The sequence below is a fragment of the Brucella pseudogrignonensis genome, assembly GCF_031454375.1.
Taxonomy (GTDB): Bacteria; Pseudomonadota; Alphaproteobacteria; order Rhizobiales; family Rhizobiaceae; genus Brucella; species Brucella pseudogrignonensis_A.
Window position 1 is genome coordinate 56,204 of the sequence record NZ_JAVDQT010000001.1, and the last position, 57,671, is coordinate 113,874.

Consider the following 57,671-nt stretch of genomic DNA (forward strand, 5'->3'; position numbering starts at 1 on the left):
CGGTTGCAGCAAAAAGTGCAGCCGTCGCCAGTGCAAAAAGTTTCATTCAGTGCTCCTCCCAAAAACTCCATATCCGTCGCGAAAAAGCAGACGGAAACCTCCTGTGAAGCAGTCCTTTCAGATCAGAATGCAAACCTCCTCATGGTCATACACTCTTCTGCTTCGGCCCGAACTGTTCCTCCTGTCGGGCTATTTGTCAGAACGGTAGCATTGACAAATGCGTACAAGAATAACAATTTTTGAACATCATCTGTTCGAAATTGTACAGATAATGAAAGGGAGGACGTGGTGCGCCAGTTTGCATGGGATGATCTGCAATATTTTCTTGCCGTCGCACGCACCGGCCAGCTTTCAGCCGCCGCCCGGCAGTTGCGCACCAGTCACGTTACGGTTTTGCGCCGGATTGATCGTCTGGAGCAGTCGCTCGCGACCAAGCTTTTTGAACGTAATCCGCGCGGCTATCTGCTGACTCCGATGGGAGAGCGGTTTGTAGAGCCAGCAGAAGTGATGGAACGTGAGGCACTGAAATTCCAAACCGAAGCGACGGGAAGTTTCTCTGCACTGTCAGGCGTGGTGCGGCTTTCAACCCTTGAGGGCTTCGGCAATTTTTTTCTGGCCGATCGCTTGCCAGTGCTTGCGCAGTCTTATCCGAGTCTTTCCGTGGAAGTGGTGACGATCCAACAGATCATGTCGCTGTCACGGCGTGAGGCGGAACTGTCCATTACGCTGCATATGCCGCGCACAGGGCCCTATCACAGCGAGCGGATCACGCCTTACCGGCTGTTTATCTATGGGCATCGGGATTATCTGAACTGCCACCCGCCGATCAGAACGCGTGAAGATCTGACACGGCATCCGTTCATCGGTTACATTGATGACATGGTGTTTACGCCCGGCCTTGATTATATGCGCGAGATTTTGCCCGGGCAGCGTTGTAATTATCAAAGCTCAAGCATTCATGCCCAGCTTACAGCGACACTTACTGGTTATGGTCTTTGTGTGCTGCCTTATTTCATTGCCTGCCAGTATTCAGACCTAGCGCCTGTGTTGCCGAAAGAACTGCATCTTGAGCGCGAATACTGGATGAATTGCCATGTCGACGTCATGGCCGCGCCGCGTATCCGTGTAATCAGCGATTTTATGATTGGTGCTGTGCGCGAAGCCTCAGCCAGCTTTTTAGGCGAAAGACTGCTTTGATCCTTGGATTAAATGAGGCCACCACCGATAGCGTAAATGCAGGTGATGATAAGCGCGCTAAATCCAAAGCCGATAATAAACAAATTAAGTGTACGCAATTTGATCCCCCCGATTCAATTCGGGGGTTATCTGCGACTTGGGTGTAAATGTCTACTTTAAATTGTACTCACTCATACGAAAGTTGTATGTTTGCATATAAGCAGTTTTTGCGAAATCTTTATCTGAGAATGGGTAATCTTCTAGTGAATATCCCGGCTATAGTTCTTCAAGGAAGTCGCCAAAGGTTTCAATATCTCTGAGTCGTTTGCGGCCGTTTGCACCGGCCTTCTCAATTGCTCTTGTGGTGAGCAGATGGCAAAGCGCCATAACAGAAACGTGGTTGAAAATGGGACCGGGTGCCAGAGTCTGACATTGGAAATGCCATCTTGCCGATGCTCTAAATGGTGCACCTTCATCTGTAATATAAAGAAGTTTAGCACCACGTTTTTCAATCGTTGATAGAATATCGTCCATCTTAGCGATGCGGCGGCGCAGACCAAACACAATCACTAAATCGTCGGACTTTATGCTCGCCATATATTCGCCCATGGTTTGACCCGGGCCGGGCACGGCGGCAATATTGTCTAACACCTGCATCATTTGCCATTGCAGATAAGCGGCAAAGGGATGACTGCTTCGAAAACCGATCACCCAGGTCTTCCGCGCGGTCAGCATTGTTTCGACTACGGCGTCGATCTGCATTTCGCGAATGGCAAGAAATGTTGTTTCGAGATTGGCGATTCCTTGAGAGATGTGCGAACTCAAGGACTGACCTGCCGCATTTGCTGTCACGCTCGAGAGAAACAGTCTGGAGCCCGTTTGTTTTTCTTCGCGCGCATGACGGCGCGATTCTTCATAGGATTCGTAACCCAATCGCCGCACAAAACGGGTAACAGTCGCATTGGATACATGCGCAAGTGCGGCCAGCTCGGAAGCGGAGTAACTCGCCAGTTCACCTGGGAAATCGCAGATAAATTCACCAAGCCGTTTTTCAGCAGGGGGGAGGTCGTCCAACACGTCTCTGACGCGCGCGAGAAAGGATCGTTCTGCTGGGTTCATGGGCGTTTTATGAAATCCAATTTTCAGGTTGCATTAAGTTTTAGCAGCTTTTCGCGAAGGATGCATCCTTTTTGCTTAAAATTTGTGCAAACTAAGTATTTGAAATTAAACGATAAAATTTCTCTTGTCAAAATCAATTTTCTCAGGCTAGATTATGAAAAAATAATTTCATGCCGGTAATAAAAAAGGGGTTATACCGATATGGCAGGGGAACAAATGATGCGGGTCGACAATTCGTCGGCGAAAAATAGGCAAATGGAACAGGCGCTGGGGAGTATCGGCGTTACCAATGCACACAAGCAAATATTGGCGCTTGTACTGATTGGTTGTCTGTTCGATTCGTTCGAACAGAACACGATTGGTCTGGTTGGCCCAATCCTGCGCGAACAATGGGGCCTGACAGGAACGGATATTGGCTTCCTGAATACGATCACTTTTGCAAGTGCTGCGATCGGACGGCTTCTGTCTGGAATTCTGGGTGACCGCTACGGTCGCCGTATTATGCTGACCTTTAACCTTTTGCTTTTCACACTCGGCTCGGCACTCTGTGCTCTGGCACCAAGTTTTGGCTGGTTGTGTCTGGCGCGTGCAATTGTTGGTTTCGGCGTTGGCGGTGAAATCTCGACGGCTGTGACGATGCTTGCCGAGTTTTGTTCACCGAAATTCCGTGGAACCGCCGCTGGTCTTGTGAATGTGGGTGCGGGTGGTTTTGGTAACTTCCTTGCACCAGCATTTGGTTTGCTGGTCTTCACGATCTTCCCGGGTGAAAATAACTGGCGCTGGTTGTTTGGTGTGTTGGCTATCCCGGCATTGCTGGTTGTCTTTTTCCGCATGTATGTGCCAGAAACGCCACGTTTCCTTGCATCACAAGGAAAAACGGATGAGGCGAACAAGGTTCTTTCAATTCTTGCATCCGGAAAGCTTCGGCCCAAAAATCTACAAGTCACGGAATATCTGACGAAGACTGACGAAGCTGAGAAAACCGTTGTGAAGTCGAGCTGGAGGGAGCTTTTCAAGCCGCCTTTCATTGGCCGAACCATCCCTGTAGCTATCGCAATTCTTATGAGTTATGGCGCACAGCTTTCCGTGCTGACCCTGATGCCAATGATCTTCATATCGATGGGTTATACGCTTTCGGGCAGCTTGCTCTATACAATGATCATTCAGAGCGGCAGCGTTCTCGGAGCTATTGCAGCATCGGCTTTTGGTTATTACTTCCCACGTAAAAGAGTTCTGACCATTGGTTCGGTTTGCGCCTGTGCAGCTGCATTGGCCATCGTTTATCTCGGAACAAGCCTCTATCTCGTCCTGTTCTTTGGCGCGGTGTTCCAGTTCTTTGTATTGTTGCTCAACACATCGATCTGGATTTACGCACCAGAGCTTTATCCAACCCGCATTCGTGGTTTCGGTGTTGCGCTCATCCTTGCAAGTGGTTCAGCCGCTGGTTCGTTTGTTCCGATTATCGCAGGTGCTTTGTTTGACGGCTACGGCATGATTGGCGTCTTTGCCTTGGCAGCATCAATGTACGCGATTTTCGCCTTCTGCATCCAGATGGGACCGGAAACATTTGGTCGTGACATGGAAGACCTGACTCAGCCTGCTCATGCACATGGTGTTGTGGCAGACCTCACCAAAGCTGCACCGCAGAAAGCATAAACTGAATACGAAACGACTAAAGGCGCGTTTTCAAAAAATAAAGGAGTGTCATCTGTTCTCAGAATGGTTGGCACTCCAAAAAAACCAGGGAGAAAATGTCTGAATGTCAGCAACAGCACCTCATATTGTGCTTATCAATCCAAATAGCTCCGAAGCGACGAGTGGAATGATGCGTGAGATTGCTCAGCGGACGGCTGGAGAACGGCTTTTTCTGAGCACTGAAACGGCGACCCGTAATCCAATGATGATCGTCAATGGTGAGCAACTCAGTGCTTCAGAAGCGCAGGTGATCGAGATCGGTCGCTCGAGAAAAGATAGCTGTGCGGGTATTATCATCAGTGCTTATGGCGATCCCGGCGTCGACTACTTGCGGGATGATCTGAATATACCCGTTATTGGGATTTGCGAAGCTTCAATGATCATGGCGGCGCAAGGTGGACGTAAATATGGTGTCGCAACTGTTACGCCCGATCTCGCAGAACAAATAGAACGTCGTGCTGCTTATCTTGGCTTGTCTCATCTTTACACGGGTATCCGCTGTACGCCCGGAGATCCAAAGGAAATAGCCGGCCAACCACAGCGTCTGCAGGAAGAACTCGCATTGGCCGTCAAGCTTTGCTTGAAAGATGGCGCTGAGGCCGTGGTGATCGGTGGTGGCCCGCTAGGAGAAGCAGCCGTCCAGCTCCAGGCTATGTTTGACGTGCCGATCATCGCCCCGATTTCATCAGCAGTGGAGTTGATGGTCAAAGCATTGAACGAAAGCAGCATTCAAATGAAAACTGCACTCTGAAATTATACAGGTCTGGCATTTGGAGACGATTTTGGATGCAGTTAAGAGTCTCGCGGGGGCATTCTCTTCTCATTCAGAACGTTTCAAATGCCTAAAGCGCGGCTCTCTCTTCAATGAGAGGGCCGCGTTTATTTTTAGCCACTTGAAGCCAGTTCATCGCTGCTTTGCTAAACCCTGTTCGCGCATTTGGCTTAGCGTCATTTTTGGCGAAAGCGCTTCCGGATCGATGCGGATTTCAATGAGGCCTGGCTTGCCTGATTGCTCGCACCGCTTGAAGGCCTCCGCAAACTCGGCGGTTTTTTCCACCGTTTCTCCATGCAGGCCATAGGCGCGGGCAAGCGCTGCAAAATCAGGATTTGCAAGGCCAGTACCGGAAACGCGACCCGGATAGGTACGTTCCTGATGCATGCGGATCGTGCCATACATGCCGTTATTGACGACGATGAAAATCGCATTGGCACCATATTGAGCAGCCGTTGCGAGTTCCTGCCCGTTCATCAGAAAACAGCCGTCACCAGCGAAACAGACGACGGTTCGCTCTGGTGCTGTCAACTTGGCAGAAACTGCTGCTGGCACGCCATAGCCCATGGAACCATTGGTTGGCGCCAATTGGCTGCGATAGGTGCGATACTGATAGAAGCGGTGCGGCCATGCCGAATAATTGCCAGCGCCATTGGTGATGATCGCGTCTTCAGCTAAATGCGCGCGTAGCCATTCCATTATCTCGCCCATCTGAACGTCACCGGGAATTGTCGGTGCCTTCAGATTGTCGCGATAGTCAGCATTGGCGCTTTCAGCCCATGCTTTCCAGCTTGGATTGGCAATAGGTTCAAGTTTGGAGGCCGCATCGGTGAAGGCCGCCATGCTGGCATTGATCGGAATATTAGCATGATAAACACGGCCAAGTTCTTCCGCACCCGGATGGACATGAATGAGCTTCTGCTTTGGCACCGGAATGTTGATCAGCTCATAACCCTGCGTGGTCATCTCGCCAAGGCGTGCGCCGACGACCAGCAACAAGTCCGAATCCTTAACGCGGGCTGCCAGTTTCGGGCTGATCGATGTTCCCATTTCACCGGCATAAAGCGGGTGATGATTGTCGAACATATCCTGACATCGGAAGGATGCAGCCACCGGTAGTAACATGTTTTCAGCAAATGTTTGCACATCGCGGACCGCTTGCGCATTCCAGCCCCCGCCACCGACGATCATCAGTGGCCGCTCGGCTTTTTCAAGAAGCGATTTCATGTCCTGCAACTGATCGTTGCCCGGATGCATCTCGACCTGCTTGTAAGCCGGCGCATCGCTTACGGTTGCGTGTGATGTCAGCATATCTTCGGGCAGGGCGATGACCACAGGGCCGGGGCGCCCGTTGACTGCGCGATGGAAGGCCTGACTGACCAATTCCGGGATACGGGCGGGATCATCGATCTGCACCACCCATTTGGCCATCTGGCCGAACATGCGGCGATAATCAACTTCCTGAAATGCCTCACGTTCCACCTGATCGCTTGCGACCTGGCCGATGAACAGAAGCATCGGTGTGGAATCCTGAAAGGCGGTATGAACGCCGACGGAGGCATTCGTCGCACCGGGGCCGCGCGTGACAAAACATATGCCGGGCTTGCCGGTGAGCTTCCCATAGGCTTCTGCCATATAAGCAGCACCGCCTTCCTGACGGCAAACAATCAAATCAATCTTGTCGCTTACGTCATGAAAAGCATCCAGTGCTGCAAGGTAACTTTCGCCGGGCACGCAGAAAACGCGGTCAACGCCATGAATGCCGAGTGCATCCACCAAGATCTGACCGCCATTGCGTGTGTTGGAGTTGGTTGTGGATTTATGCATTTCCTAACCCTCAAAATATCTGAAAAGCTTTGGCGCGTATGCGCTCTATTTCGGAGGCATACGCAGCGCACCATCGAGCCGAATGGTTTCGCCGTTGAGCATGCTGTTTTCGATAATATGCAGCGCGAGTGCCGCATATTCGTCTGGCCGACCCAGACGCGGGGGGAAAGGAACCATCTGGCCCAGCGCATCCTGTGCAGGTTGCGGCAGGCCTTTGAGCATGGGAGTTTCAAAAATACCGGGTGCGATGGCGCATACCCGAATGCCAAGCGGCGCTAATTCACGCGCAGCAGGCAGGGTCAGGCCAACGATACCGCCTTTAGACGCTGCATAGGCTGTCTGGCCGATCTGGCCGTCAAAGGCTGCAACCGAGGCTGTGTTGATGACCACGCCGCGCTCGCCCGTTGGCAGGGCTTCGCTTTTGGATGCGACATCGGCAAAAAGCCGCAGCAGATTGAACGAACCGATCAGGTTGATTTCAACAGCGCGACGGAAATCATCAAGCGGCATGACGCTGCCATCACGCGCCAGCATTTTCTTTGCTGGTGCCACGCCCGCGCAATTGACCAGAATATGCGGTGATCCGAGCTTTTCGCCGATTGCCTTGAAGGCAGCTTCTGCGCTCGCTGCGTCTGATACGTCGCATTGAATGGCGATGCCGCCAATCGCGGCTGCCACCGTATTTGCACCGTCAATGTTGAAGTCGAGGATTGCAACTTTTGCACCCTCGGCCGCTAGAGCCTGAGCAGTTGCAGCTCCCAGACCCGATGCACCACCGCTGACGATGGCGATTTTTCCTTCAATATCCATGAGTTCCCCCGCTTAAAGCGCTTCCAGTGCAATGGCAGTTGCCTCGCCGCCACCGATACAGACAGAAGCCATTCCACGCTTAAGATCGTTCTGCTTCATGGCATGAAGCAGAGTAACGATGATGCGTGCGCCAGAGCAGCCAATCGGATGGCCCATAGCGCAGGCACCGCCATGGATATTCACCTTGTCGGCGGGGAGGTCGAGTTCCTGCATTGCAGCCATAACAACAACGGCGAAAGCTTCATTGATTTCAAACAAATCAACGTCGCGTACATTCCAGCCGGTTTTGTCGAAGAGTTTCCGCATCGCAAAAATCGGGGCCGTGGTGAAAAGGGCAGGCTGTTGTGCATGGCTTGCGTGGCCGCGAATAATGGCAAGTGGTTCTACACCAAGCTTTTCAGCTTTGGACAAGCGCATCAGGGTGAGGGATGCTGCACCATCTGAAATCGATGAGGAATTGGCGGCTGTGATTGTGCCGCCTTCGCGGAAGGCAGGCTTGAGGTTTGGTATTTTTTCAGGCTTTGCGCGAGTTGGCTGCTCATCGCGGTCAAGCTCTGCAACATTGACCAACTCTTTCGCGAAAGAACCCGCTTCGGTGGCTTTGAGTGCGCGCGAGAGCGAGCGCAGGGAAAACTCGTCCTGCTGCTGACGCGTGAACTGGTATTGGTCGGCGGTTTCTTCCGCGAATGTTCCCATGGCGCGACCTTTGTCATAGGCGTCTTCGAGGCCGTCGAGGAACATGTGATCGTAGATTTTGCCGTGGCCCATACGATAGCCACCGCGCGCCTTTTCAAGCAGATAAGGTGCATTGGTCATGCTTTCCATGCCGCCAGCAACCACAATTTCCGCACTGCCTGCGGAAATGAGATCGGCGCCCAGCATGACGGTCTTCATGCCCGATCCGCAAACCTTGTTGATGGTGGAGCAGGGTGTGTGTTGAGAAAGGCCAGCATGAATCGCGGCCTGACGTCCGGGTGCCTGTCCCAGTCCTGCCGGCAACACACAGCCCATAAGCACTTCGTCGATCTGATCAGGGCTTAGCTTAGCCCGATGGGCCGCTTCCTTGATTGTGACTGCGCCCAGTGCTGTTGCACTCTCCCCTTTGAGCGCGCCTTGAAAACTTCCGATCGGTGTTCGTACCGCACTGGTGATTACGATCGGATCTTTTAGGTCTGACATTTGTTTCCTCCTCACAAACGCATTAGAGATAACAACATAGCGGAGGCCGTGAAAACAGCCTAAATATCATGAGCAACACTCATGAACTCATGTTGTGGAGGTATGGATAAAATGCGTGAGACAAATTCAGGCAAAATCCGCGTGGGTATTGGCGGTTGGGCTTTTGAGGAGTGGGACGAGAGTTTCTATCCGGAAAAGCTCTCCAAAAAACGACAGCTCGAATATGCTTCGAGCAAGCTGACCTCCGTCGAAATCAACAGCACCTATTATGGTCCGCAAAAGCCTGCGACCTTTGCCAAGTGGCATGACGAGACGCCGGATGACTTCGTTTTTTCGCTCAAAGCACCGCGCTTTTCGACCAATCGACGGGTGCTGGCTGAAGCAGGTGAGGCAATCGAGAAATTTGTGACCGGTGGCCTGCTTGAGCTGAAGGTCAAGCTCGGCGTCATCAACTGGCAGTTCATGGGCACTAAAAAATTCGATCCAGTTGATTTTGAAGCTTTCCTCAAACTTCTGCCAAAACGCGTCGATGGGCGCGATCTGCGCCATGCTGTCGAAGTGCGTCATGACAGTTTCAATTCACCGGATTTCATCGCGTTGCTGCGGGAATATGGCGTTGCGGTGGTGATTGCGGGCGACAGCAAATTCGTGGAAATTGCCGACATGACCGCGCCTTTTGCCTATCTGCGCATCATGGGTACACAGGAAGACAAGAAGCTTGGTTACAGTGAGGGCGAGCTCGACCATTGGGCAGAGCGGGCCAAAGCAATAGCGGTTGGTCATGTGCCGGATAGTCTTAAAACCATCACACCACCGCTTGCCGACAATGTGGCGCGTGATGTCTATCTTTACGTTATCAGCGGCCATAAGGCGCATAACCCGCATGCTGCCATGGCCTTGATTGATCGTTTGAAATGATGGTTCTTAAAACGCATTGAATTATGTGAGTCCTGAGTCGATCATGTCCAAGTTTGATACGTCTGCCCTTGAAGCCTTTGTTCGTCACATTCCCCAAAATTACAAAGGTCCGGGCGGCGTCGTTGCCGTCTTGAAGGACGGCGAGGTCGTGTTGCAGCACGCCTGGGGTTTTGCAGATCTTCGCACCCGCAAGCCGATGACGGTCGAAACGCGGATGCCGATCTGTTCGGTTAGCAAGCAGTTTACCTGTGGTGTGCTGCTTGATGCGGTGGGCGAGCCGGAACTGCTCGATGATGCGCTTGAAGCCTATCTCGACAAATTTAAAGATGAGCGCCCCGCCGTTCGCGATCTTTGCAACAACCAGTCCGGTCTGCGCGATTATTGGGCGCTGAGTGTTCTCTGTGGTGCCGATCCGGAAGGTGTGTTTGTACCTGAGCAGGCGCAAGGCCTGTTGCGCCGCCTGAAGACCACACATTTTAAACCGGGTTCGCATTACTCTTATTGCAACGGCAATTTCCGCATTCTTGCAGACCTCATCGAAGCGCATACCGGGCGCACGCTGGTCGAGCTACTGTCTGAGCGGATATTCAAGCCTGCTGGCATGAAGCGTGCCGAGCTTATCCCCGACACGGCACTGTTTGACGAATGTACGGGTTATGAAGGCGATACGGTTCGGGGCTTTCTGCCTGCAACCAATCGCATTCAATGGATGGGCGATGCAGGCATTTGCGCATCGCTCAATGACATGATCGCATGGGAGCAGTTCATTGATGCAACGCGTGACGATGAAAAAGGGCTTTATCGTCGGTTGAGCGGACCGCAAACTTTCAAAGACGGTGCCGCGGCACCTTATGGCTTTGGTCTTAACTTGCACGAAACCGGCGGTAAGCGTTTGACAGGACATGGTGGCGCCTTGCGCGGCTGGCGCTGCCAGCGCTGGCATTGCGCGGATGAACGTCTTTCAACCATCGCTATGTTCAATTTTGAAGGCGGAGCTTCCGAGGTAGCCTTTAAGCTGATGAATATTGCTCTGGGAATATCGTCATCTGAAGTGTCGCGGGCGGAGGCTGATGCGGCATGGTTGGGCTCGTGGCTGGATGAAGAAACCGGGCTTGTGCTCAGCCTTGAGGATGCTGGCCTTGGTCGCATGCGAGCACGTTTTGGCACCAGCCCGGAAATCATGGATGTCGTGAGCGCAAGTGAAGCGCGTTCAGCCATGACAACGATCTGCCGTGATGGCGAGACAATTGAACTTGTGCGGGCCTGTGAAAATCTGCGCTTGAGCATGAAGCGCGTTAAAGGCGAAGCCAAACACGATATTATTGGCCGCTATCACAGCGATGAACTTGATGCCGATCTGTTGCTCGTTTCCGAAGGCGGCGCGATCTATGGCGCTTTTGAAGGCTTCCTTGGCAAGAGCGACATGTATCCGCTTTATAGTGTCGGTGCTGATGTCTGGCTGATGCCTGTTCAACGCTCGATGGATGCACCATCGCCGGGCGAGTGGAAGCTTGTCTTTCACCGTGACGAAAATGGCGCAATCAAAGATTTGAGTGTCGGCTGCTGGCTTGCACGCGGAGTTGAATACAGGAGAGTTCAGCCATGAGTGAACTGAAAGTCAGAACCCGCGAAACCGGAGCGGTCGCGGAGATGCCACATGGCAAACTGCCGACGATCACAACGCCGACAGGCGGTACGGTTGATATTGTAACAAGCGTCAGCCTGCCGGGTTTTAATCCGCTTGATCTGATTTATGCATCGGTTGCTGCCTGTATGGCGCTGAGTGCGCGCATCGCTGCCACCAAGCTCGAATTGCGTGAAAAGCTTACCGATGTTCGGGTGGAAGTGAAAGGCGATAAAGCCCATGAAGGTCCGTCACGCATCGAACGATTCGATATAACATTCCATTTTGATGGTGATCTCAGCGACGATGAAAAGCATCGTCTTGCGGAAATGGCCGAGGAGATCTGCACTGTGAGCAATACGCTGCGTGGTGATCCGCAGTTCGACCTCAAAGTATCTTAAAGTCAGATTTCTTCACGAATGCGTTCAACGCCAAGTGTGATGACGCTTTCCATCGCAGCGCGGGCTTTCTGACGGTCGCGCGATGCAATCGCATGGGCAATGCGCAAGTGATTGGCCGCACACTCGGCGATACCTTCCGGTGAGCTTGCAGGTGAAGAGAGCTGAAATGAAATAGCAAGGGCTGCTTCGATCAGGCTACTGACTGAACGCATGAATGGGTTGCCCGACATGCGGGCAATCGCGAGATGAAACTCCAGATCGACCTTAGCAATGGATTCCGGCGTATGCTTGGGGTCATCAAACTTGGCGGCAAGCGCATAGAGTTCAACGAGTTCTTCGCTGGTTGCGTTTTTTGCGGCCGCTGCAGCTGCCGCTGGTTCCAGCGCCATACGCATCTCGGCCAGATGATCGACAAACACTTCATCAAAGCCTGCTTCAAACCGCCATGTCAGCACGTCAGGATCAAAGAAGTTCCACGAGCTTGCGCCTAAAACACGGGTTCCGACTTTGGCCTTTGGTTCGATCAGGCGTTTTGCGGAAAGGGTTTTCATAGCCTCGCGCAGAACAGTACGGGAAACGCCAAAGCGCAACGACAATTCGTTATCGCCCGGAAGTATGGAGCCTTCGGGAATGGTGCCCGCGACAATGCCGCGACCGAGTTCCCCTACGACAACGGCGTGGCTGTTATGCCGCTTGCGTCCGGTTATGGCCGTTTCCAGTAATCCCAATTCAGGCCTCCTTCATGCGTTGTTTGGCAATCCTTAGATCGGAAAACCATACAAGTCCTCGCTGTAGCGCAATGAACAGGAACAGCAAGATACCAATCGCTATTTTTGTCCACCACGAAGACAGCGTTCCATCGAAAACGATATAGGTCTGTATCAGCCCCTGTATCATAATGCCGACAAAAGTGCCTGCCACCAGACCTGCGCCGCCGGTCAGAAGCGTTCCGCCGATGACAACCGACGCAATTGCGTCGAGTTCAACGCCCACCGTTGCCAGCGAATAGCCTGACGATGTGTAGAGCGTATAGACGATGCCCGCGAGACCGGAAAGCACACCTGACATTGTATAGATGCCGATTGTTGTGCGGCCAATCGGAACGCCCATCAGTTCTGCCGATTGTGCATTGCCGCCAAGCGCATAGATATTGGCGCCAAAGCGTGTGCGATGCGCGATAATGCCAGCAATGATGAAAACTGCCAGCATTAGCATAGCGATGAAGGTCAGTCGTCCGCCACCGGGAAGCCGGAAGTAAAAGCCTTGTAGCGTATCGATGAACGGGTGCGAAATTGGCACTGACTGGGTTGAAATCAGGAATGCCGCGCCGCGTGCCAGAAACATGCCCGCAAGTGTCGCCACAAAGGGCGGGATGCCGAGGAAATGGATCATCATTCCCATCCATGCGCCAAACATTGCTGCGATCACCAGAACAAGGCCAAAAGCAATAAGCGGATGCACGCCAAGCTGTCCGACGAGCACGGCCACAAAAACACTGGTAAAGGCGATGACCGATCCGACCGAGAGGTCAATGCCGCCGGAGATGATCACAAAAGTCATACCGACGGCAGCGATACCGAGAAACGCATTATCGGTCAGAAGATTGCCGAGTACCCGCGTTGAAAGCATGTTCGGAAACTGGATGACGCAGATCGCATAGGCGAGCAGGAAAATCGCGACTGTTGTGACGAAAGGCAGATTGCGAAGCACTCTCATTGCCGTGCTCCTTGGTGCGTTGGCTTTGCGGCGTTATTTTTGCGTTCAGCACGCAGAAAGGTGAAAAAGCTGACGATTGCAGGCGACTGGAAGGTCAGCACGATCACGATAATGCCCGCCTTGATGATGAGGTTGAATTCTGGCGGGAAGCCAGCCATCAGAATGCCGGTATTGATCGACTGAATGATCAGCGCGCCGAGCAGCGACGCCATGATCGAGAAGCGTCCGCCATTCAGCGATGTGCCGCCGATGACGACCGCCAGAATGGCGTCAAGCTCAAGCCAGAGACCGGCATTGTTGGCATCAGCGCCGCGAATATCAGCGGTGGCGATTAGTCCGGCCAGAGCAGCACAAAGGCCAGAAACTGCATAGACACTGAACAGGAGAAAGCGGGCTTTAACTCCTGCCAGCATGGCTGCACGGCGATTGATGCCGGTTGCTTCAATCAGAAAGCCGAGCGCTGTCGAGCGCACGACGAGACCGACTGCAAGCCCTGCAACAATCCAGATCAGAACCGGGATCGGCACACCAAGGAATGAGCCGGAACCCAGCGCTGCAAAGGAATCATTGTTGAAGGTGAGGATGGCACCTTCGGTGATAAGCTGCGCAATACCGCGCCCCGCCACCATCAATATCAGCGTTGCGATGATGGGCTGGATATCGAAAACAGCGACAAGAAAGCCATTCCACAAACCGCAGACCAGGCCAACGCTGAGTGCTACGGGAATGACAATCGCCAGCGGATAGCCTGCAACGATAAGCGAAGCAGCCGTTGCGCCGCTGATTGCCATGACCGCGCCGACTGAAAGATCAATGCCGCGTGTGGCGATCACCAGCGTCATGCCAACTGCGAGAATGGCGACAGGTGCAGCGCGCACCAGAATATCGATCAGGCTTCCGTAGAGGCGTCCGTTCTGAAATGAAATGCCGAGAAAGCCTGGCGCGATGATGGTGTTTGCCGCCAGAATAAGCGCGAGGGCTGCCAGCTGGGGGCTTAGTCTTTTAAGTTTCTTGGCCATGCGAGCGATCATGCTGCGGCTTCCTTATCGCTTCCGGTCTCAGCAATCGCACGCACGATATTGTCGGCGGTGATTTCTTCGCCCTTGAGTTCCGCCACATGGCGGCGGTCGGAGAGCACGACAACGCGGTTTGCCACGGCTGCAAGTTCTTCAAATTCCGAAGAGATGATTACCAGAGACATGCCTTCGGTGCAGAGTTCGCCGATAAGCTTGAGGATTTCTGCATGTGCGCCGATGTCGATGCCGCGGGTTGGTTCATCAAGGATCAGCAGGCGTGGATCGGTGGCTAGCCAGCGCGCCAGAATGGCTTTCTGCTGGTTGCCGCCCGATAAAAACTTGATTGGCTTATCTGGATCAGGCGGGCGGATATCCAGTGCTTTGATATAGCGTTGGGCGAGAGCCGCCTTTTCGCGCGACGAAATAGGCTTTGACCAGCCACGCTTGGCCTGAACGGCGAGCGCGATATTCTCGGCTACCGAAAAATCCCCTATAATGCCGTCGGTCTTACGCTCTTCGGGGCAGAAGGCGAAGCGTTCGGCAATGGCGGCAACAGGTGATGGCAGCTTTGTTTCCTTGCTGTCGATCGTAAGCGCGCCGCTGTCCGCCTGATCGACGCCGAACATGAGGAGTGCGGTTTCCGTGCGGCCTGATCCAAGTAATCCCGCAATGCCGACAGCTTCGCCCGGCTTGATGGCGAGGTCAAAGGGCGCAACGCTACCTTTCTTGCCAAAGCCTGAAAAGCGGATGGGAGCAGTTGCGTTGTCGCTGACTTCCTCGGTGAGTTGGCGTCGCACGGTTTCCTGCAACTGATGTCCGAGCATCATTGAAATCAGATCGGTGCGTGGCAGGTCGGACAGATTGCGACTGCCAACCAGACGGCCATTGCGCAGAACAGTTGCGCAATCAGCAATATCATAGACCTGATCCAGAAAATGCGTGATGATGATGATGCCGAGACCTTCGGCCTTCAAATGGCGCAAAACGCCAAACAGCATCTCGACTTCATGTGCGTCGAGACTTGCAGTCGGTTCATCCAGCACCAGCACTTTGCCGGAAACATCAACAGCCCGGGCGATTGCGATGATCTGCCGGATGGCCACTGAATAGGCTGACAAAGGTGCGCCGACATCAATTGTGAGGCCGTATCGGGCGAGAAGAGTTGCTGCATCTTTTTCCATGCGGCGACGGTCGATGAAACCGAAACGTCGCGGCTGGCGACCGAGAAACAGATTTTCGGCTACCGTTAGGTTTTCAAGAAGATTGACCTCCTGATAGACCGTGCCGATGCCGAGCGTCTGTGCCTGCATGACCGAAGCGGGCGCTATTAATTGGCCTTCAAGTAAGATTGAGCCGTCAAAGCCATGATAGGCGCCGGTCAATATTTTGATGAGCGTTGATTTTCCTGCGCCGTTTTCGCCAAGCAGCGCGTGGATTTCACCACGATTGAGCGCGAAATCGACGTGATCAAGTGCAGTCACACCGAGAAAAGATTTGGTTATTGAGCGCGCTTCAAGAAGCGGCGTTGCTGGCGTCTCGCGCACAGCGATGTCGGGGCGAGCCATAGCAGTCTTCCGTTTGCGAATTGCAAAACTTGCTCCGGGCCGCAGTTAGTGCGGCCCGAAAACATGAAGTTCAATCAGAAGATCAGTAGCCGAGGCCCTTCTTGGCTTCGTAAACGCCCTTTGGATCATCAGCCTGCGTGAAAAGCTTGGATTCGGTCTGTATCCACTTTGGTGGAACAGTGCCCTTTTCCTTGAAGGCTTCGATCGCGTCAAAAGCTGGACCTGCCATATTTGGCGTCAGTTCAACCGTCGCATTGGCTTCACCATTGGCCATTGCCTGGAAAATATCAGGAACGGCATCAATCGAGACGACCTTAATGTCGGTTCCCGGCTTCAGGCCAGCTTCCTTGATTGCCTGAATGGCGCCGACTGCCATGTCGTCATTGTGCGCGTAAACGGCGCAGATGTCCTTGCCGCCACCTTCGGCCTTGATGAAGCTTTCCATGACTTCCTTGCCCTTGGTGCGGGTGAAGTCGCCGGTCTGCGAACGGGAAATCTTGATGTTGTCGTGGCCCGCAAGCGCTTCTTCAAAGCCCTTCTTGCGGTTGATTGCCGGTGAAGAACCGGTGGTGCCCTGAAGTTCGACAACCGAGCAAGGCTTGTCGCCCACTTCCTTGACCAGCCAGTCGCCTGCGACCTTGCCTTCATGGACCTGATCGGACGTAACGGCAGTAAGATAAAGGTCTTCCGGTGCATCGATCTGGCGGTCGAGAAGCACGACAGGAATTTCTGCTTCCTTGGCTTCCTTTAGAACCGCATCCCAACCTGTCGCAACAACCGGCGCGATCAGGATCGCGTCAACGCCCTGTGCGATGAAGCCGCGAACGGCCTTGATCTGGTTTTCCTGCTTCTGCTGAGCGTCGGCAAATTTGAGTGCGTGGCCGCGCTTTTCAGCTTCCTGCTTGGTGACGCTGGTTTCGGCAGCGCGCCAGCCCGATTCCGAGCCGATCTGCGAAAAGCCGACCGTCAACGAGGCGGCGGATGCGCTTGAAATAAGAGCAAGCGACGATGCTGCGACCAGAGCGGCCGTCAGGGCCGTCAGAGTGCGTTTCATATTAGTTCCTCCCAATAAAAGGCTCTCCCAGCCTTCTCGTTTATCAAGCATATAATATTACTTTATGGCAAGCATATTTCTTTCAAACAATCGAAATCTGGGGTGCGACAAACGTGCATAGGGTCTAATTATATAGTTAAAACAATATTTTAACTGCTGTTTTGGGTTGGTAGTCCACACAAGGCGCGCAGAGGGTGCTTTCACTTGCTTGACAAAATGCTGTTTTGCGAAATAGTCATATTAATAAGAAGGAGCCGCCTTTTTGCAGAAGGATGCATTGAAGCGGTCGGGAAGAATGTTCCGCAAGTGTTTTGCGGAAAATGGGAGGTTTAATGTTACGTCTGGTACAGTTCCGCGATGCGAGCGGAGAAACACGTGTGGCTGCTTGCGATGATGAGGGCGCGGCACATGTCGTCAATGGCGTAACGACGACCTATGAACTGGCGTGGGCTGCGATTTCTGCGGGCATCAGTCTGAGCGAACAGGTTGAACGCAGTGGCAAGGGTGAATCAGTCGATATTGATGCAGCACTTGCTGCTGGTCGTGTTGGCCTGCCAATTACCCATGAAGACCCGGCGCATCTGATCGTTGCAGGCACGGGCCTCACACATCTTGGTTCTGCGGATGGTCGCGACAAGATGCACAAAGCAGCACAGGCTGCCGAAAAGCCGACCGATTCTATGCGCATGTTCCTGATGGGTGTTGAAGGCGGCAAGCCAAAGCCTGGTGAAACTGGCGTACAGCCGGAATGGTTTTATAAGGGTGATGGTTCGGCGCTGGTCGAAACGGGTGGTGATCTCGTCTCGCCAGCTTTTGCCGAAGATGGTGGCGAAGAGCCGGAACTCGCAGGTATTTATCTGATCGGCCCGGACGGTACGCCGTTCCGCCTCGGCTTCTGCCTTGCCAATGAATTTTCCGATCATGTGACGGAAAAGCAGAATTATCTCTGGCTCGCGCATTCCAAGCTGCGTCAGGCTTCGCTCGGGCCGGAGCTTTATGTTGGCGCGCTGCCGAATCATGTCGAAGGCGTTTCGCGCATTAAGCGCGGCGATCAGGTGATCTTTGAAAAGCCGTTCCTTTCGGGCGAAGCGAACATGTCGCACACAATTGCCAATCTGGAGCATCATCATTTCAAATATGAACTGTTCCGTCGTCCGGGCGACATTCATGTGCATTTCTTCGGCACTGCGACACTGTCTTTCTCGGAAGGCGTGAAGACGGAAAATGGCGACCAGTTCGAAATTTCGGCAAAGCCTTTCCGTTATCCGCTCGTCAATAGACTGGCACAGGCGAAAGTCGACGATGTTGCTGTGAAGGCGCTCTGAAATGGCGGCCGCATCCAATATCAATCTGGCAATTGTGGGTCTCGGCAAAATTGCCCGCGACCAGCATCTGCCATCGATTGAAGCCGTTGATGGTATCGAGCTGAAAGCCATTGCCAGCCGCAATGCCGGCCTTGATGGTTTGCCATCTTTTCATGATATTGATCAACTGCTTGCCAGCGATGTTGCCATTGATGCGGTGTCGCTTTGCACGCCGCCGCAGGGACGTTTCAATCAGGCTTATGCAGCACTGAAAGCACGCAAGCATGTGATGCTGGAGAAGCCTCCGGGTGCGACGATTTCGGAAGTGCAAGCGCTGACGCGTTTTGCTGAAAGGCAGGGCGTTACGCTTTATGCCACATGGCATTCACGCGAAGCCGCAGCGGTTGAGTCTGCACGCGAATTTCTGAAAGGTGCCGCAATCAAATCCGTTGCGGTGGCGTGGAAAGAAGACGTGCGCCATTGGCATCCCGGTCAGCAGTGGATCTGGGAGCCGGGTGGTCTTGGTGTGTTCGATCCGGGCATCAATGCGCTGTCAATCGTCACGCATATTTTGCCAGAACGGTTTTTCCTGACAAAATCCGATCTCTACTTCCCTGAAAATCGTGCGGCACCGATTGCAGCTGATCTCGCGTTTGAGACGGAAAGCGGTGTTCCGGTTTCCTTTGAACTCGACTGGCGCCAGACGGGTCCGCAGACATGGGATATTCGTGTCGAGACAGATAAAGGAACGCTGCTTCTCAGCCATGGCGGTAGTCGGTTGACCATCGCAGGCACGGAGAAAATGGCCGAGCCTGATCGTGAATATCAGCGCCTTTACCAGAATTTCGTGAAGCTGGTTGGTGCCGGGCAGAGCGATGTTGACCTTTCGCCGCTCACGCATGTGGCCGATGCTTTCCTTTTAGGCCAGCGCCACATCGTTGAAACTTTTGAAGATTAGGAAATGAGGCCGCGCTGCGGTCTCTTACCCACGCAGGACAATGAAATGAATAAGCCCGTCGATCCGAAAGCACCACGATTCCGTTCACGCGCATGGTTCGATAATCCGGACAATGTGGACATGACCGCGCTCTATCTTGAGCGCTACATGAATTACGGCCTCAGTCAGGAAGAGCTGCAATCCGGTCGCCCGATTATCGGCATTGCGCAGACGGGTTCGGACCTTTCTCCATGTAACCGTCATCATCTCGAACTCGCTAACCGCGTGCGTGAAGGTGTGCGCGAAGCGGGCGGTATTGTGATCGAGTTCCCCGTTCATCCAATTCAGGAAACAGGTAAGCGTCCGACTGCGGGCCTCGATCGTAACCTCGCATATCTCGGCCTTGTCGAGGTGCTTTATGGCTATCCGCTCGATGGTGTTGTGCTGACTATTGGTTGCGACAAGACCACGCCTGCCTGTCTTATGGCGGCTGCAACCGTCAATATTCCGGCAATTGCGCTCTCGGTTGGTCCGATGCTCAATGGCTGGTTCCGTGGTGAACGCACAGGTTCAGGCACCATCGTCTGGAAGGCGCGCGAGCTGCTCGCCAAGGGCGAGATCGATTATGCAGGCTTTATCAAGCTGGTTGCTTCGTCGGCACCTTCAACCGGCTATTGCAACACGATGGGCACGGCGACGACCATGAATTCGCTGGCCGAAGCGCTTGGTATGCAGTTGCCGGGTTCGGCGGCAATTCCAGCGCCTTATCGTGATCGTCAGGAAGTCTCCTATCTGACCGGCCGCCGTATTGTGGAAATGGTTTATGAAGATCTGAAGCCAACAGACATCATGACCAAAGAAGCCTTCATCAATGCAATCCGCGTTAATTCGGCAATTGGTGGTTCGACCAATGCGCCGATCCATCTGAATGCGCTGGCCCGTCACGTTGGCGTCGATCTGACGATTGACGACTGGCAGAAATATGGTGAGGAAATTCCGCTTCTGGTCAATCTTCAGCCAGCGGGTGAATATCTCGGCGAAGATTATTACCATGCGGGCGGTGTGCCAGCGGTTGTCAATCAGCTGATGGGGCAGGGCCTTATTCATGAAGATGCGCTGACTGTTAATGGCAAAACCATTGGTGAAAACTGCAAGAATGCCACGATTGAAGACAGCAATGTCATCAAGACCTATGATCAGCCATTGAAGAGCCATGCCGGTTTCCGCGTACTGCGCGGCAATCTGTTCTCGTCGGCTATCATGAAGCTGAGCGTTATTTCGGAAGAGTTCCGCAATCGTTATCTGACCGATGAGAAAGACCCGAATGCCTTTGAAGGCAAGGCCATCGTGTTTGACGGCCCGGAAGATTATCATCACCGTATCGACGATCCGTCGCTGGAAATTGATGAGCGTTCGGTGCTGTTCATGCGTGGTGCAGGGCCAATTGGCTATCCGGGTGCGGCGGAAGTCGTGAATATGCGCGCGCCGGATTATCTTCTCAAGAAGGGCATCAGCTCGCTGCCTTGCATTGGCGATGGCCGTCAGTCGGGCACGTCGGGTTCGCCATCAATCCTGAACGCATCGCCGGAAGCAGCAGCTGGCGGTGGTCTTGCGCTGCTCAGAATGGGTGATCGTGTGCGTATCGATCTTGGTCGTGGCACTGCCGATATTCTGATTTCCGATGAAGAACTTGCAGAGCGCCGCAAGGCTCTGGAAGCCGCTGGCGGATATAAGTATCCCGAAAGCCAGACGCCGTGGCAGGAAATCCAGCGCGCGGTTGTTGGCCAGATGGAAACAGGTGCGGTTCTCGAAAACGCGGTTAAGTATCAGGACATTGCGCATACGCGTGGCCTACCGCGAGATAACCACTAAATGTCCGGCGCAAAAACACCATTTGCGGCAGTGGCGGATTGGGGAACAACCCGGTTCCGCCTCTGGACGCTGGATGCCGACGGAAATGTGCTGAATGAAAGCCGTGGTGACGACGGGTTGCTGCATGCCAAAGAAGCCGGTTTCGAGGTAACGCTCGAACGGCATCTGGCTCAGGTTGATGCGCCGGATAACCTGCCGGTGATGATCTGCGGTATGGCCGGTTCACGCACGGGCTGGATCGAAGCGCCTTATATGAGCCTGCCTGCAGGACTGGAAGGCATCGTTGCCGCTTCGGTTCGTGTGCCTGCAAAACGGCATGTCATCATGCTGCCGGGCGTTGCGCGACGCAGCGAGGATGCGCCGGATGTGATGCGTGGCGAAGAAACAAAGCTGCTTGGTCTCGTGCATCGCGGCACGCGTGATGCCGTGGTGGTGATGCCCGGCACGCATGCCAAATGGGTGCATATTGCAGACGGCAAGCTTAACGATTACCGCTCTTTCATGACAGGTGAATTGTTCGCGCTTCTCAAAGACAAATCGGTTCTGACTGGTGCGCTTGAAGGAGCTGGGCCGGTTGATCCGACGAGCGCTGCCTTTGCTAAAGGCGTGGAAGCGTCTCTTGCAACACCGGAGCTTATCGCCAATGCGCTCTTTACTGTGCGTGCTGGCTGGCTGGTGCATGACTATAAGCCGACAGATCAGCTTGCAAGTCTGTCGGGTCTGCTCATCGGGTTAGAAGTTGCCGGTGGCCGCACATTGTTTGGTGAACCAAGCGAGGTTCTGCTTCTTTCCGACGGCATGATGGGTGCGCTTTATGCTTCTGCACTTGAGATTGCTGGTGTGAAAGTGAACCGCATCGAAGCCGATGAGCTGGTGCGCGATGGGCTGTGTATGGCGGCAAAACACGCATTTGCGGGAGGCGCGCAATGAGCGAACGTATCGCATGGCCAAAGCTTCGCTATCCGCTGGTGGCTATCCTGCGCGGCATTCGGCCAGAAGAAACGGAAGCGATTGTTTCTGCACTGATTGAAACAGGCTTTGAGGCAATCGAAATTCCGCTCAATTCGCCGGAGCCGTTTGTATCCATTGAAAAGGCCGCCAAGCTTGCGCCCGCCAACGTGCTGATTGGTGCAGGTACTGTGCTGTCGGTCGAGAATGTGGATCGGCTCAATGATGTTGGTGGCAGGCTTTTGGTTAGCCCCAATGTCGAGCCTAATGTCATTCGCCGCGCATCGCATCATGGCATGGTGACAATGCCGGGTGTGTTCACACCGACTGAGGCCTTTGCCGCCATTCATGCAGGTGCATCCGCGCTTAAATTCTTCCCGGCAAATGTTCTGGGTGCAGAAGGTATCAAGGCCATTTGCGCGGTTTTGCCGAAGGATACTCCGGTGGGTGCCGTGGGCGGCGTATCGGAGAATGATTTTGCAACCTATAGGGCAGCGGGAGTGAGCTGCTTCGGTCTGGGTTCCAGTCTTTACAAGGCCGGATTGACTGCCGCCGAGGTGCGCGAACGTGCGCAGCGGACGGTTTCGGCATGGGACAACATCGCAGGCTAATTTCTGCTTGCGATGTGTTCGGAGGAATTCCGCAGGGCCTATGGCGGGGGCGGAAATTTGGGAGAATGGCAGGCTCAAAGAGCCTGTTCTATTATGGGAGTGAGACAATGGCAGGCATGAAATCATTCACACTGGCAGCGGCGCTTGCCGCCTTTGCCTTTACTGGCTTTGCACATGCTGAGGACAAGGGCCTCGTCGGCGTTGCAATGCCAACCAAGTCTTCGGCACGCTGGATTGCCGATGGCGACAACATGGTGAAAGTGCTTCAGGAGCGCGGTTACAAGACCGATCTTCAATATGCGGAAGACGATGTGCCGAACCAGTTGGCGCAGATCGAAAACATGGTCACCAAGGGTGCCAAGGTTCTCGTCGTTGCATCGATTGACGGCACCACACTGTCTGATGTTCTGGCCAAGGCCAATGATGCAGGCATCAAGGTTATCGCCTATGACCGCCTGATCCGCGACACGCCAAATGTTTCTTATTACGCAACCTTCGACAATTTCCAGGTTGGCGTATTGCAGGCGCAGTCGATTGAAAAGGCGCTTGATCTGAAGAACAAAGAAGGCCCGTTCTATATCGAGCTGTTCGGTGGCTCGCCAGACGATAACAATGCCTATTTCTTCTACAATGGCGCGATGTCGGTTCTTCAGCCTTACATTGATAGCGGCAAAGTCATCGTTGGCAGCGGCCAGACTGGCATGGACAAGGTAGCAACGCTCCGCTGGGATGGTGCAACCGCTCAGGCACGTATGGATTCGATCCTTTCGGCCTTCTATGCCGACAAGAAGCTTGATGCTGTGCTTTCGCCTTATGACGGCATTTCCATCGGTATTCTGTCGTCGCTCAAGGGCGTCGGCTATGGCAGCGGCGACATGCCAATGCCTGCCGTTTCCGGTCAGGATGCCGAAGTGCCTTCGGTTAAGTCGATCCTCGCTGGCGAACAAAATTCGACCATCTTCAAGGACACGCGCGAACTCGCGAAAGTCACCGTTGATATGGTTGACGCTGCGATGAGCGGCAAAGAGCCAGAAGTGAACGACACCAAGACCTATGACAATGGCGTCAAGGTTGTGCCGTCTTATCTGCTCAAGCCTGTAATCGTCGATAAGTCGAACTGGAAGGAAGTTCTGGTCGATAGCGGTTACTACAAAGAAGACCAGATCAAGTAATTTTATGCCCGGACGCACCATAATTGGTGCGTCCGCAATACCTGCTTCACTGCCATCATCCCCACTGCCCAGTTTTCGAACTGGGTTAGGCTGAAAGATTGACAGCGTTGTCTTTTTTTCAGCGCGAACGTGCATTCAGAATGATGGCAGTGCAGCTGTGTTATGGGAGCGAGCGAATGAATGTAGCCAATCCTGTCCCGCATGAGACAGGCAGCGAAGGTCCACATCTGAGTGGCCAACCGCTGCTTGAAATGCGTGGTATCAGCAAATCCTTCGGTGTTGTGAAGGCTCTGAGTGACGTCAATTTCACGGTGATGCCGGGAGAGATTCACGCATTTGTCGGTGAAAATGGCGCTGGAAAATCCACGCTGATGAAAGTGCTGTCGGGGGTCTATCCTTCCGGTAGCTATGACGGCTCGATTGTCTTTGATGGCGAAGAGCGGCACTTCCGCGACATCAATGATTCCGAAGCGCTTGGGATTGTCATCATCCATCAGGAGCTCGCCCTTGTGCCGTTGATGTCGATTGCCGAGAATATCTTTCTCGTCAATCCGCCCGGCACTTATGGGGTGATTGATCGCAGCGAAGTCTATCAGCGCACGAAAGTGCTGTTGAAGAAAGTTGGCCTCACGGAATCGCCGGATACGCTGGTGACCGATATCGGCGTTGGCAAACAGCAGCTTGTCGAAATCGCCAAAGCACTTTCCAAGCGTGTGCGGCTGCTGATCCTTGATGAGCCAACAGCGAGCTTGAACGAGACCGACAGCGCGGCGCTTCTGGCATTGCTGAAAGAGTTTCGTGCGCAGGGCATCACGTCGATCCTGATTTCGCACAAGCTCAATGAAATTCGTGAAGTGGCCGATAAGATCACCGTGCTGCGCGATGGTCGCGCGGTTGCGACGCTGGATTGCCATGAGGGCGAAGTCGAGGAAGACGACATCATCCGCAAGATGGTCGATCGTGATCTCGAAAGTCGTTATCCAAAGCGCGAGCCAAAGATTGGCGAGGTGATTTTCGAGGCTGAAAACTGGTCGGTCTATCATCCGCTGCACCCAGAGCGGCACTCGGTTAAAAATGTCTCGTTCAATGTGCGTGCCGGTGAAATTGTTGGCATTGCAGGCTTGATGGGTGCTGGCCGCACCGAGTTCGCCATGAGTCTGTTTGGGCGTTCATGGGGAACCAATATTACCGGCGAAGCGCGGATGAATGGCAAGGCGGTCGATATTTCGACGGTTGCCCGCGCTATCAAATCCGGGCTCGCCTATGTGACCGAGGACCGCAAAAAGCTGGGTCTCGTTCTTGGTGAAAATATCTCACGCAATATATCGCTGGCGCATTTGCGCGGCGTCAGCCCCAAAGGTGTGATCGACAGCATCCGCGAAATGAAAGTTGCCAACGACTATCGCAGCCAAATGAGCATTCGCTGCCACAATGTTTATCAGGAAACGGGCACGCTTTCCGGCGGCAACCAGCAGAAGGTGGTGCTGTCTAAATGGCTCTTCACCGGGCCGGATGTGCTGATCCTGGATGAGCCAACACGCGGCATCGATGTCGGCGCGAAATACGACATTTACACAATCATCAATTCACTGGCCGAAAGCGGCAAGGGCGTGGTCGTCATTTCATCCGAAATGCCAGAGCTGATCGGGATCTGCGACCGCATTGTCGTCATGCATGAGGGAGCCTTCGTTGGCGAAGTGGCTGGCGAAGAGGCAACGCAGGAAAACATCATGCGTGCGATCATGCGCAATAAGGGAAAACAATCATGAGCGAGAACGTAGTTCAAAGCGGTCAGAAAGCGCCAAGTGGTATCGGGCGTTATCTCAAAAATAATCTGCGTGAATCGGGAATGTTGCTCTCGCTTATCGCGATCATGATCTTTTTCCAGATCGTCACTGGTGGCGTGCTGATGAAGCCGCTCAACCTCACTAACCTTGTGTTACAAAACAGTTATATCGTCATCATGGCACTCGGCATGCTGCTGATTATCGTGACCGGGCATATCGATTTGTCGGTCGGATCAGTCTGCGGATTTATCGGAGCACTAGCCGCTGTGATGATGGTGCGGTGGGGAATTCCGTTCCCGATTGCAGCCATTCTGTGTCTGATTGCCGGTGGCATTATCGGCGCGATGCAAGGGTTCTGGGTCGCCTATTTTAATATCCCGTCCTTTATCGTCACCCTTGCAGGCATGTTGGTTTTCAAGGGTTTGATGCTTGCGGTTCTCGGTGGACAGTCGGTCGGTCCATTCCCTCCGATGTTTCAGAAACTATCGTCGGGCTTCATTCCTGAGTTTATTGGTGCAACGGGTGGCGTCTACCTGACCTCGCTGATCCTCGGTCTGGTGCTGGCTGGTTTCATCGTTTGGCAGAACTCAAGATCGCGTGCGCGTCACATTGCGCATGAGGTGGAGACAGAGCCGTTCGCCTTCTTCGTGATCAAGAATATCGTGCTTTTTGCCGGTATCGCTTATCTCGCACTGCTGATTTCATCGCATCGCGGAATGCCTAATGTGTTGATTATTATGGCAGTTCTGATTGCGGCCTATGCGTTTCTCACCACGCGCACGGTGATTGGTCGCCAGATTTATGCAGTCGGGGGAAACCGTCATGCGGCGAAGCTTTCGGGTGTGAAAACTGAACGCCTGACCTTCCTTGCATTCGTCAATATGGGTGTGCTGGCAGCACTTGCCGGTCTGGTTTTCGCGGCACGCCTTAATACAGCAACGCCAAAGGCAGGTCTTGGTTTTGAGCTTGATGTGATTGCCGCCTGCTTCATCGGCGGTGCGTCGGCTTATGGCGGCGTGGGACGTGTAACGGGTGCCGTTATCGGCGCGCTGATCATGGGTGTGATGAACAACGGCATGTCAATTTTGGGTATTGGCATCGACTATCAGCAGGTCATCAAAGGGATCGTTCTGCTGGGTGCGGTGTGTATCGACGTCTATAACCAGCGCCGCTGAAGTGGCGATATTTCGGCTCTGGCGGCCTGCAAATGGCCTCTTTCTCGCTTCCGGTGCTCACGTACCAAAAAGTACGCTGCGCGCCGGTTCTCGAAAGACACCATTTTCGGCACACCAGACCCAAAATCTCATCCGCATCAGATGTTTGGTCGTTGAGAGTGAATGCTTAAGATTGGCGTGTTTTAGCGCATTTGCTCCGCTCTTTTGGGAGAGGGAGGCGTGAGCAAACCGGGCCGGAACTGAGTTCCGGCCCGATCTGTTTTTAGCCTGATCTATTATTCTCAGATTGCTGTGCGGCGCGCGTGGTCGAGATAAATTTCGCGCAGTTTGAGTGCGACCGGACCCGGTTTGCCGCCACCGATAGGCTTGTCGTCGATAAACGAAATCGGCGTCACGAAAGTGCCCGCGCTGGTCATGAAAGCTTCTTTCGCAGCATAGGCTTCATCAATCGTGAAAGCGCGCTCTTCAAGCTTCATGCCGGTTTCAGCAATCAGCTGCAACAGCGACAAACGTGTACAACCCGGCAGGACCGCATTGCTGTTCGGGCGGGTGACGATTACATCATCCTGAGTGACGATATAGCCGGTCGAAGATGCGCCTTCGGTGACATAGCCGTCCTCTAACATCCAGGCCTCGCTGCAACCGGCATTCTGGGCGATTTCCTTGGCAAGCGCCTGTGGCAGAAGGCAAACGGTTTTGATGTCGCGGCGTTTCCAGCGCAGATCATCGAGGGAAAGCACGCGGATGCCTGTTGCAACTTCCGGCCTGTTGGCGAGGGCTTTGACCTGCGTGAACAGAACCACTGATGGCTTCAAACCTTTGGCGACAAAATCACGGTCGCGACCATCGCCGCGCGTCACTTGCAGATAAACCAGACCTTCGGTGAGATTGTTGCGGCGGATCAGTTCGCGCTCGATCTCGACAATCTCATCTTCGCTCATCGGCATCGGAATGCCAATTTCGCCGGTTGAGCGACGCAGGCGTTTCATATGCGGGTCGCTATCGACCAGCTTACCGTCAAGCACGGCGGTTACTTCGTAAATTCCGTCACCAAAGAGAAAACCACGATCAAAGATCGAGATTTTTGCATCGCGGGCGCTCACATATTCGCCATTCACATAAACGATGCGGTCTTCAAGTTCTGCTGAAACGGCCATGGTGGGAAGTCCTGAAAAAAGCGCATAACCCAAGCGCTAAAAAGAAAAGGCTGCGAAGAACATCGCAGCCTTTTCTTAAGATACCATCTCATCAGAAGGAACAATAATTTTCAGGCAGCCTGTTTTGCTGCTGTAATTGCTTCGCTGCGGATTTCCTCAGTGAGCTTGAGGCGCAGTTCCGAGAATTCCGGGCTGGCTTTGACCTGATAAGAACGCGGATGCTCAATATTGACCGGCGTGATCGATTTGATCTTGCCGGGGCGGGCTGTCATCGTAACCACGCGGGTCGCCATAAAGATCGATTCTTCAATATCGTGGGTGACGAAGATCACGGTCTTCTGCTCACGTTCCCAGATGCCGAGCAGGAGTTCCTGCATCAGTCCGCGCGTCTGGTTGTCGAGCGCGCCGAAAGGTTCGTCGAGCAGCAGAATCTTTGGGTCATTGGCAAGTGCACGGGCGATTGCCGTGCGCTGCTGCATCCCACCCGAAAGCTGCTTCGGCCAGTGATTTTCAAACCCGTGCAGGCCGACCTTGTCGATATAGCTATCGATGATTTCGCGGGCTTGTTTTTCCGGCATACCTTTTTCGCGCAGACCGAAGCCGACATTCTGCCGAACCGTCAGCCATGGAAACAGCGTATAAGACTGGAACACCATGCCGCGATCAGCACCCGGTCCTGTGACCGGCTGGCCTTCCAGCGTCACGGTGCCAGTGGTCGGCTTGTCGAGACCGGCAATAATACGCAGAAGCGTGGACTTTCCACAGCCTGAAGGGCCGAGAATGGTTACGAAATCATTCTTCGGAATGATGAGATCAGTTGATTGCAGAGCGAGTGTCGGCTTGCCGCCATGAACACCCGGAAACGTGCGGCTCACGCCTTTGACGACGAGTTCCTGTTCGGTTGTCGTAACCATTACGCAAACCTCCACGCAAAGAGCCAGCGGTTGATGTATTTAAAGGCCAGATCGGAAATCAGACCGATAACGCCGATCACGATGATGCCGAAAATGATCTGTCCGGTGGCCATCAGCGCTTGCGAATTGATGATCATGTAACCAATGCCCGACGATGCGCCGATCAGCTCCGCCACGATCACATAAGTCCATGCCCAGCCCAGCACGAGGCGCAGCGTTTCAGCAATATCGGGAGCGCTTGAAGGCACAAGCACACGGCGAATAACGCCACGGTCTTTGGCGCCCAGTGTATAGGCAGCTTCGACCAGATCGCGGCGTGTGCCGGAAACGGTAACTGCGATCATCAGAATGAGCTGGAACACTGCGCCAATGAAGATAACGAGCAGCTTCTGTGTTTCGCCAATGCCTGACCAGAGAATGAGGAGCGGCACGAAGGCCGATGCTGGCAAATAGCGCGCGAAGGAAACGAAGGGTTCGAGCAGCGCTTCAATCGGCTTATAGGCACCCATAGCAATACCTAGCGGGATGGCAACGATGCTTGCCATGATGAAGCCGCCCAACACACGCCAGACAGTCATGCCGATATCCGACATAAAGCCCTGATTGGCAATGAGATCATATCCATCCTTCACCATGGTAATCGGATCGGCGAGGAAGGTGGGCGAAACAAAGCCTCCGAGCGTTGCAACGCCCCAGAAAGCAAAGAAAAGCACGAAGAACAGAATTCCCAGAAGAATCCGGGCTCCATTTCCGATTGGTTGCATAGGCTGCATAAGCGTATCCGTTAAGTCCGATCATTGCCCCTCATCAAAGGGGCCGAAATGAAACAGACCCGGAGTGAACTCCGAGTCTGCGTTGCGATGTCATTTACTTGATAAAGCTGGTGTCGACAATCTCATCGAGATTTGGTTTGTTCTTGATGACGCCAGCGTCGAGCAGGAGCTTTGCCGCTTCTTCCGAGAATTCCTTGAATTCGCCTTCAAAGAACTTCTGGTTAGCGGCCTTGTCCTGCCAGCGCAGATAGGCCGCTGACTTACCAAACTCTTCGCCCGACTGCTTCACGTCCTTGCCCATGATTTCATAGGATTTGGCCGGATCAGCAGCGATCATTTCGAGTGCTTCAAAATAGCTGGTGGCGAGTGCCTTTGCGGCTTCCGGGTTCTTTTCAAGGAAGTCCGGTGTGCAGCCAACCGTATCCATCACCGCTGGATATTCCAGCGTGGTCGCGAGGATCTTGCCCTTGTCTGGTGCTGCGCGCACTGTCGAGAGATATGGCTCATAGGTCATGGCCGCATCGTTTTGTCCGGCAACGAAAGCCTGTGCTGCTGGTCCTGGCTCCATATTGACTATCTTCACATCCTTAGTGGTCATGCCGTTTTTTGCGAGCATGAAGGCCAGAAAGAAGTAAGGCGACGTGCCGGGAGCGGAAGCTGCAACCGTCTTGCCTTTGAGGTCGGCAAAGGAATTGACGTCACCGCGCACGGCGATGCCATCAGCACCATAGGATTTGTCCATCTGGAAAATCTGCTTCGACTTAACGCCTGCCGAATTCCAGATGATCCATGTCTCAACGGTGGTCGCGGCACACTGAATATCACCGGAAGCGAGCGCTAGATGGCGGCTTGCCTGCGGAATTTTATTGAGCGTGACGTCGAGGCCGTTCTTTTTGAAGATGCCTGCTTCTTTCGCGAGCGTCAGCGGACCAAATCCGGTCCAGCCGGAAAAGCCGATTGCGACTTTTGTTTCTGCCTGCGCGCTCGAAGCGAAGGTGAGCGCTGCAAGTGCGGCACCTGCCAACCAAGATTTTTTCATATGTGAACCCCTTTTTTGTTTTAAGCATATACATATTCTTGCAGACAAATTAGCAGGACCGCGATTTCTGTCCAGAGAGACAAGCAAAGAAACCTTTGCTTGGTCGTCTCGTGGAATACCAAATAAGCCTTTGATTATATTTCTATAATCGTAATCTTATAGGCGATACCCTTACCAATAAGTTCTACAGAAAACTGCTCGTCTCCCGACAGGATCAGGCAGTCATGCTGGTCGAGATGCGCGATTCTGCTGTCGCTTTTTAGCTCGAAATTTCCTTCTGCACAGAAAACAAGCACGGTGCCGCTTTCTGCTTCAAGTCTAGCCGAATCATTTGTGACAATGCGTTCGACCTGATGCGCGAAGTTTCCACGTCGCGTCATGACGTTGAGATCAGTGATTGGACCGTCGATCAGGCAAGCACATGAGCTTGCATCAGCTGCAAAAGCAAAGGGTGCTGTCTCGCGGGTGAGGGTGGTTTTGCCCCCTTCAACATCGAGAACAATGCCGTTGCCTTCCAGCACCGACAAGGTGCGATCAATTTCGGGGAAGATCGAAAATGGGCCATCACTGGCAACGGTCGCAGTGGAAATGCGCCAGTCGAAATTATCGACTGACGCATTGATCGGATGGATTGCAATTTCGACCGTGACACCGCCGCCGTTTTTCCACGGCATGCGTTTGTGATCGGCACTGCGCAGCACTCTCATCATTTTTCCTCCGCATGGACCTTATCGGATCGAAATGGGAGTAAAAATCAGTCCAGTGGACTGATTTTCCCATGTAGGCGGTTCCCACTTTTCCGGGCCATGCGTATTAGTTCCCAAGGATAGCGGGCAGACGCAGACCCTGCTGCTTGGCCCAGTCGAGCGCTTCTTCATAGCCTGCATCGGCATGGCGCATAACGCCGGTTGCCGGATCGTTCCACAGCACGCGGCTGATGCGCTGATCGGCATCTTCCGTGCCGTCACAGCAAATGACCATGCCTGAATGCTGGGAGAAGCCCATGCCGACGCCACCACCATGATGGAGCGATACCCATGTCGCGCCCGATGCAGTGTTGAGCAGCGCATTGAGCAACGGCCAGTCGGATACGGCGTCCGAGCCGTCCTTCATGGATTCTGTTTCACGGTTTGGCGAAGCAACCGAGCCACTATCAAGATGATCGCGGCCAATGACGATCGGTGCTTTCAATTCGCCGTTGCGGACCATTTCGTTGAAGGCGAGGCCGAGGCGGTGACGATCGCCAAGACCAACCCAGCAGATGCGCGCTGGCAGACCCTGAAACGCAATGCGTTCCTTCGCCATGTCGAGCCAGTTGTGCAGGTGCTTGTTGTCCGGCAACAGCTCCTTCACCTTGGCATCGGTCTTTGCAATATCTTCCGGATCGCCGGAAAGGGCTGCCCAGCGGAAAGGTCCGATGCCGCGGCAGAACAGTGGGCGGATATAGGCAGGTACGAAGCCGGGGAAAGCAAATGCGTCTTCCAGACCTTCTTCCAGCGCCATCTGGCGGATATTGTTGCCGTAATCGACCGTTGGAATGCCAGCATTCCAGAAATCGAGCATGGCCTTAACCTGCACCTTCATCGAAGCACGGGCGGCTTTTGCAACGCCTTTCGGATCGCTTTCCTGCTTGGCGCGCCATTCAGCAACGCTCCAGCCGATTGGCAGATAGCCATGCACCGGATCATGTGCCGAGGTCTGGTCGGTCACAATGTCAGGGCGCACGCCGCGCTTGACGAGTTCCGGGAAAACATTAGCTGTATTGCCGATGAGTGCAATGGATTTGGCTTCACCTGCCTTGGTCCATTCGTCGATCTTGGCGAGGGCTTCATCGAGGCTGTGGGTCTTTTCATCGACATAACGAGTGCGCAGGCGGAAATCGGCGCGGGTTTCGTCGCATTCAACGGCCAAGCAGCAAGCGCCAGCCATGACGGCTGCAAGTGGCTGAGCGCCGCCCATGCCGCCAAGACCGCCGGTCAGAATCCATTTGCCTTTGAGGTTGCCATCATAATGCTGGCGACCGGCTTCCACAAAGGTTTCATAGGTGCCCTGAACGATGCCCTGCGCGCCGATGTAAATCCACGAACCGGCGGTCATCTGGCCATACATGGCGAGACCCTTCTTATCCAGTTCATTGAAATGATCCCATGTTGCCCAATGCGGCACGAGATTGGAATTGGCGATCAGAACGCGCGGCGCATCCTTGTGGGTGCGGAATACGCCGACCGGTTTGCCCGACTGCACCAGCAGGGTTTCGTCGTCGTTGAGTGTTTTCAGCGTTGCAACGATACGGTCGAAATCGTCCCATGTACGGGCTGCGCGACCAATGCCGCCATAGACAACCAGCTCATGCGGGCGCTCGGCAACATCCGGGTCGAGATTGTTCATCAACATGCGCAGAGGGGCTTCTGTGAGCCAGCTCTTGGCGTTGAGTTCAGTGCCGCGTGGTGCGCGGATTTCGCGCTCATTATGACGTGGGTTGGACATGATGTTCTCCTCAGAGTTTCAGTTCGGCGGCAATGTTTTCGAGTCGCTCAAGAATTGTTTTGAGATGCACACGGAGCTTTTCAGCCTTGGCATTGTCGTAGTCGAAGGGCAGGGCCTCGGTTGCGAGATGCGTTGATTGCGCTAGTTCCATTTGGATGGCGTGGACGCCGGTTTCCGGGTGTCCGTAATGACGTGTCGTCCAGCCACCTTTGAAACGACCATTGAGAACAGCGGTATAGCCAGTGGCGTTTTGGGTCACGCTTACGGTTGCCGCTTCGATCTTTGGATCGCAGGTCTTGCCCATATCGGTGCCAACATTGAAGTCCGGCAGCTTGCCTTCAAACAGGAACGGGATATGCGAGCGGATCGAATGGCAATCATACAGGATCGCCACGCCATGGATCGCCTTCACGCGCTCGATTTCTGCCGCAAGCGCATCGTGATAAGGCTTGTGAAAGCGGGCGATACGGTCGGCAATGTCTGCCTCTTTCGGTGCTTCGCCGTCTTTCCAGATGGCAATGCCATCGAAATCAGTGGTCGGAATAAGACCCGTGGTATTCTGGCCCGGATAGAGGCTGGAACCATTCGGATCGCGATTGGCATCGATGCAATAGCGATGAAATGTGGCGCGGACGGTCGTGACATTGTCCAGCAGCCCGTCATAGAGCTGATGGATGTGCCAGTCGGTGTCGGCAAGAATGCGGCCATTGTCATTGAGCCGTGCCCAGATGTCTTCCGGCACGTCTGTCCCGGTGTGGGGCAGGCCGAGAATGACGGGTGATGAGCCTTGATGGAGTTCAAAGGCGCTCATATCAGGCCTCCAGTGCAGGCAGGATATTTGCGCTGATGCTGCCAGTGAACGAGCCGTCGGCGATGATTTTGCTTGCGGCTGAAAGGTCGTTGGCCATGTAGCGATCAACCTCCAGTGTCGGCACTTTAGAGCGCAGAACTGCGACGGCAGCTTTCAGTTCAGGGCTGGTTTCAAGCGGGCCGCGCAGCTCGACGCCGAGCGCGCCCGTCAGTGCTTCAATGCCGATGATTGCGTTGAGATTTTCGGTCATCTGCAACAGGCGGCGTGCGCCATGGCAGGCCATGGAAACATGATCTTCCTGATTGGCGGAGGTTGGTGTTGAATCAACCGATGCCGGATGCGCCATTTGCTTGTTTTCGCTCATCAGTGCTGCCGAAGTGACTTCAGCAATCATAAGACCGGAATTGAGGCCGGGCTTCTTTGCAAGGAAAGCTGGCAGGCCAAAGGAAAGTGCCGGATCGACCAGAAGCGCGATGCGGCGCTGGGCAATCGCGCCGATTTCGCACACAGCAAGCGCGATCTGGTCGGCTGCGAATGCAACGGGTTCGGCATGGAAGTTGCCGCCTGAAACCACACTGTCATCGGAGAGGACGAGCGGGTTATCTGTGACGGCATTGGCTTCGATTTCAAGTGTGCGTGCAGCTTGGCGCAGAATGTCGAGACAGGCACCATCGACCTGTGGCTGACAGCGGATGCAATAAGGATCCTGCACGCGCTGGTCGCCTTCAAGATGGCTTTCACGAATAACCGAACCAGACAGGAGATTGCGCAGTGCTGCAGCCGTATCGATCTGGCCCTGATGTCCGCGCAGGGTGTGAATATCCGGATGGAACGGTGCGGTGGAACCCATTGCCGCATCGGTCGAAAGCGCGCCGGTGATAAGGGCTGCCTGCAATGCACTATGCGCGCGGAACAGGCCGGCCAGTGCCAGTGCAGTCGAGGTCTGTGTACCGTTGATGAGGGCGAGACCTTCCTTCGCAGCCAGAACGACGGGCTTGAGGCCTGCTTTCTTCAGTGCTTCAGCAGATGGTAGGCGTTCGCCCTGATAGAAGGCTTCACCTTCGCCGATCATGGCCGCTGCCATATGAGCAAGCGGTGCGAGATCGCCAGAAGCGCCAACCGAACCCTTGGCCGGGATCATCGGGATCACGCCTTTTTCCAGCATGGCTTCGATGAGGGTGATGAGTTCGAGCCGTACGCCTGATGCCCCACGGCCAAGCGAAATGAGCTTCAGCGCCATTATGAGGCGCACGATGTCTTCGCTCAGCGGTTCACCTACACCACAGCAATGCGACAGGATCAAATTACGCTGAAGTGTTGCCACGTCTTCGGGCGCGATGCGGATAGAGGCGAGCTTACCAAAGCCGGTATTGATGCCATAAACCGGTGCATCGCCTGCGGCGATTTCGGCGATGCGTGCCGCTGCCTTTTCAACGCCAGCATGGAATGACGGATCAATGCGAACGGCGAGGTTTTCGCGATAGATTTGTTCAAGGTTTGCGAGCGGAACACTGCCGGGATGAAGAACGAGGGACATGGAAAACTCCATTGAAAATTACTGATAGCGGCCTTTGAAAACCCTCTTCCAGAGCGGGTTGAAGCCAATGCGGTAAACAAGCTCTGCTGGACGCTCGACGCTCCAGATGGCGAGATCAGCATCCTTGCCGACTTCAAGCGTGCCGGTTTTGTCAAGCACGCCAAGGGCACGGGCTGCTTCGCGGGTGACGCCTGCAATGCACTCATCGACCGTCATGCGGAACAGGGTTGCGCCCATGTTCATGGTGAGCAGAAGCGAGGTCAGCGGCGAAGTGCCGGGATTGTTGTCGGTTGCCAGCGCCATCTTTGTGCCAGCCGCACGGAAAAGACCGACGGGGGGCTTTTGCGTTTCGCGGATGAAATAATAAGCGCCGGGAAGCAGAACCGCGACAGTTCCGGCCTTTGCCATAGCGGCTGCACCTTCCGCATCGGTATATTCAAGATGGTCGGCAGAAAGCGCATTATAGGAAGCAGCAAGAGCTGCGCCATGCAGATTGGAAAGCTGGTCTGCGTGGAGTTTGACCTGAAGGCCGTGCGCCTTTGCAGCTTTGAAAACGCGTGCAATTTCATCCGGCAGGAAGGCGATGCCTTCGCAGAATCCGTCCACCGCATCGGCGAGATTTTCGCTCGCAATAGCAGGCAGCATTTCGTCGACAATCTTGTCGATGAAAGCCGCTTTATCGCCATTCATTTCCGGCGGCAGAGCGTGTGCGCCCAGAAAGGTGGTGCGAATAGCAACATCGCGTTCATGCCCAAGACGGCGAGCCGCACGCAATGACTTTGCTTCGCTGTCCGTGTCGAGGCCATAACCTGATTTGACTTCAACCGTCGTCACGCCTTCAGCAATCAGCGCATCGAGGCGGGGCAGGGCTTCACGGACCAGATCATCTTCGCTGGCCGCACGCAGGTTTTTAACGGAGGAAACAATGCCGCCGCCCGCGCGCGCAACTTCTTCGTAAGTGGCGCCATTCAGGCGCAGCTCAAATTCATGCGCGCGATTGCCTGCATGGATCAGATGCGTGTGACAGTCGATCAGACCGGGCGTGATCAGGCGACCTTCGCAGTCAATCTTCTCAAATGAGGCATATTCAGCGGGAAGATCAATTTCTGCACCGACATAAGCGATTTTGCCATCCTTGACGGCAATTGCAGCAGCTTCGATCAAGCCAACTCCATCTGCCTTTTCCGATAGAGTGGCGATGCGTGCCTGCGTTAAAACGAAGTTCGATTTCTGTGTCATGAGCGTTTTCTCGCTTCCCCTGGTTTTCAATAATGTATATACATATTAACGGAACCGCCAAGAGAAAAAATGCATCCAATCGCGATCTGTTGAAAAACGGGTGTGCAAATTGGGCGGAATGAGGAGCTTCATCGAATGTCAGCCGCAGTCCCAACAACGCAATTTATCCATGCTGGTCAGGCGCTTTTGCAGACGGGCTGGGCAGAGGATGTGCGGCTTGGTTTAGCTCAGGGAAAAATTGCTTCTGTGGAGATTGGCGTTGAAGCCAAACCGGGAGACGAGCGCTATAAGGTGATCGTAGCGGGGATGCCAAACCTGCACAGCCACGCGTTTCAATATGGCATGGCTGGCCTTGCTGAACGGCGCGGCCCATCGGCTGACAGTTTCTGGAGCTGGCGCGAGATCATGTATAAGTTCGCGCTGACCATGACGCCGGAACAGGCGGAAGTAGTCGCATTGCGGCTTTATGTCGATATGCTGGAAGCCGGTTTTACACGCGTTGGCGAGTTTCATTATCTGCATCATGATCACGACGGCACGCCTTACAGCAATATCTCGGAAATGGCGGATCGCATTGTCTCGGCAGCGAAAACTGCTGGCATCGGGCTGACCCTGTTGCCGGTGCTTTATGCGCATTCGAGTTTTGGCGGTGCTGCACCCAATGAAGGCCAGCGTCGATTTATCAATGATGAAACAAGTTTTGCGCGTCTGATTGAAGGCTGTCAGAAAGCCCTTTCGGGTATCGATGGTGCTGTGCTTGGCGTGGCCCCGCACAGTTTGCGTGCTGTCACCCCGGATGAATTGACATTTGCAGCATCGCTTTTGCCCGATGCACCCGTGCATATTCACATTGCCGAGCAGGTTAAGGAGGTGGAGGATTGCATTGTGTGGTCCGGACAGCGACCTGTTGAATGGCTGCTTGACCATCAGGAATTGTCGTCGCGCTGGTGTCTTATCCACGCAACGCACATGAGTGACACGGAAACGGTTCGCATGGCTCAGGCTGGTGCGATTGCCGGTCTTTGTCCGGTTACGGAAGCCAATCTCGGCGATGGCACGTTCAATGCCACCGTGTTCGATGCCAATGGTGGCCGTTTCGGCGTTGGGTCCGATTCCAATGTGCTGATCGGCATTGGCGATGAGTTGCGGCAGTATGAATATTCGCAGCGTTTGCTGCATCGAGCGCGCAATGTGCTGGCGAAAAACGAAGGCTCGACCGGACGAGCCTTGTTTGATGGTGCATTGGCGGGCGGCAATATTGCTATGGGTCGCGAAGGCGATGGTTTGAAACAAGGTGCATCAGCAGATTTTGTATCGCTTGATGTTGAGCGTCTGCCCCATGCAAAGGGGGATGCGGTTCTCGATGGCTGGATTTTTGCCGGTCGTGCGCGTGCCTCTGATGTGTGGGTGCGCGGCGTGAAACAGGTGGAGGGCGGACATCATCGCTTGCGCGATGCGGCAGAGCGTGCTTTCCAGAATGCAATCGGCGAATTGCTGAACTAAACAAAGGGAACAAAGTGCAGGATATTTCATCCAGACAAAGCGAAGCTACGATATCGCTGCATCAGCGTATTCTGGATGATATTGAAACGCGCATTATTTCTGGTGAATGGCAGCCCGGTCATCGCATCCCGTTCGAGCACGAGCTGACCGAGTATTATAATTGCTCGCGCATGACCGTGAACAAGGCGCTGACGCAGCTGGCAAAAGCCGGTCTGATTGAGCGAAAGCGCCGTTCGGGCAGCTTTGTTTCCTTCCCGCAGTCGCAAGCCGCGATTCTCGAAATCCATGATATTCGCGATGAGGTTGCAGCGCTTGGGCAGCCTTATCTTTTTGAGCTGCTGAAACGAAATGAGCGGTTGAGCGGCCCGGCCGATGCGCGTCATATCGACATGCCGCAACACACGCCGCTGGTCGAACTTGTTTGCCGTCATTATGCAGGGAAGCGGGTCTTTGCGCTGGAAGAACGCATTATCAGCCTTGATGCCGTGCCGAGCGCGGCAGAAACCGATTTTGCAGAGCAATCACCCGGTCCGTGGCTTGTTTCCTGCGTGCCGTGGAGCAATGCGCAGCATTCCATCCGCGCGGTTGTCTCAACCGAGGAAAACGCTGCGACGCTTGGCGTGCCGGCCGGTTCGCCTTGTCTTGTCGTTGAACGTCAGACATGGAATGCCGATCAGCCGGTGACACACGTGCGCTTCACTTATCCGGGCGATAGTCATGCGCTTGTGGCAAAATTTACGCCGTCGCAGGGCTGAGTTTAGCGATGTAATGTAACGTTATTACGCTTTTGGTGGCTTCGCGCATAGTGGCCGCTAAAATGATAATGTGCAGAATCCTTTGCGTGGCACTTCATAGAATTTGATTCATAAATGAAAAAAGCCGCCGCAGGGGAAAGCGGCGGCCAAGTTGCGGCGTTAATGGGTGGTAATTACGCCGCGCGTTTGAGTGCATCTCCGATAACGGAAACGATGGTGTCGATCTGTTCTTTTTCCACGATGAGCGGTGGCGAAAGCGCGATCACATCGCCGGTCACACGGATCAGAAGGCCCTTCTTGAAGCAATCCGTGAACACGTCATAAGCGCGTGCGCCGACAGCGCCTTCGCGGGACGAAAGTTCGATTGCGCCAACGAGGCCGAGGTTACGGATGTCAATGACGTTTGGTGCGCCTTTGAGCGAATGCAGCGCATTCTCCCAATGTTCAGCCAGTTCTGCGCCGCGGGTCAGAAGACCTTCTTCGGCGTAGATTTCAAGCGTGGCAAGACCGGCAGCACAGGCAACCGGATGGCCGGAATAGGTGTAGCCGTGGAAGAGCTCGATGGCGTTTTCCGGGCCGGTCATCAGCGCATCATGCACCGTGCGGCTTGCAAAGACTGCGCCCATCGGGATTGCGCCGTTGGTCAGGCCCTTGGCGGTCGTGACGAGATCAGGCTTAACGCCGAAATAATCAACCGCAAATGGTGTGCCGAGGCGTCCGAAGCCGGTGATGACTTCGTCATAGATCACCAGAATGCCGTGCTTGTCAGCGGTCGCGCGGATGCGTTCGAGATAGCCCTTTGGCGGAAGTACAACACCGGCGGAACCGGACATTGGCTCAACAATGACGGCGGCAATCTTTTCTGCGCCGTGAAGTTGAACCAGACGTTCCAGATCGTCAGCGAGTTCGATACCGTGTGCTGGCAAGCCCTTGGAGAATGCATTGCGGCCGATATCGAGCGTATGACGCATATGATCGGCAGGAATCTGCGGGAAGACGCGGCGGTTATTGACGAGGCCGCCGACAGAAATGCCGCCGAAGCCAACGCCGTGATAGCCTTTTTCGCGACCGATCACGAGGGTACGGGTGCCCTGACCAATGGCACGCTGATAAGCGATAGCGATCTTCAGTGCGGTATCGACCGATTCCGAGCCGGAATTGGTGAAGAACACGCGATCAAGCTTGGCATCCGGGCCGCCGGGCGCAATGGCTGCGAGCTTTTCGGCAAAGTCGAAAGCAATGTTGTGGCCCATCTGGAAAGTTGGGGCGAAGTCCATGGTCGAGATCTGGCGCTCAACGGCCTGGGTGATCTGCTTGCGGCCATGACCGGCATTGCAGCACCAGAGGCCTGCGGTGCCGTCCAGAACCTGATTGCCGTCGACATCGGTGTAATACATGCCCGAAGCGCTTGCGAGCAGGCGTGGGGCAGCCTTGAACTGGCGGTTTGCCGTGAACGGCATCCAGAAGTTATCAAGACTTGGCGCGTTGGTATTATTAAGCATTAGAACCTCCTATTTGCGACCAACAGGACATGCTTTATCGAAGGCAACAAGTCCTTTTCTCATAAAATTTAAATCATTGAAATTACGTGCTTTGATACAAAAGTTTGTGATATATCGAACATCATAAACAGTAAGGGGACGTGTCGATGAGCATCGATATTGGGGGCAGGCTTCGTTATGTGCGCATGCGGCAGAATCTGTCTCAGCGCGAGCTTGCAAAACGGGCTGGTGTGACCAATTCCACCATATCGCTGATCGAGGCTAATCAGTCCAATCCGTCAGTGGGTGCATTAAAGCGCATTCTGGATGGAATTCCTATCGGAATGGCCGAGTTTTTTGCGCTTGAGCCGGATGCACCGCACAAAGTGTTCTATCAGGCTGATGAGCTGGTGGAGATCGGCAAGGGACCGATTTCTTATCGGCAGGTGGGAGATCACCTGTTTTCGCGTTCGCTGCAAATCCTTAAGGAACGCTACGAGCCGGGATCAGATACCGGAAAGGTTTTGCTCATGCATGAGGGCGAGGAGGGGGGCATTGTGATTTCTGGCCGTATTGAGGTGACGGTCGGCAGCGAGCGCCGGATATTGGGGCCGGGCGATGCCTATTATTTTTCTAGCAAGCTGCCACATCGGTTCAAATGCGTGGGGCCGGTGGCCTGCGAGGTGGTGAGCGCCTGCACACCACCGAGTTTCTAATATTCTTCCCTATTCAAAGGGCTGAATAAAATCGCTGCGGATTTGATTCAGGAAACATTATGCGTAACGCGAAATGCCTAAATCATCGGCCTGAATGTCTGGCTTGTTGCCGGAAATGAGATCGGCGAGCAGCTTGCCCGAACCCGGACCCATGGTCCATCCAAGCGTTCCGTGGCCCGCATTGATAAACACATTCTCATAGCGGGTTGCACCGATGATCGGTGTTGAATCCGGTGTCATTGGGCGCAGGCCCGACCAGAAGGTCGCAGCCTTGAGATCGCCGCCCGGGAACAGATCGCTCACCGACAGATCAAGTGTTGCACGGCGAGCAGCCGGCAGGTCTTTGGTGAAGCCAGAAACTTCGGCCATGCCGCCGACACGGATGCGGTCGCCAAGGCGGGTGATGGCAATCTTGAAGCTTTCATCCAGCACGGTCGAGACCGGAGCCAGCTCTTCATTGATGATTGGAGCGGTGATTGAATAGCCTTTGACCGGATAGATCGGCGCATTGAGGCCGAGCGATTTAACCAGTGCAGGCGTGTAGCTGCCAAGTGCCACGACGTAGCGGTCAGCCGTTAGAATGCCTTCGGAAGTTTCGACACCAGAAACCTTACCGCCGGACATCAACAACGATTTGATATCGACGCCAAAACGGAATTTTACGCCAAGACCTTCAGCGATTTTTGCCAGTTCATTGGTGAATTTGAAGCAGTCGCCGGTTTCGTCATTTGGCAGGCGCAGACCGCCGACGAACTTATCGCGGGCGCGAGCCAGAGCTGGTTCAACACGCACGCAATCTTCGCGGTCCAGCACTTCAAACGGCACGCCGTCCTGACGCAGAACTTCAATATCCTTGCCAATGCCGTCGAGCTGATACTGCTCGCGGAACAGCTGCAAAGTGCCTTGTGTGCGCTGGTCATACTGAATGCCGGTTTCATCGCGCAGTGCCATAAGGCAATCGCGGCTATATTCGGCGACACGAACCATGCGGCTTTTATTGACCTTGTAACGGCTCTCGGTGCAGTTCGCGAGCATCTGCAACAGCCAGCTATATTGCTTCGGGTCAGAGGTCAGGCGCAGAATCAGCGGTGCATGTTTCTGAAACAGCCATTTGGCGGCCTTCAATGGAATACCGGGAGCAGCCCATGGTGATGCGTAGCCCGGCGAAACCTGTCCGGCATTGGCGAAGCTGGTTTCCAGCGCAGGACCTTCTTCGCGATCAACGACGGTGACTTCATGGCCCTGTTTGGCCAGATAATATGCCGTGGTGACGCCGATGACGCCGCTGCCGAGAATGATGATCTGCATGTTCGCCTCTTATACTTATGCTTTTGTGTTTGCCGCGTCGCTATCCACGTAAACGCGGGCATAGCGGTGGCCTAACGAAGTCAGGATTTCATAGGGAATGGTGTCGCAATCACGCGCCACATCTTCTAGCCGTTGATGCGGGCCGACGAGTTCGACCATGCTGCCGAGTGTGAGCGTGCCTTCTGGCAGCGCCGTGACGTCAAGCGTGATGGAGTCCATCGAAACGCGACCGACAATCGGCAGACGCGTATCGCCAAAAAAGGCCGAGCCCTTATTGCTCAAAGCACGGAACCAGCCATCGGCATAGCCGACCGCGATTGTGGCAATTCGCATGGGCTTGTCGGCGATGAATGTGCCGCCATAACCAACTTCTGCACCTTTATCGATATCGCGCACCTGAATGACACGTGCGGACAATTCGAGAACTGGCTTAATGGGATTTTCGCCTGCGGCAGGTCCAACGCCATAGAGCGCTACACCCGGACGGGCGAGATTGAAGTGATAAGTATTTTCGAGGAAACAGCCGCCAGAGTTTGAGAATGCAACGGGCATTTTTGGCAAACGGGCAAGCGCTGCCGACATAGCTGCTAGCTGGCGCGCATTGGCTGGGTTTTCCGGTTCGTCACCACTTGCCAGATGGCTGATGACGTATTTCACATCGATGTGGTCCAGAAGATGCTGGTCATCGACAAGCTGATCGAGTTCTTTGGCGGACAGGCCAAGGCGCGACATGCCAGTATCAATTTGCAAAAGCGCGGGCAGCTTTTCATTGAGGCTTGCTGCAAGTGCTGACCAGTTTGCAATCTGCTCAAGCGAGTTGAGAACGGGCAGGATTTTCTCCCGTGCGCAGGCGGCCTCCGTGCCGGGCTGAAGCCCGTTCAGCACATAAAGCGTCGTATCAGGATTGAGAAAAGGACGGAGCGAAATTGCTTCGCCAAGATGGGCAACAAAGAAATCGCGGCAGCCTGCTTCATAAAAAGCCGGTGCGACGCGATCCGCGCCCAAGCCATAGGAATCTGCTTTAACCACTGCTGCCGCACGAGTTGGCGCGATGCGCTTTGCAATGGTCGAATAATTGTGGCGGAGAGCAGCCAGGTCGATAGTGAGCACGCCACCAGCGGCGAGGTCTCGTTCCGTTTGAGAAAAATGCATCGACATAGGGCTCATTTCCAGTGCACTCAATTTGTTGGTGGGATGACTGGAATTTAATCCGCTTCCTCCCAAAAGCACATCGCTCTGATGGTTCGGATCACAATTCCTTGCCCCCAAAGCGATAGGTTTCATGATAATCGAAGACTATTCGAATGTTTTTGCTATTTGTCGTACATTATGCGAATTTTAGCATGATTTACGCACTTATTAGCTTTTAGATTGAAGATTCTGCATGGCGACACTCGATAGCATCGACCGTAATATCATCCGCTGCCTTCGTCGTGAGGGGCGTATGACCAATAGCCAGCTTGCAGCCGAAGTTGGGCTTTCGCAGTCCGCTTGTCTGCGGCGTGTGCAGATTCTCGAAGAAAGTGGTGTTATCCGCGGATATACGGCGATTGTTGGTTCATCGGGCGGTGATGAACGACTGGTGGCGATTGTGCGCATTACGCTGGACCGGCAGACAGAGGAATATCTCAACCGTTTTGAGGAAGCTGTGCGTCGGCATCCGGAAGTGCAGGAATGCTATCTGATGACCGGGGATGCCGATTATATTTTACGCGTTGAAGCCGATAATGCTGCCGCTTATGAAATCATTCACAAGGAAATTCTGTCGCGATTGCCGGGCGTTGCGCGTATCCATTCGAGCTTTGCAATCCGCACAGTGCTTTTGTCAAAAGCGCCTGTCACGAGGGCATAAAAAAACCCGGCATCTGCCGGGTTTTTTCTGATTATTTTTCAGATCTTAGTTGAATTCGTAGCGAAGACCAGCGCGGACCGTGTGGATATTGAAGCCGTTGTCGCGACCTTGTGCGCCTGAAGCTCCAACGCCATGACCATAACCAGTATCTTCTGCACGATCATACTTGTCATAACCATACGCATTACCGCCATTAATGCGCAGATAACGATAGCCGACATCAAGTTTCAACTGGTTGGTCAAGTCGTAGCTTACGCCAGCCATAAGTGCCATTGCAAAACGCCAGGTGTCGATACCATTTTTATCGAATTGCTGTGCGCAATCCGCTGGAAAGTTATTGGCACATACCTGCTTGTCGGTCCAGTTGCCGTACTTCACGTAAGCAGCACCAAGCCCCGCGCCGAGATAGGGGGTTACAACTCCAACTTTAGGCAAATCCACATATGCGTTTGCCATAGCAGTCCATATATTTGCGGTTGATGAATCTTCATATTTACAATTATCATCAACGAGATTCAGTGGCGGGTTCATGCCCATCTTGACCAAGCTTGGGCATCTTGTGCGTCCATTTATACCGGCACGAAAGAAATCTAATGTGGCGTCAGTGCGAAGCATTTCATTGAAACGATAGCCAACACCAACACCGTATGAGGCGCCGGCTTTTAGCTTGAGGCTGTCATATCTCAAGGTGTCGTCCACACCGCGATTTTCCTCAGCATATTGATTCCAGAAATCCCAGTGGCCGTCGGTCTTGTTTTTAAAATTATAGCCAATGTCGCCGCGAATGTACCAGTTAGAGGCTGCTGGCGGCGCTACTACTACTGGCGGTTCTTCAAAAACAATATCAGCGGCTTTCGCGCCGTTTGTAGCTGTCAGCACACCAAATGATATGAGCGCTATTGCAGAAACATATCTCATTAATCCAACTCCAACCGAAAATAGTACGGTTCCCGCACCGTTAGCTGAACATGGTAAATGAATATGCTTAAGCGATAGTTACTTCTTATTAGTGGGCACTAAACTTAATGGTGTATTTGATTGGCGCGGCCCAATTTCCGCATCGTAGGCGAGAACCCGGCCGTAGCCGGGAAATCGATTTTAGCGGAAGTCTGCTGACTTGATGATCGATTGATCAATGTCGTTGATGTTGCGTTTTCCGCAAAGCGCCATTGTCACGTCGAGTTCTTTACGGATGATGTCGAGTGCCAGCGTTACGCCTTCTTTACCCATTGCGCCTAGACCGTAAAGGAATGGACGGCCAATAAAGACGCCTTGCGCGCCAAGTGCACGAGCCTTCAACACATCCTGACCGGAGCGAACGCCGCCGTCCATATGCACTTCGATCTTGTCGCCAACAGCGTCGACGATTGGTTTGAGCATCGAGATTGAGGAAACGGCGCCATCCAACTGACGGCCACCGTGATTGGAAACGATGATAGCATCGGCGCCGGTCTTTGCTGCCATCAAAGCATCTTCTTCGTCGAGGATACCCTTGAGAATCAGTTTGCCGCCCCATTGTTCTTTGATCCAGGCAACATCGTTCCAGCTCAACTGTGGGTCGAACTGTTCGGCCGTCCAGGATGAAAGGGAGGAAAGATCAGTCACGTTTTGGGCGTGTCCGGCAATGTTGCGGAAGGTGCGCCGCTGCGTACCCATCATGCCCAGACACCAGCCGGGGCGGGTGGCCATCTGCCAGATATGCTTTGGCGTGAATTTTGGCGGGGCAGACAGGCCATTGCGCAAATCTTTGTGACGTTGGCCGAGAATTTGCAGATCAAGGGTGAGCACCAGAGCCGAACAGCCAGCTGCTTTGGCACGGCTGATCAGGTTCTTTACGAACTCGCGATCTTTCATGACATAAAGCTGAAACCAGAATGGCTTCTTTGTAACCGATGCAACATCTTCGATGGAGCAAATGCTCATAGTTGACAGGGTGAAAGGAACGCCAGCGGCTTCGGCAGCCTGTGCAGCCAGCATTTCGCCATCCGCATGTTGCATGCCGGTCAAACCCGTTGGGGCGAGGGCGACAGGCATCGAAACCTTTTCACCGATCATCGTCGTTTCAAGCGAGCGATTAGTCATATCGACCAATACGCGCTGGCGAAGCTTGATCTTCGAGAAATCGCTTTCATTGGCGCGATAGGTCGATTCCGTCCATGCGCCAGAGTCTGCATAATCGAAGAACATCTTCGGGACACGGCGCTTTGCCAATCGCTTCAGGTCAGCGATTTCAACGATTTTGGGCATTCTCCACCCCTTGTGGTCAGTTTTGTTTACCAGTCGAATGACCGATTGCGTTGCTGAAATCAAGGAAAACAATCATCACAGTTTCAATTGCTCGCGGTTATTTGATGCCACAACTCTTCGGACTATACTATCTGGTGGCTTTTGTGACTGAGATGTTGATGCCATATGGTATAAAGTAAAGATAACTTTGAGACAGTTAGCGGCTAGTTTTGACGCATATTGAAGGTCAAGAGGCGCAAAAACTTAGATAATCGGGCATGAAGCGTTGTGCAGTCGAGGATAGCAAAATGAGCAAAACTCACGACACTGGATTTATCGGCAAAAAGTCGAGTGCTGCTGGTGGGTGGGGTGCGTTAAAAAGTTGCGGCAAGCAATTGCTGGCCAGCGGTGCGCCTTTGACAGGTGCGCGGGCACTGCTCAAAGCCAATCAGCCCGACGGTTTTGATTGCCCCGGCTGTGCATGGGGCGATCCGGAACATGGTTCGTCGTTTGAATTTTGCGAAAATGGTGTGAAGGCTGTCGCTTGGGAGGCTACCGAGCGGCGCACCACACCTAAGTTTTTCACCGATAATACGGTGTCCGAACTGCGCTCGTGGACGGATTATGCGCTGGAGAACACCGGGCGCTTGACGCATCCGATGCGCTATAATGCGGCGAGCGATAAGTATGAAGCGGTCGAATGGGACGAGGCTTTTGCGACTATTGGCAGTATTTTAAAGAGCTTTGATACGCCGGATCGCGTTGAGTTTTATACATCGGGCCGTGCCTCCAATGAGGCCGCATTTCTCTATCAGCTGTTTGTGCGTTCCTATGGCACCAATAATTTTCCTGATTGCTCGAATATGTGTCACGAGGCGAGCGGTGTCGCGCTGACACAGGCTATCGGCGTTGGCAAAGGCACTGTACTGCTTGAGGATTTCGAGCATGCCGATGCGATTTTTGTCGTTGGCCAGAATCCCGGCACCAATCATCCGCGCATGTTGGGCGATTTACGGCGCGCAGCCGAACGCGGTGCGAAGATTGTGGTTTTCAATCCTGTGCGCGAGCGCGGACTGGAACGTTTTTCCGACCCGCAGGATAAGCTCGAAATGATGCGCGGCGGCAGCGAAGCGATTGCCAGCGATTATTATCAGCCGCGTCTCGGTGGTGATATGGCGGCTTTCCGTGGCATGGCCAAGGCGGTGTTTGCGGCTGATGATGCAGCTCTCGCTAAGGGGAAGCCGTCGGTTCTTGATCGGGAATTTTTGGCGCAGCATACGGCCGAGTTTGAAGCCTATCGCAAGGCTGTTGACGCAACGACGTGGGAAGAAATCGAAGATCAGTCTGGTTTGTTGCGACAGTCGCTTGAACATGCAGCACGTATTTATATGCAGGCCGGCAAGGTGATCTGCACGTGGGCGATGGGTGTTACGCAGCATCGACATTCGGTCATCACCATTCGCGAGATTACCAATTTCATGTTGCTGCGCGGCAATATTGGTAAAACGGGTGCTGGTCTGTGTCCTGTGCGTGGTCATTCCAATGTGCAGGGCGACCGCACCGTTGGCATTAACGAAAAGCCGTCAGCGGCGTTTTTGGATGCGCTGGAGAAAGAGTTCGGTTTCAAGGTTCCGCGTGCGCCGGGACATAATGTGCTTGCTGCAATCGGCGCTATGCTGGATGGAACGGCGAAGGCCTTCATCGGGCTTGGTGGTAATTTTGCCCGCGCCACGCCGGATAGCCCGATCATTTCTAAAGCGCTGTCTTCACAACGACTGACAGTGCATATCGCCACCAAGCTCAATCATTCGCATCTGGTGCCGGGACAGGATTCGTTCATTCTCCCGTGCCTTGGGCGCACTGAGATTGATCTCAACTCCAAAGGTGTTGCGCAGATTGTGACGGTCGAGGATTCCATGAGCATGGTGCATGGGTCCGGTGGCATCAATAAACCAGCATCGCCTTTGTTGCGTTCGGAAATCGGCATTATTGCGGGAATGGCGAATGCCACGCTTGGAGCAAAGCCCGTCAACTGGCTGGCGCTGGCTGATGATTATGACTTGATCCGCAATCACATTGCGAAGGTACTGCCTGATTTCTACGATTTTAATGTGCGGGTTCGGGTGCCGCGAGGCTTCCATCTGCGCAATTCTGCACGGGAACTCGAATGGCGTACGCCAAAAGGCAAAGCGACGTTTTGGAGCGGAACATTGCCGGAAGCGGTCGAGCATCAGCAGGCGCGCGGTAAGCCGGGGCGTTACGTTCTGCAAACCTTCCGCAGTCATGACCAGTACAACACGACGATTTACGGCATGGATGATCGTTATCGCGGTGTTTATGGCGAGCGCCAGGTGGTGTTCATGAACCCTGCCGATATGTCGGATATTGGTGTTGAAGCGGGTGATCGTGCCGATATTGTTGGCGATTTCAACGATGGTGTTGAGCGCGTTGCGCGTGATTTCCGCTTTGTGCCTTATGACATCCCGCGTGGATGTATTGCTGGTTACTACCCTGAAATGAACGTGCTGGTGCCGCTTGGCAGCGCCGGTGAGGGTAGCGATACGCCGACATCAAAGTCGGTTATCGTGTCATTTCGGCCCGTGCAGGCTGTGAATGCGTGACCGACGCCACTGATTATATGGCGCTGGTCGATGCACTTGAAGTGCAATCTGGCAAAATCTCACGGCTGGGTGCGGGTATTCTTGCGGCAGCGGCACTTGAGATTGCATCGGACAGCCGCAGTTTTGCGCGAATATTGGGGGTGGCGCATGCGCTCGTGTTGCGCGAAATTGCAGCATTGAGTGCAGAGGGTGGTTATATTTCTATTCGTCAACGCGATGAGCGGACGCAGCGCACAAAGTACGCGTTAAATGCTGCTGGTGTTCGACTTATTGAGGATACACGCAGATAATTTATTCTGCTTCTTGTTTTGTCCGGAGGGTGTGCCGATATTCCGGACAATTCATAATTGGCAGTTAATGATGTTTAGAAGGCGTGCTTTCCTTAGCACTCATTTAATAGCATTGTTCGCGCCGTAGAAACAGGCGAGAACCGTTCAAATGGCTAGTGAAACTCCTCCGCTTATGCAGATAAGAAAGGTTCGTCTTCGAGCTATTGCTATGGTTCTTTTGACAAGCAGCGTTGTCGGCGGTTTTGGCTATGTTGCATATGCTGAAATGAGCGGGACAATCCCCGTTGCTGTGGTTGAAAGCACACTTGTTGATTATCAGCCGCAATTGACTTTATCGGGTGCTATTGCTGCCCGCTCGCTGGTCAATGTTTCTTTCCGCGTCAATGGACAAGTTGTCGAACGCCTTGTCGAAATCGGTCAGCATGTCGATAAGGGCGAAGTTCTCGCGCGCATCGATAATGCTGAGCAGCAAGCCAATATGCGGGTGGCACAAGCCTCGCAAGACGCAGCGCGTGCGCAGCTCGTGCAGGCCGAGGCAAGCTTCAAGCGGCAGCAGGCTTTGCTGGGGCAGGGGTTTACGACGCGCAGCCAGTTTGATCAGACACAACAGGTTCTACGCACCGCGCAAAGCACAGTATCCAACGCGGAAAGCCAGTTGAGCAATGCACGCGATGAGCTGTCTTATACTGAGCTGCGCGCCCCCGTTTCAGGTGTTGTAACGGCGCGTAACGTCGAGAGCGGGCAGGTGGTGCAGGCTGCACAGACCGCGTTTTCGATTGCTGAAGACGGCGCGCGCGATGCGATTTTCGACGTGCAGGAAACATTGGTCAATCATGCCAAGATTGGCATGGGCGTGACGCTGGGTTTGCTTTCGGATGAAGAGGTTAAGACCGAAGGCAGCATCCGCGAAATTTCCCCGGTAGTCGATGCGCAAACCGGCACTGTGCGCGTGAAGGTTGGAATTTCGGAAGTGCCTGAGCAAATGGCGCTTGGAGCAATCGTCACCGGCACCGTGCATATGGATGGGCGGGAAGTATTTATTCTGCCGTGGAGCGCGGTCACATCGGATGCCGGAAATACAGCTGTGTGGCGGATCGCTAAAGATACGAAGCTTGCAGCGCTGGTTCCTGTGCAGGTGCTTGCTTTTGAAAAAGAGCGGGTGATTGTTGCATCCGGTCTGAATGAAGGTGATCTCGTTGTGACCAAGGGTGCGCAGATGTTGCGCGCGGGTGCCCAGACAGAGATTATTCAGGGTCTTGAAGGGGCAGCAGCGCAATGAAGCCGTCTATGAAAATCTTTGGCTCTCTTGCCTTGGCGGGAACGCTTGTTGCGCTGGCAGCCTGTGGCAAGGAGGATGATAAGTCCGCAGAAGCCGCTCCTGTTCGTCCGGTGCTTTACACGATTGCTACGCCAAAGCCTGCGATACAAACCAGTTTTGCCGGTACAATCGAGCCGCGCTATTCGACGGATCTCGCTTTTCGGGTATTGGGGCGATTGATTGCGCGTCCTGTCATTGTTGGTGATCTCGTCAAGAAAGGCGAGACAGTCGCTATGCTTGATCCTACGGCACTTGATCTTTCTGTGCAGTCGGCAAAGGCCGACCTAGCAAGTGCGCAAGCACAATATGCCAATGCAGCCGCAAGTGAGGGGCGTCTTAATATTCTGCTTAAAGGCAGTAATATTTCTCAAGCGGATTATGATGCCGCAAAGCAGGCGCGTGACAGTGCGCAGGCGGGGCTTGAAAAAGCACAGGCCGGTTTGCGCAAGGCGGAAGACCAGCGTGATTATGCCGTTTTAAGTCCGGATTTTGATGGCGTAATTTCAGCCACCAATGCGGAAGTTGGACAGGTGGTTGCAGCGGGCCAAGCTGTGATGACGGTGGCGCGCCCGGATATTCGCGAAGCCGTGCTTGATATACCCGATAATATGACCGAGTTTTTTGTGGCGGGAACGCCGTTTCATGTTCAGCTTCAGGCTGATGGAAGCGTGACGGGACAGGGGACGGTTCGTGAAGTTGCACCGCAAGCGGATGCACAAACACGCACACGTCGCGTTCGCATTGCACTTGAAAATCCACCCGAAGGTTTCCGGCTTGGCGCGACCATTCGTGCAGGCCGCACACGGTCGCAGAAAGATCATGTCATCTTGCCGATACAGGCACTGGTGGAAAAAGACGGTAAAACCGCAATCTGGGTCGTTGATCCCAAAACGCAGACCGTAAGTCTCCATGATATTCAGGTTGTGGAGCGTGAGCGCGATAGTTTTATGGCCAATAATGTTGAAGCGGGTAGCTACGTGGCAACGGCTGGTGTGAACCAGCTTGAAGAAGGACAAAAAGTCCGACTGGATGCGAAGGGGAGCGGCCTGTGAAAAAAGGTTTTAATCTTTCTGACTGGGCTTTGAACCATCGTTCGCTGGTCTGGTACTTCATGCTGGTTTTTCTGGTTGCAGGCTTCGTCTCCTATCTTGATCTGGGACGCGCGGAAGATCCGGAATTTACCGTCAAGACGATGGTTGTTCAGGCAAGCTGGCCGGGTGCATCTATTGATGAGACGATGAACCAGGTCACCGACCGGCTAGAAAAGAAGCTCGAAGAGCTTGATACGCTGGATTATACGCGCAGCGTGACGACACCCGGCAAGTCGGTGGTGTTTGTGTTCTTGAAAGACACCGTGCGGAAGGAGCAAGTGACCAAGGCTTGGTCTGATGTTCGGCACATGCTGGATGACATTAAGCCGAACCTGCCGGACGGCGTTTACGGTCCTTACTACAACGATAAGTTTGGCGATGTGTTTGGCAATATTTATGCTTTTACATCGGATGGGCTATCGATGCGTCAGCTCCGCGATTATGCGGAAGATGTACGCACCAAAATTCTGACTATTCCAAGCGCTGGCAAGGTTGAGTTGATTGGCGCGCAGGATGAGGCTATCTATCTTGAGTTTTCGACGCGTCAGGTGGCAGCCCTTGGTCTCGATCAGCAGGCTATTCTGAAAGCGCTTCAGGATCAGAATGCGATTACGCCTTCGGGCGTCGTGCAAGCCGGGCCTGAACGTATCAGCGTGCGGGTGAGCGGTCAGTTTAACTCCGAAGATGATCTGCGTGCCGTCAATCTGCGCGTCAATGATCGCTTCTTCCGCCTCTCGGACGTTGCCACGATCACGCGCGGCTATGTCGATCCGCCAACAGCGATTTTCCGCGTTAATGGCGAAGATGCCATCGGTATTGCGGTTGGTATGAAGCCGAACGGTAATCTGCTGGAGTTTGGCGAAAAACTCGATGCCATGATGGATAAGGTGAAGGCCGATCTGCCGGTCGGCATCAATGTTTCCAAAGTTGCAGACCAGCCAGAAGTGGTTCAGGATGCGGTCTCAGGCTTTACCACGGCGCTGTTTGAAGCGGTGGTGATTGTTCTGGCAGTGAGCTTCATCAGCCTTGGTCTGCGTGCCGGTTTCGTGGTGTCGCTCTCAATCCCGCTGGTGCTGGCCATTACCTTCCTTGTCATGTCGCTGATGGATATTTCGCTGCAACGCGTGTCACTTGGTGCGCTGATTATCTCGCTCGGACTGTTGGTCGATGACGCAATGATTGCCGTGGAAATGATGGTGGCGCGGCTCGAGCGCGGCGATCCCATCCATAAGGCCGCGACTTACGTTTATTCGCATACAGCCTTCCCGATGCTCACAGGTACGCTTGTGACTATTGCGGGCTTCATTCCGATTGGTCTTAATTCCAGTCAGGCGGGTGAATATACTTATACGCTGTTTGTGGTGATTGCGGTTTCGCTGATCGTTTCATGGATTGTGGCGGTGTTATTTGCGCCGCTTCTCGGCGTGACGATATTGCCGAAAAAGATGAAGCATCATGAGCATAAGCCCAGCCGCTTTTTTCAAGCTTTCTCAAAAACACTGCTGCTGGCAATGCGCCATAAGTGGATCACCATTGTCTCAACGATAGCTTTGTTTGTCGTCTCGGTTTTCGGAATGGGCTTTATCGAACGCCAGTTCTTCCCGGAATCGGATCGCCCTGAACTGGTGATCGACTGGACGTTGCCGCAGAACAGTTCAATCGCCGACACCAAAGCGCAGATGGAGCGCTTTGAGGAGACGATGCTCAAGGACAATCCAGATATTGAGCATTGGAGCACCTATGTCGGACAGAGTGCAATCCGCTTCATCCTGTCGTTCGATGTGCAACCTGCCAATCCCTATTTCGGGCAGATGGTGGTGGTCGCTAAAGACGTGGAAGCACGTGATCGCTTGAAGGCGAAATTCGATGAAGTGCTGCGCAAGGATTATGTTGGAACCGACACGTTCGTGAAATTCCTCGAACTCGGACCGCCGGTCGGGCGTCCGGTGCAGTACCGTATTTCCGGGCCTGATATTCAGGAGCTGCGTGGCATCGCGCAGGATTTTGCGGGCGTCATGAGTGCGGACAAGCGCTTGGGGGTTGTCAGCTATAACTGGAATGAACCGGGTCGGGTTATTCGTGTCGATGTGATGCAGGATAAGGCACGTAAGCTTGGCATTTCATCCAAAGATATTGCAACGACCTTAAATAGCGTGGTGGGCGGTATTCCGGTCACACAAGTGCGCGATTCGATCTATCTTATTGATGTGATCGTGCGGGCGCAGAAGCATGAACGTGATTCCATCGACACATTGCAGAGCTTACAAATCGCAACGGGCAATGGCAGTTCTGTCCCGCTCGCAGCCATTGCAAATTTCCGATACGAGCTTGAGCAGCCGGTGGTTTATCGTCGCTCGCGCATTCCAACCATCACCGTTGCAGCTGGCATTAACGATAACACCATGCCGGATACAATTGTCAGCGAGTTGCAGCCTTCGGTGAATGGCTTCATCGAAAAACTGCCAGCGGGTTATTCGATTGTGACGGCGGGTACAGTTGAGGAAAGTGGCAAGAGTCAGGGACCAATTGCAGCTGTTGTGCCGCTGATGCTGTTCGTGATGGCAACGGTGCTGATGATCCAATTGCAGAGTTTTCAGCGCCTGTTCCTCGTGGTCGCCGTTGCGCCTCTTGGATTGATTGGTGTGGTCGCAGCGCTGTTGCCAAGCGGCAAACCGCTTGGCTTCGTGGCAATCCTTGGCGTGCTGGCGCTGATCGGAATTCTAATCCGCAACTCGGTTATTCTGATCGTGCAGGTCGAGGAGCATATAAGTGAGGGTATGCACCCATGGGATGCGGTTGTTGATGCAAGCCAGCATCGTATGCGACCGATTGCGCTGACCGCTGCTGCGGCAAGCCTGGCGTTGATCCCGATTGCGCGTGAAGTGTTTTGGGGACCGATGGCCTACGCCATGATGGGCGGCATCATCGCCGGAACAGCGATCACGCTTCTGTTCCTGCCAGCGCTTTATGTTGCATGGTTCCGCATCAAGGAGCCGGATGCAAAAGCGAATGAAACAGCGGTGGAGCCGCAGCCACAACATTGATATGGAGAAGGCCTGCTTTAAGTGGGCCTTTTTATTTTCGAAGAATGCTCCCACAATTTTACTCTTCACGCATTATCGACTTGATAGCGCAATCCGGTCAGTGCATTACGCATTCTGGCATGGCTGGCGCTTTATCGTGCAGTAGAAATGATGATGTAGTTACGCCTGCGTAATAAAGGAACTCCGATGCATAACTTTGTCCTGACCGTAACCTGTAAGTCCACCCGCGGTATTGTTGCCGCCATATCGGGTTATCTTTCGGGCAAGGGGTGCAATATCATTGACAGTGCCCAGTTTGACGATCTCGATACGGGTCGCTTCTTTATGCGCGTCAGCTTTATTTCCGAAGAAGGCGTGGCGCTTGATGTCTTGCGTGATGGCTTTGTGCCGATAGCTGCGCCGTTCGAGATGGACTTCGATTTCCACGACAATGCTCATCGTACGAAGACATTGCTAATGGTGTCGCGTTTTGGTCATTGCCTGAATGATCTTCTCTATCGCTGGAAAATCGGCGCGCTGCCAATTGATATTGTCGGCGTTGTGTCGAACCACTTCGATTATCAGAAGGTTGTCGTCAATCACGACATTCCGTTCCATCATGTCGCTGTGACCAAGGCCAATAAGCCGGAAGCTGAACAGCGCCTGCTGGATATTGTCGAGAATACGGGCACCGAGCTGGTGGTTCTTGCACGTTACATGCAGGTTCTGTCCGATCAGCTTTGCCAGAAGATGTCGGGCAAGATCATCAACATCCACCACTCTTTCCTGCCGTCGTTTAAGGGTGCAAACCCTTACAAGCAGGCCTATGAGCGCGGTGTGAAGCTGATTGGTGCCACGGCGCATTATGTAACCGCCGATCTTGATGAAGGTCCGATCATCGAGCAGGATGTCGCCCGTATCACGCACGCGCAGAGTGCCGCCGATTATGTGTCGATTGGCCGTGATGTTGAAGCGCAGGTTCTGGCACGCGCAGTTCACGCGCATATTCATCATCGTTCATTCCTCAACGGCAACCGTACTGTCGTATTCCCGGCTTCGCCCGGTTCCTTCGCCTCCGAACGTATGGGCTGATATTGCCGCTCTGACGGCCTGCAAATCGCGTCTTTTTGCGCTTCCGGTGCTCACGTACTCAAGTACGCTGCGCGCCGGTTCTCAAAAGCCACGATTTTCGGCACGTCATAACGACAATCTCGCTAATCTCGAATGTTGAGATAATAAAAAACCCCGCCAAAAGCGGGGTTTTCTTTTGATCTATCGTGAGACCAATTAGTCGATGTCGAAGGAAACGCCCTGTGCGAGCGGCAGAGCCTTCGAGTAGTTGATGGTGTTGGTTGCGCGGCGCATATAGCCCTTCCACGCATCCGAACCCGATTCACGACCACCACCGGTTTCCTTTTCGCCGCCGAATGCGCCGCCGATTTCAGCACCCGAAGTGCCGATATTGACGTTTGCAATGCCGCAATCCGAACCTTCAACCGAAAGGAAGCGTTCTGCTTCCTGTAGGTTCAGCGTGAAGATCGACGAGGACAGGCCTGCGCCAACTTCATTGTGACTCGCCAGCACGTCGTCGAAGTCGGAATACTTCATGACGTAAAGAATTGGTGCGAAGGTTTCTTCGAGAACCGGACCCTGCTGCTTTGGCATTTCGACGATAGCTGGGCGCACGTAGTAAGCGTTTTCATGGCCAGCGTCGACGCGTTCGCCGCCCTGTACCTTGCCGCCGTGAGCGGCTGCTTCCTTGAGTGCCTTCTGCATGTTGTCGAAAGCAACCTTGTCGATCAATGGACCAACCAGAGCTGTGGTTTCGAGTGGCGAACCAACGGTAACGCTGGCATATGCCTTCTGCAGACGTGGAACGAGAGCGTCGTAAACGCTTTCATGCACGAACAGACGACGGAGCGTGGTGCAACGCTGACCAGCAGTGCCCATTGCACCAAAAGCGATTGCGCGCAGCGCCATGTCGAGATCTGCCGATGGGCAGACGATACCGGCATTGTTGCCGCCGAGTTCGAGGATTGCACGCGCAAAACGCTTTGCAAGGCGTGGACCAACTTCGCGGCCCATGCGGGTCGAACCGGTTGCCGAAAGAACAGGAACCTTCGGGCTGTCAACGAGAACTTCACCAACAGTACGGTCGCCGAGTACAACTTCAGCCAGACCTTCTGGAGCATCGCCAAAACGCTTGATGGCGCGCTTCAGGATTGCGTCACATGCAATAGCGGTGAGCAGGGTCTTTTCCGATGGCTTCCAGACAACCGAGTTGCCGCAAACGATAGCGAGAGCGGAGTTCCATGCCCAGACAGCAACAGGGAAGTTGAAGGCCGAGATAACGCCGACAACGCCAAGCGGATGCCAGGTTTCCATCATGCGATGGCCAGCGCGTTCGGTTGCGATGGTGAGACCGTAAAGCTGACGCGACAGACCGACTGCGAAATCGCAGATGTCGATCATTTCCTGTACTTCGCCGAGGCCTTCCGAAGGAATCTTGCCAGCTTCGAGCGAAACGAGACGGCCGAGATCTTCTTTGGAAGCGCGGAGTTCTTCACCCAGAAGGCGGATCAGTTCGCCACGCTTTGGAGCTGGAACAGTGCGCCAAGCGCGGAAAGCTTCGTCAGCCTTGTCGATGATCTTGACTGCATCTTCTTTGCTGTGAGTTTTGATCGAAGCGATCTGTTCACCGGAGACCGGGCTGAAGCCAGCGAGGTCGCCCGACGTGTAAATGGCTGCGTCAACGCCAAGCTTTGAAAGCAGATCAGCGGCTTCTTTTTTCACGTCGAGTTTTTTAACAGCGGTGTTCATATTTATCCTCTTAACCTGTCTGATTATTCTGC

The 57,671-nt window shown here is 53.8% G+C and carries 50 protein-coding genes (2 of these 50 running past the window's edge); 24 read left to right on the plus strand and 26 right to left on the minus strand.

The genetic code is table 11. The annotated features are described in order from the left end of the window. Positions 1-46 carry the 5' portion of an ABC transporter substrate-binding protein gene (locus J2782_RS00300; protein WP_310009621.1) on the minus strand. 1,160 nt of this gene lie to the left of the window's left edge, so the window shows 46 of its 1,206 coding nt (coding positions 1-46); its start codon is at positions 44-46; the stop codon falls past the left edge of the window. Positions 47-288: 242 nt separating this feature from the next. On the opposite strand from J2782_RS00300, the gene J2782_RS00305 reads away from it, so the two are divergent. After that, complete coding sequence (locus J2782_RS00305; RefSeq protein WP_310009622.1) at positions 289-1,197, plus strand: LysR family transcriptional regulator; 909 nt, start codon at positions 289-291, stop codon at positions 1,195-1,197. Positions 1,198-1,452: 255 nt separating this feature from the next. Here J2782_RS00305 and J2782_RS00310 read toward each other — a convergent pair whose 3' ends face one another. Then, positions 1,453-2,295: a MurR/RpiR family transcriptional regulator gene (locus J2782_RS00310; RefSeq protein WP_310009623.1), complete on the minus strand. Its 843-nt coding sequence runs from the start codon at positions 2,293-2,295 to the stop codon at positions 1,453-1,455. A gap of 201 nt (positions 2,296-2,496) precedes the next feature. Here J2782_RS00310 and J2782_RS00315 point away from each other — a divergent pair, with 201 nt between their 5' ends. Next, positions 2,497-3,951, plus strand: coding sequence for an MFS transporter (locus J2782_RS00315; RefSeq protein WP_310009624.1), 1,455 nt, complete (start codon positions 2,497-2,499; stop codon positions 3,949-3,951). A 103-nt stretch (positions 3,952-4,054) separates the two neighbouring features. Next, positions 4,055-4,741 (plus strand): aspartate/glutamate racemase family protein, encoded by a 687-nt coding sequence (locus tag J2782_RS00320; protein WP_310009626.1) that lies wholly within the window; start codon positions 4,055-4,057, stop codon positions 4,739-4,741. A 153-nt stretch (positions 4,742-4,894) separates the two neighbouring features. Here J2782_RS00320 and J2782_RS00325 read toward each other — a convergent pair whose 3' ends face one another. The 3 genes from J2782_RS00325 to J2782_RS00335 are packed head-to-tail and all read right to left on the minus strand — an operon-like array spanning position 4,895 to position 8,578. Next, entirely contained in the window at positions 4,895-6,589 is a 1,695-nt protein-coding gene (locus J2782_RS00325) for a thiamine pyrophosphate-binding protein (RefSeq protein ID WP_310009627.1), read from the minus strand. A 45-nt stretch (positions 6,590-6,634) separates the two neighbouring features. Continuing rightward, positions 6,635-7,399 (minus strand): SDR family oxidoreductase, encoded by a 765-nt coding sequence (locus J2782_RS00330; protein ID WP_310009628.1) that lies wholly within the window; start codon positions 7,397-7,399, stop codon positions 6,635-6,637. A gap of 12 nt (positions 7,400-7,411) precedes the next feature. Beyond that, on the minus strand, positions 7,412-8,578 hold the full coding sequence (locus tag J2782_RS00335; protein ID WP_310009629.1) for an acetyl-CoA C-acyltransferase: 1,167 nt from the start codon (positions 8,576-8,578) through the stop codon (positions 7,412-7,414). 111 nt (positions 8,579-8,689) lie between these two features. On the opposite strand from J2782_RS00335, the gene J2782_RS00340 reads away from it, so the two are divergent. The 3 genes from J2782_RS00340 to J2782_RS00350 are packed head-to-tail and all read left to right on the plus strand — an operon-like array spanning position 8,690 to position 11,521. Further along, a complete protein-coding gene (locus J2782_RS00340) occupies positions 8,690-9,496 on the plus strand; it encodes a DUF72 domain-containing protein (protein WP_310009630.1) in 807 nt (268 codons plus the stop codon). Positions 9,497-9,539: 43 nt separating this feature from the next. After that, positions 9,540-11,102 (plus strand): D-aminopeptidase, encoded by a 1,563-nt coding sequence (locus J2782_RS00345; protein WP_310009631.1) that lies wholly within the window; start codon positions 9,540-9,542, stop codon positions 11,100-11,102. Next, a complete protein-coding gene (locus J2782_RS00350) occupies positions 11,099-11,521 on the plus strand; it encodes an OsmC family protein (protein WP_310009632.1) in 423 nt (140 codons plus the stop codon). Before J2782_RS00345 ends, J2782_RS00350 begins: the two co-directional genes overlap by 4 nt. Positions 11,522-11,523: 2 nt before the next feature. On the opposite strand, the gene J2782_RS00355 is transcribed toward J2782_RS00350, so the two are convergent. The 5 genes from J2782_RS00355 to ytfQ all read right to left on the minus strand — a co-directional run bounded on the left by J2782_RS00355 (position 11,524) and on the right by ytfQ (position 16,872). After that, the gene (locus J2782_RS00355) at positions 11,524-12,249 is read right to left on the minus strand and encodes a FadR/GntR family transcriptional regulator (protein WP_310009634.1); all 726 of its coding nucleotides are present in this window, start codon (positions 12,247-12,249) and stop codon (positions 11,524-11,526) included. Between the two features lies 1 nt (position 12,250). Beyond that, positions 12,251-13,237, minus strand: coding sequence for a galactofuranose ABC transporter, permease protein YjfF (yjfF, locus tag J2782_RS00360; RefSeq protein WP_310009635.1), 987 nt, complete (start codon positions 13,235-13,237; stop codon positions 12,251-12,253). Beyond that, positions 13,234-14,268, minus strand: a complete 1,035-nt coding sequence (locus J2782_RS00365; protein ID WP_310009636.1) for an ABC transporter permease — start codon at positions 14,266-14,268, stop codon at positions 13,234-13,236. Before J2782_RS00365 ends, yjfF begins: the two co-directional genes overlap by 4 nt. Next, positions 14,265-15,818: a sugar ABC transporter ATP-binding protein gene (locus J2782_RS00370; RefSeq protein WP_310009637.1), complete on the minus strand. Its 1,554-nt coding sequence runs from the start codon at positions 15,816-15,818 to the stop codon at positions 14,265-14,267. Before J2782_RS00370 ends, J2782_RS00365 begins: the two co-directional genes overlap by 4 nt. Before the next feature lie 82 nt (positions 15,819-15,900). After that, complete coding sequence (gene ytfQ, locus J2782_RS00375) at positions 15,901-16,872, minus strand: galactofuranose ABC transporter, galactofuranose-binding protein YtfQ (protein ID WP_310009638.1); 972 nt, start codon at positions 16,870-16,872, stop codon at positions 15,901-15,903. 332 nt (positions 16,873-17,204) lie between these two features. Here ytfQ and araD1 point away from each other — a divergent pair, with 332 nt between their 5' ends. The 8 genes from araD1 (at position 17,205) to mmsB (ending at position 26,678) form a co-directional block, all read left to right on the plus strand. Then, positions 17,205-18,197 carry an AraD1 family protein gene (gene araD1, locus J2782_RS00380; RefSeq protein WP_310009639.1) on the plus strand — a complete coding sequence of 331 codons (993 nt, stop codon included), beginning with the start codon at positions 17,205-17,207 and terminating at the stop codon, positions 18,195-18,197. Position 18,198: 1 nt separating this feature from the next. Beyond that, positions 18,199-19,134, plus strand: a complete 936-nt coding sequence (locus J2782_RS00385) for a Gfo/Idh/MocA family protein (protein WP_310009640.1) — start codon at positions 18,199-18,201, stop codon at positions 19,132-19,134. A 45-nt stretch (positions 19,135-19,179) separates the two neighbouring features. Further along, entirely contained in the window at positions 19,180-20,985 is a 1,806-nt protein-coding gene (locus J2782_RS00390; protein WP_310009641.1) for an IlvD/Edd family dehydratase, read from the plus strand. Next, positions 20,986-21,915 (plus strand): 2-dehydro-3-deoxygalactonokinase, encoded by a 930-nt coding sequence (locus J2782_RS00395; protein ID WP_310009643.1) that lies wholly within the window; start codon positions 20,986-20,988, stop codon positions 21,913-21,915. Further along, entirely contained in the window at positions 21,912-22,544 is a 633-nt protein-coding gene (locus J2782_RS00400; RefSeq protein ID WP_310009644.1) for a 2-dehydro-3-deoxy-6-phosphogalactonate aldolase, read from the plus strand. Before J2782_RS00395 ends, J2782_RS00400 begins: the two co-directional genes overlap by 4 nt. Positions 22,545-22,651: 107 nt before the next feature. After that, entirely contained in the window at positions 22,652-23,716 is a 1,065-nt protein-coding gene (chvE, locus tag J2782_RS00405) for a multiple monosaccharide ABC transporter substrate-binding protein (RefSeq protein ID WP_310009645.1), read from the plus strand. A gap of 176 nt (positions 23,717-23,892) precedes the next feature. Then, positions 23,893-25,485, plus strand: coding sequence for a multiple monosaccharide ABC transporter ATP-binding protein (gene mmsA / locus J2782_RS00410; protein ID WP_310009646.1), 1,593 nt, complete (start codon positions 23,893-23,895; stop codon positions 25,483-25,485). Further along, positions 25,482-26,678: a multiple monosaccharide ABC transporter permease gene (gene mmsB / locus J2782_RS00415; protein WP_310009648.1), complete on the plus strand. Its 1,197-nt coding sequence runs from the start codon at positions 25,482-25,484 to the stop codon at positions 26,676-26,678. The genes mmsA and mmsB overlap by 4 nt, the downstream gene beginning before the upstream one ends. 281 nt (positions 26,679-26,959) lie before the next feature. Here the strand turns inward: mmsB and J2782_RS00420 are convergent, their stop codons facing one another. The 9 genes from J2782_RS00420 to hutI form a co-directional block, all read right to left on the minus strand. Continuing rightward, positions 26,960-27,835: a D-amino-acid transaminase gene (locus tag J2782_RS00420; RefSeq protein WP_310009649.1), complete on the minus strand. Its 876-nt coding sequence runs from the start codon at positions 27,833-27,835 to the stop codon at positions 26,960-26,962. Between the two features lie 110 nt (positions 27,836-27,945). Then, the gene (locus J2782_RS00425; protein ID WP_310009651.1) at positions 27,946-28,749 is read right to left on the minus strand and encodes an ABC transporter ATP-binding protein; all 804 of its coding nucleotides are present in this window, start codon (positions 28,747-28,749) and stop codon (positions 27,946-27,948) included. Continuing rightward, positions 28,749-29,522: an ABC transporter permease gene (locus tag J2782_RS00430; protein WP_250038677.1), complete on the minus strand. Its 774-nt coding sequence runs from the start codon at positions 29,520-29,522 to the stop codon at positions 28,749-28,751. The genes J2782_RS00425 and J2782_RS00430 overlap by 1 nt, the downstream gene beginning before the upstream one ends. A 94-nt stretch (positions 29,523-29,616) precedes the next feature. Continuing rightward, positions 29,617-30,561, minus strand: coding sequence for an ABC transporter substrate-binding protein (locus J2782_RS00435; protein WP_310009653.1), 945 nt, complete (start codon positions 30,559-30,561; stop codon positions 29,617-29,619). A 134-nt stretch (positions 30,562-30,695) separates the two neighbouring features. Then, positions 30,696-31,271: a HutD/Ves family protein gene (locus J2782_RS00440; RefSeq protein ID WP_310009654.1), complete on the minus strand. Its 576-nt coding sequence runs from the start codon at positions 31,269-31,271 to the stop codon at positions 30,696-30,698. Positions 31,272-31,374: 103 nt separating this feature from the next. Then, positions 31,375-33,048, minus strand: coding sequence for a urocanate hydratase (gene hutU, locus J2782_RS00445; RefSeq protein ID WP_310009655.1), 1,674 nt, complete (start codon positions 33,046-33,048; stop codon positions 31,375-31,377). A 10-nt stretch (positions 33,049-33,058) separates the two neighbouring features. After that, positions 33,059-33,859 (minus strand): N-formylglutamate deformylase, encoded by an 801-nt coding sequence (gene hutG, locus J2782_RS00450; RefSeq protein WP_310009656.1) that lies wholly within the window; start codon positions 33,857-33,859, stop codon positions 33,059-33,061. A gap of 1 nt (position 33,860) precedes the next feature. Further along, positions 33,861-35,396 (minus strand): histidine ammonia-lyase, encoded by a 1,536-nt coding sequence (hutH, locus tag J2782_RS00455; protein ID WP_310009657.1) that lies wholly within the window; start codon positions 35,394-35,396, stop codon positions 33,861-33,863. 18 nt (positions 35,397-35,414) lie between these two features. After that, positions 35,415-36,635, minus strand: a complete 1,221-nt coding sequence (gene hutI, locus J2782_RS00460) for an imidazolonepropionase (protein WP_310009658.1) — start codon at positions 36,633-36,635, stop codon at positions 35,415-35,417. 135 nt (positions 36,636-36,770) lie between these two features. Between hutI and J2782_RS00465 the strand changes: the two genes are divergently transcribed. Next, positions 36,771-38,138, plus strand: coding sequence for a formimidoylglutamate deiminase (locus J2782_RS00465; RefSeq protein ID WP_310009659.1), 1,368 nt, complete (start codon positions 36,771-36,773; stop codon positions 38,136-38,138). Between the two features lie 14 nt (positions 38,139-38,152). Then, entirely contained in the window at positions 38,153-38,893 is a 741-nt protein-coding gene (gene hutC / locus J2782_RS00470; RefSeq protein WP_310009660.1) for a histidine utilization repressor, read from the plus strand. 173 nt (positions 38,894-39,066) lie between these two features. Here the strand turns inward: hutC and aptA are convergent, their stop codons facing one another. Beyond that, positions 39,067-40,395, minus strand: a complete 1,329-nt coding sequence (gene aptA, locus J2782_RS00475; protein ID WP_310009661.1) for an omega-aminotransferase AptA — start codon at positions 40,393-40,395, stop codon at positions 39,067-39,069. Between the two features lie 146 nt (positions 40,396-40,541). Between aptA and J2782_RS00480 the strand changes: the two genes are divergently transcribed. Then, entirely contained in the window at positions 40,542-41,090 is a 549-nt protein-coding gene (locus tag J2782_RS00480) for a cupin domain-containing protein (protein WP_140903681.1), read from the plus strand. A 57-nt stretch (positions 41,091-41,147) separates the two neighbouring features. On the opposite strand, the gene J2782_RS00485 is transcribed toward J2782_RS00480, so the two are convergent. Continuing rightward, positions 41,148-42,398, minus strand: a complete 1,251-nt coding sequence (locus J2782_RS00485) for a D-amino acid dehydrogenase (RefSeq protein WP_310009662.1) — start codon at positions 42,396-42,398, stop codon at positions 41,148-41,150. A gap of 15 nt (positions 42,399-42,413) precedes the next feature. Continuing rightward, entirely contained in the window at positions 42,414-43,565 is a 1,152-nt protein-coding gene (gene alr, locus J2782_RS00490) for an alanine racemase (RefSeq protein WP_310009663.1), read from the minus strand. 217 nt (positions 43,566-43,782) lie between these two features. Here alr and J2782_RS00495 point away from each other — a divergent pair, with 217 nt between their 5' ends. Further along, entirely contained in the window at positions 43,783-44,250 is a 468-nt protein-coding gene (locus J2782_RS00495) for an Lrp/AsnC family transcriptional regulator (protein WP_310009665.1), read from the plus strand. Between the two features lie 45 nt (positions 44,251-44,295). Here the strand turns inward: J2782_RS00495 and J2782_RS00500 are convergent, their stop codons facing one another. Both J2782_RS00500 and J2782_RS00505 read right to left on the minus strand, forming a co-directional pair. Continuing rightward, the gene (locus tag J2782_RS00500) at positions 44,296-45,168 is read right to left on the minus strand and encodes an outer membrane protein (RefSeq protein WP_310009666.1); all 873 of its coding nucleotides are present in this window, start codon (positions 45,166-45,168) and stop codon (positions 44,296-44,298) included. A gap of 180 nt (positions 45,169-45,348) precedes the next feature. Further along, positions 45,349-46,497 carry an alpha-hydroxy acid oxidase gene (locus J2782_RS00505; protein ID WP_310009667.1) on the minus strand — a complete coding sequence of 383 codons (1,149 nt, stop codon included), beginning with the start codon at positions 46,495-46,497 and terminating at the stop codon, positions 45,349-45,351. Between the two features lie 287 nt (positions 46,498-46,784). Here J2782_RS00505 and J2782_RS00510 point away from each other — a divergent pair, with 287 nt between their 5' ends. From J2782_RS00510 to purU, 6 genes are all read left to right on the plus strand, one after another. Then, positions 46,785-49,097 carry an FdhF/YdeP family oxidoreductase gene (locus J2782_RS00510; protein WP_310009668.1) on the plus strand — a complete coding sequence of 771 codons (2,313 nt, stop codon included), beginning with the start codon at positions 46,785-46,787 and terminating at the stop codon, positions 49,095-49,097. Between the two features lie 17 nt (positions 49,098-49,114). Further along, positions 49,115-49,387, plus strand: a complete 273-nt coding sequence (locus tag J2782_RS00515) for a hypothetical protein (protein ID WP_310011017.1) — start codon at positions 49,115-49,117, stop codon at positions 49,385-49,387. A gap of 208 nt (positions 49,388-49,595) precedes the next feature. Beyond that, positions 49,596-50,666, plus strand: a complete 1,071-nt coding sequence (locus J2782_RS00520) for an efflux RND transporter periplasmic adaptor subunit (protein WP_404989599.1) — start codon at positions 49,596-49,598, stop codon at positions 50,664-50,666. A gap of 8 nt (positions 50,667-50,674) precedes the next feature. After that, entirely contained in the window at positions 50,675-51,757 is a 1,083-nt protein-coding gene (locus tag J2782_RS00525; protein WP_404989581.1) for an efflux RND transporter periplasmic adaptor subunit, read from the plus strand. Further along, positions 51,754-54,840, plus strand: coding sequence for an efflux RND transporter permease subunit (locus tag J2782_RS00530; protein WP_310009672.1), 3,087 nt, complete (start codon positions 51,754-51,756; stop codon positions 54,838-54,840). Before J2782_RS00525 ends, J2782_RS00530 begins: the two co-directional genes overlap by 4 nt. Before the next feature lie 186 nt (positions 54,841-55,026). After that, complete coding sequence (gene purU, locus J2782_RS00535; RefSeq protein WP_310009673.1) at positions 55,027-55,911, plus strand: formyltetrahydrofolate deformylase; 885 nt, start codon at positions 55,027-55,029, stop codon at positions 55,909-55,911. Between the two features lie 195 nt (positions 55,912-56,106). Here the strand turns inward: purU and amaB are convergent, their stop codons facing one another. After that, positions 56,107-57,639 carry an L-piperidine-6-carboxylate dehydrogenase gene (gene amaB, locus J2782_RS00540; RefSeq protein ID WP_007876181.1) on the minus strand — a complete coding sequence of 511 codons (1,533 nt, stop codon included), beginning with the start codon at positions 57,637-57,639 and terminating at the stop codon, positions 56,107-56,109. Positions 57,640-57,662: 23 nt separating this feature from the next. Beyond that, positions 57,663-57,671 carry the 3' end of a 2-oxoadipate dioxygenase/decarboxylase HglS gene (hglS, locus tag J2782_RS00545; protein ID WP_310009674.1) on the minus strand. Its footprint extends 1,392 nt past the window's final position, so the window shows 9 of its 1,401 coding nt (coding positions 1,393-1,401); the start codon falls outside the window, past its right edge; its stop codon occupies positions 57,663-57,665.

Excerpts from the sequence above, each read along its gene's own strand:
- J2782_RS00440 (WP_310009654.1), bottom strand. The coding sequence starts at position 31,271 with ATGATGAGAGTGCTGCGCAGTGCCGATCACAAACGCATGCCGTGGAAA.
- hutG (WP_310009656.1), bottom strand. The coding sequence starts at position 33,859 with ATGAGCGCCTTTGAACTCCATCAAGGCTCATCACCCGTCATTCTCGGC.
- hutI (WP_310009658.1), bottom strand. The coding sequence starts at position 36,635 with ATGACACAGAAATCGAACTTCGTTTTAACGCAGGCACGCATCGCCACT.
- aptA (WP_310009661.1), bottom strand. The coding sequence starts at position 40,395 with ATGCTTAATAATACCAACGCGCCAAGTCTTGATAACTTCTGGATGCCG.
- J2782_RS00525 (WP_404989581.1), top strand. The coding sequence starts at position 50,675 with ATGAAAATCTTTGGCTCTCTTGCCTTGGCGGGAACGCTTGTTGCGCTG.
- araD1 (WP_310009639.1), top strand. The coding sequence starts at position 17,205 with ATGTTACGTCTGGTACAGTTCCGCGATGCGAGCGGAGAAACACGTGTG.
- hutH (WP_310009657.1), bottom strand. The coding sequence starts at position 35,396 with ATGTCCCTCGTTCTTCATCCCGGCAGTGTTCCGCTCGCAAACCTTGAA.
- ytfQ (WP_310009638.1), bottom strand. The coding sequence starts at position 16,872 with ATGAAACGCACTCTGACGGCCCTGACGGCCGCTCTGGTCGCAGCATCG.
- J2782_RS00430 (WP_250038677.1), bottom strand. The coding sequence starts at position 29,522 with ATGCAGCCTATGCAACCAATCGGAAATGGAGCCCGGATTCTTCTGGGA.
- J2782_RS00365 (WP_310009636.1), bottom strand. The coding sequence starts at position 14,268 with ATGATCGCTCGCATGGCCAAGAAACTTAAAAGACTAAGCCCCCAGCTG.
- J2782_RS00400 (WP_310009644.1), top strand. The coding sequence starts at position 21,912 with ATGAGCGAACGTATCGCATGGCCAAAGCTTCGCTATCCGCTGGTGGCT.
- J2782_RS00425 (WP_310009651.1), bottom strand. The coding sequence starts at position 28,749 with ATGGTTACGACAACCGAACAGGAACTCGTCGTCAAAGGCGTGAGCCGC.
- hutU (WP_310009655.1), bottom strand. The coding sequence starts at position 33,048 with ATGTCCAACCCACGTCATAATGAGCGCGAAATCCGCGCACCACGCGGC.
- J2782_RS00310 (WP_310009623.1), bottom strand. The coding sequence starts at position 2,295 with ATGAACCCAGCAGAACGATCCTTTCTCGCGCGCGTCAGAGACGTGTTG.
- J2782_RS00325 (WP_310009627.1), bottom strand. The coding sequence starts at position 6,589 with ATGCATAAATCCACAACCAACTCCAACACACGCAATGGCGGTCAGATC.
- J2782_RS00435 (WP_310009653.1), bottom strand. The coding sequence starts at position 30,561 with ATGAAAAAATCTTGGTTGGCAGGTGCCGCACTTGCAGCGCTCACCTTC.
- alr (WP_310009663.1), bottom strand. The coding sequence starts at position 43,565 with ATGAGCCCTATGTCGATGCATTTTTCTCAAACGGAACGAGACCTCGCC.
- J2782_RS00320 (WP_310009626.1), top strand. The coding sequence starts at position 4,055 with ATGTCAGCAACAGCACCTCATATTGTGCTTATCAATCCAAATAGCTCC.
- J2782_RS00345 (WP_310009631.1), top strand. The coding sequence starts at position 9,540 with ATGTCCAAGTTTGATACGTCTGCCCTTGAAGCCTTTGTTCGTCACATT.
- J2782_RS00480 (WP_140903681.1), top strand. The coding sequence starts at position 40,542 with ATGAGCATCGATATTGGGGGCAGGCTTCGTTATGTGCGCATGCGGCAG.
- J2782_RS00340 (WP_310009630.1), top strand. The coding sequence starts at position 8,690 with ATGCGTGAGACAAATTCAGGCAAAATCCGCGTGGGTATTGGCGGTTGG.
- yjfF (WP_310009635.1), bottom strand. The coding sequence starts at position 13,237 with ATGAGAGTGCTTCGCAATCTGCCTTTCGTCACAACAGTCGCGATTTTC.
- J2782_RS00350 (WP_310009632.1), top strand. The coding sequence starts at position 11,099 with ATGAGTGAACTGAAAGTCAGAACCCGCGAAACCGGAGCGGTCGCGGAG.
- J2782_RS00385 (WP_310009640.1), top strand. The coding sequence starts at position 18,199 with ATGGCGGCCGCATCCAATATCAATCTGGCAATTGTGGGTCTCGGCAAA.
- J2782_RS00515 (WP_310011017.1), top strand. The coding sequence starts at position 49,115 with ATGGCGCTGGTCGATGCACTTGAAGTGCAATCTGGCAAAATCTCACGG.
- purU (WP_310009673.1), top strand. The coding sequence starts at position 55,027 with ATGCATAACTTTGTCCTGACCGTAACCTGTAAGTCCACCCGCGGTATT.
- J2782_RS00520 (WP_404989599.1), top strand. The coding sequence starts at position 49,596 with ATGGTTCTTTTGACAAGCAGCGTTGTCGGCGGTTTTGGCTATGTTGCA.
- J2782_RS00505 (WP_310009667.1), bottom strand. The coding sequence starts at position 46,497 with ATGCCCAAAATCGTTGAAATCGCTGACCTGAAGCGATTGGCAAAGCGC.
- J2782_RS00485 (WP_310009662.1), bottom strand. The coding sequence starts at position 42,398 with ATGCAGATCATCATTCTCGGCAGCGGCGTCATCGGCGTCACCACGGCA.
- amaB (WP_007876181.1), bottom strand. The coding sequence starts at position 57,639 with ATGAACACCGCTGTTAAAAAACTCGACGTGAAAAAAGAAGCCGCTGAT.
- J2782_RS00315 (WP_310009624.1), top strand. The coding sequence starts at position 2,497 with ATGGCAGGGGAACAAATGATGCGGGTCGACAATTCGTCGGCGAAAAAT.
- chvE (WP_310009645.1), top strand. The coding sequence starts at position 22,652 with ATGGCAGGCATGAAATCATTCACACTGGCAGCGGCGCTTGCCGCCTTT.
- mmsA (WP_310009646.1), top strand. The coding sequence starts at position 23,893 with ATGAATGTAGCCAATCCTGTCCCGCATGAGACAGGCAGCGAAGGTCCA.
- J2782_RS00370 (WP_310009637.1), bottom strand. The coding sequence starts at position 15,818 with ATGGCTCGCCCCGACATCGCTGTGCGCGAGACGCCAGCAACGCCGCTT.
- mmsB (WP_310009648.1), top strand. The coding sequence starts at position 25,482 with ATGAGCGAGAACGTAGTTCAAAGCGGTCAGAAAGCGCCAAGTGGTATC.
- J2782_RS00335 (WP_310009629.1), bottom strand. The coding sequence starts at position 8,578 with ATGTCAGACCTAAAAGATCCGATCGTAATCACCAGTGCGGTACGAACA.
- J2782_RS00510 (WP_310009668.1), top strand. The coding sequence starts at position 46,785 with ATGAGCAAAACTCACGACACTGGATTTATCGGCAAAAAGTCGAGTGCT.
- J2782_RS00500 (WP_310009666.1), bottom strand. The coding sequence starts at position 45,168 with ATGAGATATGTTTCTGCAATAGCGCTCATATCATTTGGTGTGCTGACA.
- J2782_RS00465 (WP_310009659.1), top strand. The coding sequence starts at position 36,771 with ATGTCAGCCGCAGTCCCAACAACGCAATTTATCCATGCTGGTCAGGCG.
- J2782_RS00390 (WP_310009641.1), top strand. The coding sequence starts at position 19,180 with ATGAATAAGCCCGTCGATCCGAAAGCACCACGATTCCGTTCACGCGCA.
- J2782_RS00330 (WP_310009628.1), bottom strand. The coding sequence starts at position 7,399 with ATGGATATTGAAGGAAAAATCGCCATCGTCAGCGGTGGTGCATCGGGT.
- J2782_RS00420 (WP_310009649.1), bottom strand. The coding sequence starts at position 27,835 with ATGGCCGTTTCAGCAGAACTTGAAGACCGCATCGTTTATGTGAATGGC.
- J2782_RS00495 (WP_310009665.1), top strand. The coding sequence starts at position 43,783 with ATGGCGACACTCGATAGCATCGACCGTAATATCATCCGCTGCCTTCGT.
- J2782_RS00395 (WP_310009643.1), top strand. The coding sequence starts at position 20,986 with ATGTCCGGCGCAAAAACACCATTTGCGGCAGTGGCGGATTGGGGAACA.